The sequence below is a fragment of the Janthinobacterium sp. GW821-FHT03C10 genome (assembly GCF_059420865.1).
This window is the reverse complement of sequence record NZ_JBWKUN010000003.1, coordinates 282,106-336,470: the sequence shown is the minus strand read 5'-3', so window position 1 is coordinate 336,470 and position 54,365 is coordinate 282,106. Positions and strand designations below refer to the sequence as shown.

Sequence of the window (54,365 nt, the reverse complement as noted above, 5' to 3'; positions counted from 1 at the left end):
CCAGGTGCACCGTCCCCTGCATGACCGTGGTGCGGCCCGTGCCCAGCGACAGGGTAGCCACCATCAGCGACAGCAGCAACAGCACCGTCGACTTGATATCGAGTCCCAGCGTAATCGTCAGGCCCGTGGCCAGCGACACCACCACCACGGCGGGGATCGTCAGGCCGATGCTGGCCAGCGCGGAGCCGAGCGCCAGGTTCAAGCTCGTTTGCAGGCGATTCGCGCGCGCGGCGCGCACGGCAGCCAGGCCTTCGGGCAGCAGCACGATGGCGGCGATGACGATGCCGACCAGGGTTTTCGGCGCCCCCATGGCGGCAATCGCCGTCTCCAGCGCGGGCGCCAGCGACTTGGCCAGCAACACCACGGCGCCCAGGCACACCAGCAGTGCGCCGGCGCTGACCCAGGCGACGGCGGGCGTGGGCGGCGCCGCATGCACCTCTTCGTCGCCGACGGCTTCCTTGGGCAGGAAGTAGTCGCGGTGGCGCACCGTCTGCACCAGCACGAAAGTGCCGTACAGGACCAGCGAGATGACGGCGATGAAAATGAGCTGACTGGAATTGTAGTACGGGCCGGCGGCGCTCGAGGTGTAGTTCGGCAGCACCAGGGTCAGGATGGCGATCGCCGCCAGGGTGGCCAGCGACGCGCTCACGCCCAGCAGGCCGAAGGTCTGCTCGCGGTGGCGCCCGGCGCCCAGCAGCAGGCAGATGCCGACGATGCCGTTCAAAATGATCATGATGGCGGCAAACACGGTGTCGCGCGCCAGCCCCGTCGTTTCCGGCCCGCCGGCCAGCATCAGCGAGACGATCAGTGCCACCTCGATCAGGGTCACGGCCAGCGCCAGCACCAGGGTGCCGTACGGTTCGCCGATGCGGTGCGCCACCACTTCCGCGTGGTACACGGCGGCCAGCACGCTGCCGATCAGGCCAGCCACCAGCAGGATCTGATAGGCGCCGCCGACGTTGAAGGTGGAACCGAACAGGAACAGCCAGCCGGCAAGCGGGGCGGCAAGCGGCCAAACAGGCAGGGATTTGAGCATTTTCATTATGGGCCTGGCAAGAGTAAAAAAGGGGAACTGCGGTGCGGACGACAAGAGGGGCCCTAAGCAACCCCACAGCATAACTTGCTTAGCTTAAATGAAAGTTAGGGAATACACATTTCGGGTGCCGGCGACCCGCGCCTGGCCCGCTGTTCAATCACTTTGCCACAGCGCACCTGCTTGCTACCAGTAACTATAGTCCCTTTGGTAACATGCCGTTGCAATTTCCTTGTCTTTTTACTGCCTGAAAGCGTCATACTGCAGGGCACGCCCTCCCGCCACCGACCAAGGACACACCATGAAACGAGCAAGCAGCGCAGCCGTGCGCACCGTATTCGCCATCTTCGCGGGCAGCCTGCTGTGCGCCGCCGCGCACGCGGACACACCGCCAGCGCCGCCAACGCAGGTTGACGCGAACTGGGCCTCCCCGCCCGCGCCCGCCGCGCAGGCACGCTGGCAAGACAGCCTGCCGCCCGCGCCGCCCGTGCAACCACGCGAAGAAAATATCCTGCCCAAGAGCGAATGGATCACCGTCGAGCCGATGAAGGCGCCGGACCGGCGCTGCGATCCCGGCCTCGATGCGCTGTTCTTGCCCAAGGAATGCGGCAAGGAACCCAGCTGGCTGGGCTCGCGCAAGAAATAATCCGGTTTAGATATCGAGGGTGCTGGCGCCCTGCGCCTCCACCACCCTGTTGCGGCCCGCCTGCTTGGCCGCCTGCAGCGCCTCGTCGGCCCGCTTGAACAGGCTGACGGTGCTGTCTTCGGCGCGGATGGTGGTCACGCCCAGGCTGGCCGTCAGCTGCAGCACGGCGCGCTCCGTCTTGACGGGCAGCGCCTCGACGGCGGCGCGGATGCGCTCGGCCACCATCAGCGCATCGGCCAGGGTCGTGCGCGGCAATTGGATGGCGAATTCGGCGCCGCCCAGGCGGCCCATCAGGTCGCTGTCGCGCAGCTGCTGCCGGCACGTGTCGACGATGGTTTTCAGCACCGCATCGCCCACCGGATGGCCATAGCTGTCGTTGACTCTTTTGAAGTGGTCGATATTGAGCACCACCAGCGCCGTCGGCAAGCCGGGCCGGCGCGCCAGCGCCATCCATGGCGCCAGCGCCTGGTAAAAGCCGCGCCGGTTCGGCACGCCCGTGGCCGCGTCCAGCACTTCCAGGCGCGCCAGTTCGCCGCCCAGTTTTTCGCGCGACAGCAGCAGGTAGCCGAAGGCGTTCGTCAGCATCATCAGGTACAGGGCGCCGAAGCCGGCCAGCTGCATCAGCTCCGCATCGAAACCGGGCACGGCGGCGGCGAGCACGCCGCGCGCGGCGATCAGCAGCGACAGGATACCCATGCTGACGACGAGGAAGCGGCGCAGCATGCTCGCCTCGCGCCATTTCAGACACAGCGCGGCCACGCCAGCGAGGAAAAAGCCGGCCACGATGAGCGAACCGCCGGCGCTGCGCAGCAGCGGCGCCACGTCGAACAGGTAGCAGGCGGCAAACAGCCCGATCGCCGCGCCCAGCGCCGGCAATATGTAGCGGCGCCAGCCGCTGCGCCCGGCCGCCTGCCACAGCGCGCCCGCGTCCAGCGCCATGCCCGCAAACAGCAGGCCGTTGCCAAGCAGGATGGAGAGGAAATCGGGCAGCACGCCGCGGAAATACAGCAGGCACCAGGCCACGGCCTGGCATTGCTTGGCCACCGCCCAGGTGGACATGCTGAGCGACTTCTTGCGCTCGTATTCGAAGAAGAACAGGGCCGCGCACAGGCTCAGGTTGCCGAGCGCCAGGGCCAGTACCAGGGTCTTGATATCCATGGGCTACGCCATCGCCGCGCCGCCGCGGCACGCTGTGTCAGATTTCGTGTTCGACATTCGTGCTGCCGTCGCCGATCTTGCTGGCCCACGCCTGCACGAAATACTGCTTCTCCACTTCGCTGGGCGCTTCGTGCCAGAACACGATGAGGGTACCCTTGTGGTCGTGGATCTGCGCCACTTTTTCAATGAAGCCGAGATTGGCGGCCTGGTCCGCCAGCGCCGCCGCGTAGCCGTACACGCGCGTCAGCCGCTCGATGCGGTCAGGCTCCGTAAAACTGTTCGTCGCCGTAATAATGGGGTGATCCAAAAACATGCTTGTCTCCATGGTGCCCGACTGCGCGGCCGTGCCGCCGCGCGCCATATACATAGTATACGCAGCATGCTCGGCGCGGATTAATCGGGTATGCTCACGGGAGCTTATCAGATTTCTCTGAATGCAACAAAGCATCTCCCCCAGTCCACTCAGCGAAGTCGTCCCATGCCGGAAAACAGAAGCACCACCCCGCTTGCCCCGCAGGTGCATACCTGTGGCGACCGGCGCCGCCTGGAATTCCAGCCAGGCATGATCCAGAGCGAAATGCTGCTGTCGCGCCCCGACCATCTGCTGCTGCGCTATGCGCGCGCCATGATGTGCTTTACCCTGTTCGTGCCGCGTCCCCGGCACATCCTGATGGTGGGCCTGGGCGGCGGTTCGCTGCTGAAATTCTGCCACCGCCACCTGCCCGACACCCGTATCACGGTGCTGGAATTGCGCGCCGACGTGATCGCCCTGCGCGAGCAATTCATGCTGCCGCCCGACGACGCGCGCCTGCGCATCATCGAAACGGATGCCGTCAGCTATATCCGCCAGCATCCGGGCTGCGCCGACGTGCTGCTGCTCGACGGCTACGACGAAACGGGCTTGCCGCCCGCCCTCGGCAGCGCCCGCTTCTATGCGGACTGCCTGCGCACGCTGCTGCCCGGCGGCGTGCTGGTGGCCAACCTGTTCAGTTATGACGAGCACTATCCCGCCATGCTGGCGCGCCTGATGCTCACCTTCCGCGGCGCCGTGTGCCACTTCGACGACATCGCCGGCAACAACCGCATCATCTTCGCCGCCAGGCCGGACAAGCTCGGGGCGGGCCGGGCCCTGCGCGTCGTGCGCCTGGTGCGCTGGCGCCGCGCATGCGGCCTGGCTTGCCTGAACCGGCTGCTGCCGGCATGGCAGTTGTGGCGCTTGCGCCGGCAATCAGGCGCACGCGACAACTGATAGTCGCCCGCCATGGCCATAGATATTGTTGCTTATTAGCAGCGATCTGGTGCAAAATTCGCATGATGGATGTGGTTTATGACAAACTACGGCCTGCGCGGGCCCGCAGGTGCTGCCGAGCAATTGTGTCCATGAAGTGAGATAGGAAAACCCATGCTGCGTGGCCGCCTGCCATTGTCGATTTCCGCCGCGGCCGCGCTGACCTTCGCCTGCGGCGTCAGCGTGACGGCCGTGCTGTTCGCCGCCATCAGCCAGCTCGAATACGACAAGATGAGCCTGAGCCTGCAGCAGCGCGCCGGCGCCAGGGTGGCCGCCATCGAGCAGGGGCTCGATGACGCCGTCGAGGTGCTGACGACGACGAACCAGCTGTTTGCCGCCGTCGTGCCCGTCACGCGCGAGCAGTTCCACGCCTTCACCACGCCGCTGCTGCAGCGCCACCCGTTCATCCAGGCCTTCAATTTCCACCGTATCGTGCCGCATGCCCAGCGCGATGCCTTCGAGGCCGAGCTGCGGCGCATCGCACCCGATTACGCCATGACGGAAATGCGCGATGGCGTCATCGTGCCCGCGACGACGCGCGCCAGCTATCTGGTGGTCGATTACCTCGAACCCTTGCAGGGCAACCGCCCCGCCTTCGGCCTGAACGTCAGCCCGAACGGCGTGCTGGCGCGCGCGCTGGAGCAGGCCATCATCAGCGGCCAGACCACCGCCACCGGCCTGCTGGCCCTGGCGCAGGGACCGCAGCAGGGCTTCGTCATCGTGCGTCCCGTGTACCGCCACGGCGTGCCGCTGCAAACGGTGCAGCAGCGGCGCGCGGCACTGATCGGCGATACGGCGGTCATCGTGCGGGCCGGGGAACTGGTGCAGAAGATCCTCGCCGGCGCCGACCTGCTGGGCGACCCGCAGCTCGAACTGAGCGTCTACGCCGACGCCGGCGCCGACCCGCGCCAGATGATCTTCCGGCATGGCCAGGCGCCTGTAGACGAAGCGGGCGGCGCCTGGGAATCGCTGCCGCGCTGGCTGCAATTTGCCTACCACAGCCACTATGACCGGGCCTTCGTTTCCGCCGGCCGGCCGTGGCACGTGCGCGTGGTGGCCCATCCGCGCCCCTTCCTGGCCGACCACCTGGGTTCCCTTTTCACGCTGATCATGGGTTTGCTGTTCAGCATGCTGACGGCCGCCTTCGTGCAGTCGCTGACGCAGCGCTCGCGCCGCGTGCAACTGCTGGTGGAGCAGCGCACGGCCGACCTCAAGCGCAGCAACGAGCTGCTCAGCGCCGACGTGCGCGCGCGCCAGCGCACCGAACGCGCCCTGCAGGAAAGCGAAAAGCGCTTCCGCCGCCTGCTGGCCCTGTCCTCGGACTGGTACTGGGAACAGGACGCCAACTTCTGCTTCACCCACATCACCAGCGGTTTCACGGACAAGTCGAACATGCCGCTGGAACGCTTCATCGGCATGACGCGCTGGGACAACAACCCGGAAATGCGCAATTCGCGCTGGGGCAAGCAGCATATCGCCAAGCTGGAAGCGCACCTGCCCTTTTCCAACCTCGAATATGCGATGCAGGACCGCGACGGCCAGCTGCGCTGGTTCAGCATCAATGGCGAACCGCTGTTCAACGAGCTGGGCGAATTTCGCGGCTACCGGGGCACGGGTTCCGAAATCACGGAGCGCAAGCTGGCCGAGCAGCAAATCCAGCACATCGCCCACCACGACGTGCTGACGGGCTTGCCCAACCGCGCCCTGCTGCGCGACCGCCTGGCGCAAGCGATGGCCCTGTCGCGCCGCAAGAACCGCGCCTTATGGGTGCTGTTGATCGACCTCGACCGTTTCAAGTTCGTCAACGACAGCCTGGGTCACAAGGCCGGCGACCTGCTGCTGAAAACCATCGCCACGCGCCTGCAGGCCAGCCTGCGCGAGACCGATACGGTGGCGCGCCTGTCGGGCGACGAATTCGTCGCCATCCTGTGCGAACAGGCCGACGAGGTGCTCAGCGCCGCCATCGTGCAGCGCGTGATGGATGCCGTGGCCCAGCCGGTACTGTTGGATGGCAAGGAATTCTTCGTCACCTGCAGCATCGGCGTGGCCGTCTACGACATGTCGCGCTACGACGCCCCCGGCGACGTAACCCTGAATGGCGAGACGCAGAACCTGATCGAGCAGGCCGACATCGCCATGTACTGCGCCAAGAAACAGGGGCGCAACAACATCAAGTTCTATACGACGGCCATGAACCAGGCCACCCTGGAGCGCCTGCGCATCGAGACGGCGCTGCGCAACGCGCTCGAACGCGAGCAGTTCGTGCTGCATTACCAGCCGCAGGTGGACCTGGCCAGCGGGCGCATCGTCGGCGTGGAAGCGCTGCTGCGCTGGCAGCACCCGGACCTGGGCATGGTGGCGCCGCAGCGCTTCATCGCGCTGGCGGAAGATACGGGCCTGATCGTGCCGATCGGCGCCTGGGTCATGCGCGAGGCGTGCGCGCAGGTGAAACGCTGGCATGCGGCGGGACTGGACACGCTGCGCCTGGCCGTGAACCTGTCGGCGCGCCAGTTCAACGAGCCGAACCTGGTCGCCTCGATCGCCGAAGTGCTGCTGGAAACGGGCCTGCCGCCCGCCTGCCTGGAACTGGAACTGACGGAAAGCCTGTTCATGCACGACGTGGCGCTGGCCGTCAGCCAGCTGCACGACATGAAGGCGCTGGGGGTGCAGCTGTCGATCGACGACTTCGGCACCGGCTATTCCAGCTTCGCCTACCTGCGCACCTTCCCCATCGACGTGCTGAAGATCGACCGCAGTTTCGTCGGCGACGTGGCGCGCGACGCGGACGACGCGGCCATCGTCGTCTCCATCATCGCCCTGGCGCACAACTTAAAACTGCGCGTGGTGGCCGAAGGCGTGGAAACGGCCGAGCAGCTGGACTACCTGCGCCAGCACGGCTGCGACGAGGCGCAAGGCTATTACTTCAGTCACCCGCTGCCCGCGCACGAGGTGGAACTGCTGCTGCGGGCCGAAACGAAGGAAGTGAACGCCGCGGCCTGACGCGCGTGCGCGCAGGCTAGCCCGCCGGCAGCCTGGCGAGCAGCGCCAGTTCCTTCCAGTCGTCAGCGAGGCCGGCTGCCGCCAGAAACTCCGCCACGCCCTCGCTGGCGTCGATGTCGGGCGCGCTGCCCGGCTTGGCCCACAGATTGTCGCATTCGGTGCAAACGACCACCTCCTGCCCCGTCTTTCTGACTTTCGCAAGAATCAGGTCGCCGTATTCGCCGCAGGTAGGACACTCCATTTCCGTCTCCTTCATGCCCGGCCTACAGCTTGTGCTGCAGGAACTCGAGAAAGCAGCTGATGCGCTGCGCCAGCTGCGTGTTTCGGTAGTAGACGGCGTGGATCTGCTGGCGGTAGCCCGTGTAGAACGGCTGCAGCACTTTCACCAGGCGGCCGGCGGCGATATCGTCCTTCGTCATGAAATCGGACAGGCAGACGATGCCCTGGTCGTGCAGGGCCAGCTGGCGCAGGGTTTCGCCGCTGGAGGCGGCCAGCGCGGGCACGATCTGCAGGCTGTTGCCCGCTTCGTGGCGCAGCGGCCAGTTGTTGCCCAGGTCGTACTGGGCAAAGCCCAGCAGCGCATGGCCGGACAGCGCTTCCGGGGTAGCTGGTTCGCCGTGGCGCGCCAGGTAGGCGGGCGTGGCCAGCACGTGCAGCGGACTGGCAGTCAGGGCGCGCGCATGCAGGGTCGAGTCGACCAGGGCGCCGATGCGGATGGCGATATCGGTGCGGTGCTCGAGCAGGTCGGCGATCTGGTCGTTGCTGGTCAGCTCCAGGCGGATGTCCGGGTACATGGCGCGAAATTCGGCCACGTGGGGCACCACGCAATGGAGCATGAAGGGCGAGGCGGCATCGACGGACAGGCGCCCGGCCGGTTTCTGGCGGCGGATGCGGATCGACTCTTCCACGTCCTCCATCGAGGCGAGGATGGCGCGCGCCTTGTCCAGGAACAGCTGCCCCTCTTCCGTCAGCTCCATGCGCCGCGTGGTGCGCGTCAGCAGCGACGTGGCCAGCTTGTCTTCCAGGCGCGACAGGGCGCGGCTGACGCCCGACGTGGTTTGCCCCAGGTGCACGGCGGCCGCGCTCAGGGTGCCGCTGTCGATGACGGTGACGAAAATTTTCAGGTCGTCCGAATTGATATCCATTGCTGCCTTATTGTTGCCTGCATTTCACATATTCCGCCATTATAATGGAATCATGGCAACAGTGAGAGCAAGCAGGCAACGTCAGGCAACGTAGAACAAAATGGCGATAAAATGGCAGCTGCTGCCGGCCAGCACGAACAGGTGCCAGATGCCGTGGCCATGGCGCAGCTTGTGGTCGGTGGCATAGAAAGCGATGCCGCCCGTGTAGCACAGCCCGCCCGCCACCAGCCACAGGAAACCGTTCCACTCGAGCGCCGCCAGCAGCGGCTTGATGCCGATGACGATCAGCCAGCCCATGGCCACGTAGATCACCAGCGACAGGATGCGCGCGCCTTTCGCATACACATATTCCTGCACGATGCCAAACAGCGCAAGGCCCCAGACGACGCCGAACAGCGACCAGCCCCACGGCCCGCGCAGGGTCACCAGCATGAAGGGCGTGTAGGTGCCCGCGATGAGCAGGTAGATGGCGCAATGGTCGAGCCGCTGCAGCACGGCCTTGGCCTTGCCGCGCACGCTGTGGTACAGGGTGGACGTCAGGTACAGGGTCAGCAGCATGGCCGCATACACGCTGCAGCTGACGATTTTCCAGGGATCGCCCGTGCGGGCCGCCGCGACGATCAGGATGACGCCGCCGATGGCCGCCAGCGCGGCGCCCACCGTATGGGAAATGCTGTTGAACCGTTCACCGTGGTACATGCTTGACCGCCCGCTGCGTTAAAAACAGGCTCATCCTACACGCTTGGGGAGATCGGGGTGCGCGGTTTGCGCAAGGCAGGCACAGGAAAAGCCGGGGCGCATGCGATTGCCGCCCCGCTTGTTCCTGCTCAAACTATCAAGCCGCTTCCGCCTTCTTGCGCGCGGGACGGCGCGCCGGGGTCTTGCGTGGCGCCTTGACCGGCTTGTCTTCCGCCACGACGGCCACTTCCACCGGCGCCGCCTCAATCACAGGTGCCGCTTCCGCCACGGCGTCGGCCGCCTTCCTGGCCGGCTTTTTCGCCGCTGCCGTCTTGCGCGCCGGCGTGCGCGGCTTGGCCTTCGGCTTCGCTTCGGCGGCGGTTTCCACAACGGCCTCGGCTACTGGCTCGGGCACCGGTTCAGGCGCTGACGCCACTTCGACCACCTCGGCGCGCGCTTCGCGGGCGCCATCGCCATTCTTGCGGCCGCCACGGCCATTGCGGCGCGAACCACGCTTGGCGTTGCCCTCTTCCGCTACGACCTCGACTGCGGCTTCGGCCACTTCATGCACCACCTCCGGCTGCGGCGCGGGCGCATATTGATCGACGACGGTTGTTTCGGCGTCGGCCACCGGCACGAAAGCCTGTGGCGCGGACTCGCCGCGGCGCTGATCGCTCTGCTTGCGGCCGCCACGGCCGTTGCGGCGCGAATCGCGGCGGCTGCCGCCTTCGCGGTGACTGCCCTCTTCCGCCGTCGCGCCCGTCTCGCCGGCGACGATGGCTTCGCTGGAAGCTTCCCCGTTCACGGGCGCAGCGACAGGCACCAGGCCGCTGCTGCGGTAGACATAGGCGCCCGATTTCTCGTCGCGGCCAAATTCCAGCAAGCCGCGCGCCTGCGCTTCTTCCAGCAGGTTGCCGAAGGTGCGGAAACCGTAGTAGGACTCGCTGAAGTCCGGCTTGCGGCGCTTGATCGCCTCCTTCAGCATCGAGGCCCAGATCTTGCCGCTGTCGCCCCGCTCGGACACCAGCGCGTCGAAGGTGGCGACGGCCATTTCGATCGCTTCCGTCTTGCGCGACTCGTATTTTTCCTTGCGGCGCACTTCTTCGTCGGGCGAACGCTTGGCCGCCGGGGTTTCGCGCGCGTCGCGCTTGGCGGCCGTGCGGCGGCTCTCGCGCACCAGGTCGTCGTAGAAAATGAATTCGTCGCAGTTCGCCACCAGCAGGTCGGAAGTCGACTGCTTGACGCCCACGCCGATCACCTGCTTGGCGTTTTCGCGCAGTTTCGACACCAGCGGCGAAAAGTCGGAATCGCCGCTGATGATGACGAAGGTGTTCACGTGGGCCTTGGTGTAGCACAGGTCCAGCGCATCGACGACGAGGCGGATGTCGGCCGAATTCTTGCCGGACTGGCGCACGTGGGGAATTTCGATCAGCTCGAAGTTCGCCTCATGCATGGTGCCCTTGAAGCTTTTATAACGGTCCCAGTCGCAATAGGCCTTCTTGACGACGATACTGCCCTTGAGCAACAAACGTTCCAGGATGGGTTTGATGTCGAATTTTTCGTAATTTGCATCTCGCACGCCGAGCGCGACGTTCTCGAAGTCGCAAAACACGGCCATGCTGAGGTTTTCTGGGGATGACGCCATAAGGGTGAATTCTCGCTGATGATAAGGGCGGACGGGAAGCGCAACGCCTCCCTTTTCGCCTAGTATATTCGCCCATCCCCCGTTTCGGCGACAACTATCGTGCGCGGCGGCCTATTGCGCGCCGCCGGCGGCGCTCGCGCTGGCGCCGGCGACCGGCCAAACGACGCTTTCATCGACCGAATACAGCTGGCATGGCAGGCTGCTGCGGCGCTGGCAGGAAGCGAGCGCGCGCACATCGGGACTTTCGCCCTCCTCGGCCCAGCCCCAGGCGCCGCTGGCCGACAAGGCAAAGGCGCGCGGCGCGGTTTTCTCCAGGAAGTCGCGGTAGGCGGCGCGGCCCTGCTCTTCCAGGTAGGGCACGGCGGCGATATCGTCCTGCGGCGCGAAATGCGTGGCGGGCGGCGACGGCGCATCGGCCACGCGGTAGACCTGGCGCACCGGCATGCCGATCTTCTGCAGGAAGCGCTCGGTGGCGGGCAGCCACACGGCCACCCCGTCGCGGCTGCCCAGGGTCAGGTGGGCGTCGCGCTTGAACGGGCCATACGCCAGCAGTTGCGCCCGGCCGCCTGAACCGGTAAAGGAATTGAACAGCCGCCGCGCCAGCGCCGGCGAAAAGTACGAGTCATTCGCGCCATACAGCCACAGGCTGGGAATGTGGTTGTAGGCGCCCAGGGTGGCAAAGGACTTGGCCAGCGCTCCTTGCCAGTCGCAGCCGGGCATGTCCACGCGCAAGCCGCCGGAAAAATTGAGCACGCCGCGCACGCCGGGCAGCACCCGGGTGGCCAGCGCCAGCGCCGCCATGCCGCCATACGACTGCCCCGCGACGACGATGCGCTGCGGATCGACCCAGCCCTGGCGGCGCGCATACGCCAGCGCGGCGAGCATGTCGCGCGCCTGGCCCTGGGCGTTGCCCAGCATGTCGCAGCCGAAATCGCGGTAAGCGCCCGTGGAGCGCGCAAAACCGGCGCGCATGGGCAGCATCACGGCATAGCCGCGGCGCACGAACTCGGTCGCCATATAGATGAAGCGCTCGCGCTGCTGCAGCCGGGCCGGGCCGGTCTGCTTGCCGTGGTTCATCAGCAGCAGGGGAAACGGGCCGGGGCCGGGGGGGCGGAACACCGTCGTTTCCAGCGTTTCGCGCAAGCCATCGCCCGCCGGCACCATGATCACCTGCTCGTTCAGGCGCGCATCGAGCGGTAGCTGCGAGGGAACAAGCTGGGCTTTCAGGGGCAGGCAAAGCAGGCTGAGCAGCATACCCAGCGAAATGGGGCGAAGCAGGTGGAAAATGGCGCACTCCGTGGATGACTTCCCTGCCAGTCTAGACAGTGAAGTAGCACAGAACAATATAAAAAAATTACGTGACGCACATATTTTTTGCGGCAACCACCTGCGGAAAAAAATTATTGCCTTGCACCAACCAATTTTCCGTCTGGCGGGAGTAAACTGGAAGCCTTCTGAAGGAGCCGCCATGTCCATCTCCGCCCTCACCACCGGTACCTCGGGGCTGACCGCCAACCAGCGCGCGCTGGATGTGGCCGCCAACAATATCGCCAACGCGAATACGCCGGGCTTCCAGCCGCAGTCGGCCGATTTCCAGGAAGCCAGCCCGGCCGGCACGGGCGTCACCCTCTCGGTCGAAGGGCGCAAGCTGGCCGCCAGCGAAAGCGTCAGCGGCGCCAATGCGACCGCGGCCAAGGCGGCCGAAAGCCGGCCGAACGGCGTGGGCCTCGCTTCCGAACTGACGGATAACCTCGTCTACAAGGCCGGTTTCAACCTGTCGGCGAACGTCGTCAAGGCGGCCGACCAGGCACTGGGCAGCCTGATCGACGTCAAGACCTGAACACAGTGACTATCGGCAAGATAGTCTAGTTTTTCATTTCCAGCGCCAATGGCGCCATCGCCGGCGTGATCAGCGCCAGCAGCCGTTCGGCGGGAATGCCGTCGCGCGCCTGCACCGACAAGCCATGCAGCAAGGCCGCATAGTAGTCGCCCAGCGCCTGCACGTCGGCTTCCCCTTTTAATTCCCCTGCCAGTTGCGCCGCGCGCAGGCGCTCGATGACGGCTTGCGTGCGCGCGCGGCGGTGCTGCGCCAGCCAGTCGGCGATGCCCGCGTTTTCCGCGCTCGTGTTCGTGGCGGCCGTGACCACCATGCAGCCTTGCGGCTGGCCGCTGCGCGTATACAGCAGCACGGCTTCTTCCAGCATGCGCGCCACCGCGTCGCGCACGTTCAGGCTGGCCGCCAGCGCGTGCACGGCAAATGCGCCGTCTCCCGTTTCGTACAATTCCACGGCTTCGCGGAACAGCTGCTCCTTCGAGCCGAACGCCGCGTAGATGCGCGCCGAGGCGATGCCCAGCGCCGCCACCAGGTCGGCCATCGACACCCCCTCGTAGCCGCGCGTCCAGAACGCGTCGCGCGCCTTTGCCAGCGCCAGCGCGCGGTCGAATTCCCTCGGTCTTCCTGCCATCTTGATCCTCTGCTTGCGAAGTGGCGGCCAGTATAACGCCTGGCGCCCACGGCGCGTTCGCGATTTATTTTGCATCCCGGGCTTGACCGCGCCAAGAATTTCGCCTATTCTTTGTCGATCGACAAACAATAGGAGCCGATATGAAAACCATCCAAGGACCAAGCCTGCACCTGGCACAATTCGCCGCCGACACGGCGCCCTTCAACACCCTGCCCGCCATCGCCGAGTGGGCGGCAGGCATGGGCTTCAAGGCCCTGCAGATCCCCGCCTGGGATGCGCGCCTGTTCGACGTGGCACAGGCCGCGCACAGCCAGCAATACTGCGACGACCTGGTCGCCATGCTGGCCAGCCATGGCCTGGTCATCAGCGAACTGACGACGCACATCCTCGGCCAGTTGGTGGCCGTGCACCCGGCCTACGACGCGCTGTGCGACAGCTTCGCCCCGGCACATCTGCACGGCCAGCCGGCCGCGCGCACCGAGTGGGCCATCGAGCAAGTGAAACTGGCGGCCATGGCGTCGAAACGCCTGGGCCTGACCGACATGGGCACGTTCTCCGGCTCGTTCGCCTGGCCCTACCTGTTCCCGTTCCCGCAGCGCCCGCCCGGCCTGATCGAGGCGGCCTTCGACGAACTGGCACGCCGCTGGCTGCCCATCCTCGACGTGTGCGAGGAACAGGGCATCAACCTGTGCTACGAAATCCATCCCAGCGAAGACCTGCACGACGGCATCAGCTTCGAGATGTTCTACGAGCGCGTGGGCCGCCACCCGCGCTGCAAGATGCTGTTCGACCCCAGCCACTTCGTGCTGCAGCAGCTGAACTACCTGGAATTCATCGACATCTACAAAGACCATATCCGCATGTTCCATGTGAAGGATGCGGAGTTCAATCCGACGGGGCGGCAAGGCATCTACGGCGGCTACCAGTCGTGGGAAAACCGCGCCGGGCGTTTCCGTTCGCTGGGCGACGGCCAGGTCGACTTCAAGGCCATCTTCTCGAAGATGGCGCAGAACGACTACGCGGGCTGGGCCACGCTGGAATGGGAATGCTGCCTGAAGGACCAGGAAGTGGGCGCGCGCGAAGGCGTGGCCTTCATCAATGCCCACATCATTCCCGTGACCGACAAGATCTTCGACGACTTCGCCGGCGCCCCCGTCAGCGCACAACAGATCAATACCCTGCTCGGCATCGAGCATCACTAATCAAGGAAACATATGAACGACTTCATTCACGACTACGTCCGCATCGACGGCCAGCGCCTGCATTGCGTCATCGCCGGTCCCGGCACCGGCAAACCCGTGCTGCTGATCCCCGGCTGGCCGCAAACCTGGTATGCGTGGCGCCACGTGATGGCGGCGCTGGCCGCCAGCGGCTACCAGGCCATCGCCATCGATCCGCCGGGCAGCGGCCATTCGAGCCGCCCGGCCGATGGCTACGATACGGGCACCATTGCCGCCACCCTGCATCGCGCCATGCTGGCCCTGGGCCACACGCAGTACGACGTGGTTGGCCACGACATCGGCATGTGGGTCGGCTACGCGCTGGCCAGCGACTTCCCGCAGGCAGTGACGAAACTGGCGCTGACGGAAGCCGTGATTCCCGGCCTGGCCCCGGCGCCGCCGATTTTCGTCGCGCCGTCGGATAACATCTTCCTGTGGCACTTCATGTTCAACCAGGTGCTCGATTTGCCGGAAATGCTCACGGCGGGCAAGGAACGCGAATACATCCGCTTCATCCTTGACCGCTGGTCCTACCGCCGCGACAAGGTGGCCGTCGACGTGTATGCGGACGCGTATGCCACGCCGGGCGCGCTGCGCGCCGGCTTCGCCTACTACCGGGCGATTCCGGAAACCATCCGGCAAAACCTCGAGCGGGCGAAGACGCGCCTGGCCATGCCGGTGCTGGCCATCGGCGCCGACCACGCCACCAACGACGCGCCGCTGCTGACCATGCAGGGCAAGGCGGACATCCTGCAAGGCGCCATCGTTGCCGAATGCGGCCACTTCATCATGGAAGAACAGCCGGAAGCGTTCATCGCCCACCTGCTGCCGTTCCTGGCCGGAGAGCCCGCATGAGCCTCGATCCGCTGATCGCCGCCTGGCTGGAACAGACCAGGGATGCGCCGCCGCCCGCCTCGCTGGCGGAGCTGCGCGTGGCCACGGAAACGGGACTGCGCCAGCTGCAAGGGCCATTGGAAGACGTCGCGTCCGTCACGGATTACGTGCTGCCGGGCGAGCATGCGCTCACCGTGCGCGCCTACGTGCCCGCCGGCGCGGACACGGAGCAGCCCTTGCCGGCCATCGTCTTCGCGCATGGCGGAGGATGGTGTCTGTGCTCGCTGGAGCTGTACGACAATCCCTGCCGCGCGCTGGCCAACGCCACCGGTTGCGTGATCTTTTCCGTCGACTACCGGCTGGCGCCCGAGCACAAGTTTCCCGTGCCGCTGAACGACTTTTACGGGGCCCTGTGCTGGGTCGCCGAGCAGGCGGAGATGCTGGGCATCGATGCGAAACGGCTGGCCGTGGGCGGCGACAGCGCAGGCGGCAACCTGGCGGCGGCCGCCGCCCTGATGGCGCGCGACCAGGCGGGACCCGCGCTGGCGCACCAGTTGCTGCTGTACCCGGCGCTCGATTTTTCCTTCGACACGCCGTCCTACCAGCGCTATGCGGAAGGCCATTCGCTGACGCGGGAAGCGATGCGCTTTTGCTGGTCGGCCTACCTGAACGAGCCGGCTGACGGCGCGCAGCCCTACGCGGCGCCCCTGCAGGCCGCGTCGCTCAAGGACCTGCCGCCGGCGACCGTGCTGGTATGCGAATACGACCCGCTGCACGACGAAGGCGAAGCCTATGCGCGGTATTTGCGCGACGACGGCGTGGCGGCGCAATGCGTGCAGCTCGACGGCATGATCCATGCATCGATACACATGCTGGGCCTGACGCCAGCGGCGCGCGGCTTGTTCGACGTGGCGGGCAAGGCCATGCGGCAAGCGCTGGCGGCATAGAAAAAACGCGCCGGGGATGGCTCCACGGCGCGTTTTTTTAGTATCAGCTGCGCATCACTCCACCAGCTTGCGCACCTCGATGGCGTTCAGCCACTTCACATGGCGCGGACCCGTGCGGATATCCTTGGCCGAGATGAGGGCGATTTCGCCATCGCTGTCGTCGAGGGCCTTGCCGTTTTTTTCATAATAGACGATCACGCCCTCGCCGGCCGGCGCGTTATACAGCTCGCCCCAGGAAAACACCACCGCATAGCCATCGGTGGCCGTGGCGATGATGGCGAGCTTCTTGACGTCGTTGTGGCCGGGCGCGTCCAGCGCCGCCTTGTCGAGGATGTCGCGCAGGCGCACGCCCTTGTAACTGGTGATGGTTTCGGCCTTGTCGCCATTGTGGCGCGTGACGGCAATCTCTCCGCCATTGGCCGGCGGCAGCTGGCGCAGGCCGGCCACCGTCAGGGTCAACGGCGCTGCCACCTTGCCCGTCACGGTGAGCGCGTGGCTCATATTCGCGCGCGCCGGCGCCGGGCCGGCCCATGCGGGGGCCGCCGCCAGCAGCGCCGCCGAAACGAGGTTCGTCAGTATGGTCTTCAACATGCTGTGTCCTTTCATGGAACAATCAAAAAATCAGAACTGGTACTGCGCATTGGCCAGCCAGGTGCGGCCCGCGCCGGGAAAACCGTCGGCCAGCGCGTAGTTGCGGTCAGCCACGTTGTTCACGCCCGCTTCCAAGGTCAAGGCCGGCAGGGGGCGGTACACGGCCTTCAGGTTCACTGCCGCAAAGCCGCCCAGCTCCAGCGTGTTCGAGACCCAGCGCCCGCTGTTCGCTTCCGCGATGGCCACCACGTCGACCTGGCGCGCCGCGTGCAGCACGGCGTGCGCCGTCAGCTTGTGGCGCGGCACGTCCGTCAGGCGGATGGCGCGGTCGCTGACGTTCTTCATCTCCGTGTACGTGTAATTGCCGCCGAAATCGAGCCAGGCGCCGGCGCGGCCGCGCACGCCCAGCTCCACGCCGCTGATGTGCGCCCTGCCCGCGTTGCGCATCTGCGAACGCACGCCCGCCACGTTCGCCACGCTCTGGATCTTGTCCTTCACGTCGCTGTAGAACAGCGCCGCTTCCAGGCTGGCACCCTGCATGCTTCCTTGATACCCCAGCTCGTAATTCATCGCCTGCTCGGCGCGCAAGGCCGGGTTTTCGATATACGTGCCCAGGCGCTGCGAGTAGCGGTCCTTCAGGGTCGGCAGGCGCGACTTGCGCGCCACGGTGGCATACACGCGCGAGTCAAGACCGGTCTTGTGGAACAATCCCGCCTGCAGGTCGGTGGCCGATTGATTATCGGGCAAGGTGTAGGCATTGCCGGCGCTGTAGACCGTGTCCGGACGCAGTGCGTTGCGCGAGGCGCCCAGCGACAGTTCCGTCGCCGCATTGAGGGCGATGCTGTCTTCCGCGCCCAGGGTCCACAGCGCGTCCTTGTACCAAGTGGTGCGCACGCCCTTGCCATCGCGTTCCTGGTGCTCGTCGGCCTTGTAGCTGGCCACAAGGCGCAGGCTGTGCGCGGCCAGGCGGAACGATTCGAGCTCCACCGCGCCGCCATTCGTGCGGTCGTTATAGATGCTGCTCCCGCCGCTGACGCTGCCCTGGCCGCTGGTCTTGATGGTGCTGTAGCTGCCATTGGTGAACGAGGTGATTTCATTGTCATAGCTGTCGTGGTACAAGCGCAGTTTCAGGCGTTCCTGCCGGCCCAGGCGCGTCTGCGAGACGAGATACACGCTTTCCTTGTTCCAGTATGGCCATTGCCAGTAGCGCGCGCCAACGGGATTCGTCGATGGCGGCTGGCCCTTTTCGCCATGCTGCTTGTAGTAACTGAGCGCATACTCGTCGCCCGCCTGCGCACCATCGGGCGTGTAGCCCACCTTGAACGACAGCTTGTGGTCCTTGCGATAGGCGTTATTGCGCATGCCGCCGCCTTCCGTGGCCGTGGGACGGAAGTCCGACGACAGAGGAAAGCCGTCGCTGTCGATATACGACACGCCCGCCTGCAGATACCACAGGCCCTGGTTCGTGCCCGCGTTGGCCGACACCTGGCGCTCGCTGCCCGAACCGAATCCCACTGACGCATCGCCTTCCATCAAAGCCGTCGGTTTGCGCGACACCAGGTTGATGGCGCCGCCCAGGGTATTGGCGCCGTAGGCCACGGAACTGAAGCCCTTGGCCACCTGGATGGCGGCCAGGTCGGACGTCGTGAAGCGGTTGAAATCGACGTAGCCGTCATACGGCACGTAGACGGGAATGCCGTCGATGTACAGCGGCACCTGGCGCGCATCGAAGCCGCGGATGGCCACGGTTTTCTCGTTGCGCGCATTGGTCGACAGCGACACGCCGGACAGCAAATTCAATGCGTCGCCCACGTTGTCGCGGTTAAAGCGGCGCATCTCGGCGCGGCTCACTTGCGCGCCCACCTGCTGTTCCATCTGGCCTGCCTGTTCACGCTGGCCTACCACCGTCACCGTGCCCAGCACGAACGCCGCCGCCTCATCCTTGCCGCTTGTCTGCTGCGCCTGCGCCATCTGCGCCAGCGCCAGCATCACGGCGCCTGCCATTACCTGTTTCACCATCGTCATCTTGCTCTCTTCCGTTATATATCGTCTTATATAGCGATATGCAAAAAAAGCGGCCACGCATGCGGCGGCCGTCATCCAACGGCGCAATATACAGATGTATATAGCGATACTCAAGCGGCAAGGGCAAAAGCCCTCGCGCAAGTCAATTCCTCACGTTTTTTTCATGCACTGCAGCATTTCGCTGTGCGAACGAATGTTTCACAAAACGATTGACATGCAGGATGCGGCTAGGCAAACTGATTTCCAGGGAGTTCGAAAATGAATGCAAATATGACAAATATTCAGGCCGCAACGGATCCGGAAATCATCGTCTTCGGCGATGACGAGGAAGGCAAGGACCGCCAGTTCGTCAACGCGCTGGCGCGCGGCCTGGAAGTGCTGCGCTGCTTTCGTCCCGGCGAAATCTATCTGTCGAACGCGGACATGGCCAAGCGCACGGGCATCCCCAAGCCCACCATTTCGCGCCTCACCTACACCCTCACCAAACTGGGCTACCTCAATTATTCGGACAACCTGGGCAAGTACCAGCTGGGCGCCGGCGTGCTGGCCCTCGGCTACCGCATGCTGTCGAACCTCGACGTGCGCAAGATGGCGCGTCCGCTGATGGAGGAACTGGCCGAACATGCGCAGGCGTCCGTGTCGCTGGGTACGCGCGACCGCCTCAGCATGGTCTACGTGGAAACGTGCCGCAGCAGCGCCAACGTCACCCTGCGCCTCGACGTCGGCTCGCGCATTCCCCTGATGACGACGGCCATGGGCAAGGCCCTGCTGTGCATCCTGCCGCAGGCCGAACGCGACTACCTGATGGACCACGCCAGGGTACATGAGACGGAGCGCTGGCCGCGCATCAAGGCCGGCATCGAGCAAGGCTTCAAGGATTACCAGGACCGGGGCTTTTGCATCTCCGCCGGCGAGTGGCAGAACGACGTGCATGCCGTGGGCGTGCCCATGCTGGGAGCCGACGGCGAACAGGTGATGGCCTTCAATTGCGGCGGCCCCGCCTTCCTGCTGTCGCGCGAAAAACTCGAATCCGACCTGGGACCGCGTCTGGTCGCCCTGGTCAAGACAGTGGAAAAAAACCTGGGCCGCGGTTAGACTGCGCGCCCCCTCTCAACGACAGATCAACTCAAAGCGCCGAGGAAACCGATGATACGCGACGAAGAAACCCTGAACATCCTGCTCGACAGCATCGCCCGTTTCGTGCGCGAAGTGCTGGTGCCGAACGAGGCGCTGGTGGCCGAAACGGACACGATCCCGCCCGCCATCGTGGCGCAGATGCGCGAACTGGGCCTGTTCGGCCTGTCCATCCCGGAAGCCTACGGCGGCCTGGAACTGAGCATGGAAGAGGAAGTGCGCGTGGCCTTTGAAATCGCCCGCACCTCGCCCGCCTTCCGCTCGCTGATCGGCACGAACAACGGCATCGGTTCGCAAGGCATCGTCATCGACGGCACGGAAGCGCAAAAACAATACTATCTGCCCAAGCTGGCGGCCGGCGAGATCATCGGCTCGTTCGCCCTGACGGAAGCGGGATCGGGGTCGGATGCCGCCTCGCTGCGCACGACGGCCGTGCGCGACGGCGACTTCTATATCCTCAACGGCAGCAAGCGCTACATCACCAATGCGCCCGAGGCCAGCATCTTTACCGTCATGGCCCGCACGGACCCCGTCAAGCGCGGCGCCTCGGCCATCTCCGCCTTCATCGTGGAAAAGGATACGCCAGGCCTTTCCCTGGGCAAAATAGATAAGAAAATGGGCCAGCAAGGCGCGCATACCTGCGACGTCATCTTCGAAAATTGCCGCGTTCCCGCCGCGAACATCATCGGCGGCAAGGAAGGCGTGGGTTTCAAGACAGCCATGAAGGTGCTCGACAAGGGCCGGCTGCACATCGCCGCCGTCTGCGTGGGCGCGGCCGAACGCATGCTGGCCGACGCCCTGGCCTACGCGATGGAGCGCCAGCAGTTCGGCCAGCCCATCGCCGAATTCCAGCTGATCCAGGCCATGCTGGCCGACAGCAAGGCGGAAATCTACGCGGCGCGCAGCATGGTGCTCGACGCGGCGCGCCGGCGCGACAACAAGGAAGACATCTCGACGGAAGCGTCGTGCTGCAAGCTGTTCGCCTCCGAAATGTGCGGCAGAGTCGCCGACCGCTCCGTGCAGATCCACGGCGGCGCCGGCTACATCAGCGAATACGCGGCCGAACGCTTCTACCGCGATGTGCGCCTGTTCCGCATCTACGAAGGCACGACGCAGATCCAGCAGATCGTCATCGCCCGCAACATGATCAAGGCAGCGCAAAAGTGAAGGAGGCCGCGATGGACATTCCCGCCCTGCTGGCCCACTTGCCGGCGCGCCTGTCGGCCATCCCCGCCTACTGGGCGGCGCGCGCGCCGGACGCGCCCGCGCTGCATGAAGGGGGCCGCAGCTGGACCTACGCCCAGCTGCGGCACAGTGTGGACAGCGCCGCGCAGCTGCTGCGCCGACTGGACGTGCGCGCCGGCGACCGCCTGATGGTGGTGGGCGAAAACTGTGCGCTGCAGGTGGCGCTGATCTTTGCCGCCGCCAGCATCGACGCCTGGATCGTCAACGTCAATGCACGGCTGTCGGCGCGCGAGATCGACACCATCGCCATGCATTCCAGTGCGCGGCGCGTGCTGTTCCTGGCCGGCGCTTCGCCGGAAGCGGCCACGCATGCGGCGCGTCTGGGCGCGGCCAGCGCCACGGTCGACGGCATGGGCGAGCTGCTGGCGGGCGACTTGAACGAGGCGGCCATCGCGGAAGACACGGTGCCCGGCAACGAACAGGTGGCCGCGCTGATCTACACGACGGGCACGACGGGGCAATCAAAAGGCGTGATGCTCACGCACCGCAACCTGCTGTTCATCGCCGCCGTCTCCAGCACCCTGCGCGGCTTGAGCAGCACCGACCGCGCCTACGGCGTGCTGCCGATTTCCCACGTGTACGGCCTGGCATCGGTGGCCCTGGGCACCCTGTATGCGGGCGCCGCGCTGTACCTGGTGCCGCGCTTTTCCGTCGACGGCCTGCTCTCGGCCCTGAAGGACGACGGCTTGACCATCGTGCAGGGCGTGCCCGCCATGTACGCCAAGCTGCTGCAAACCCTGGGCGGCGCCGACACGCCGCTGCCGACCCGGCTGCGCTTTGCGTACGCGGGCGGCTCGCCGCTGGCGCCGTCGCTCAAGCGCGAGGTGGAGAAACTGCTGGGCACCGCGCTGCACAATGGCTACGGCATGACGGAAAGCGCTCCCACCATCAGCCAGACGCGCCTGGAAACGCCGCGCCGCGACGACTCCGTGGGCATGCCGATCCCCGGCGTGGAAGTACGCGTGGTCGACGTGGCCGGCAAGGACGTGGCGCCGGGCGAGCCGGGGGAACTGTGGATACGCGGGCCGAACATCATGGCCGGCTATTACCGCGAACCGGCCATGACGGCGGCCACCATGCGCGACGGCGGCTGGCTCAACACGGGCGACATGGCGCGCCAGGACCCGGACGGCGCCCTCTTCATCGTGGGCCGCACCAAGGAACTGATCATCCGCTCCGGCTTCAATGTGTATCCGCTGGAAGTGGAAACGGCGCTCAACGCCCACGCTTCCGTGGTGCAGTCGGCCGTCGTGGGACGCACCCTGGCCGATGGCAACGAGGACGTCATCGCCTACGTGGAGCTGGACCCGCGCCAGCCTGCCAGCGTGGCAGAATTACAGGCCTGGCTGGCGCAGACCCTGTCGCCGTACAAGTGCCCGTCCGCCATCATCGTCATGGAAGCGCTGCCGGCGGCCGCCACGGGCAAGATTTTAAAGGGGCAGCTGCGGCAAATGGCGCAGAATGCACGATAAGTTGACCATGCAGTACCAGACCCGACAATAAAACCAAGCCACATCACCGGAGGAGACACGATGAAACGCACCTACACACGCATCGCCATGGCAGCGCTGGTCGCCAGCGCCTGGATGGCGCACGCCAGCGCCGACGAATTCCTGGTCGGCGCGGAAATCCCGCTGACGGGCAACCTGGCGCGGGTCGGCGCCGGCATGCAGGAAGGGATCATGGTCGCGGCCGAGGTATTCAACAAGACCAACGGCAAGCACACCATCAAGATCATCACCGTCGACGACGAATCGGCGCCCGCCAAGGCCATCGCCGCCGTGGAAAAGCTGGCCAGCCAGGGCGTGGTGGCCATCACGGGCGGCTATGGCTCGAACAATATCTCGCCCGCCTCGGACACGGCGAATAAACTGGGCCTCGTCTACATCACCTCGGGCGGCGTGGACGACAGCCTGGTGACCAGCGGGCGCAAGAATTTTTTCCGCATCAATAACACGGCCGGCTACGAAAAAGCCATGCTGGGACTGCTGCAGGACGTGGGTGCAAAATCCGTTTCCATCGTGTATTCGACCAAGGACGCCACCACGGGCCTGGCGAAAGACGTGGAAAAGGCCCTGGCCGCCAAGGGCGTGAAGGTGACGACGCACTCGTTCGACCCGGCGATCACGGACTTCAAGCCCATCATCAACAAGATCAAGCTGCAGGATAAATCCGAAGTGGTGGCCATGGTCGGCTACGAAAACGATTACGTGGGCATCATCCGCGCCGCCCGCGTGCTGAAACCGAAGATCAAGGCCATGGTGGGCGTGTGGTCGCTGGCCACGCCGAAGATGGCGTCCGACTTCCCCGACCTGATGCCGAACGTCTTCGGCACGGCCCTGCTGCCCTTCCCAACCGAATTCAAGACGGCCGACGGCAAGGCCTTCAGCGACGCCTACAAGCAGCTGTACAAGAAGGAGCCGGACTACCTGGGCCAGTTCGGCTATGTGCAGTCGATGCTGCTGTTCGAGGCGATCGCGCGCGCGGCCGACAAGGGCACGCTGAAGAAAGGCGGCGTGGCCGACGAGATGCGCAAGACGGACCGCGACACGCTGATCGGCCGGGTGCAGTTCGCCGCCAACGGCGACAACCAGAACTTCGTGCACCGCATGGCGCAGCACCAGGACAAGAAGGTGGTGATCGTCTGGCCGAAGGAACACGCGACGGGCAAGCTGGCCTATCCAGCCCTGCCCTGGTAACAGCAGCCTCCCGCTGCACACGCGCGTGTCCGCTGGGGCGCGCACCGATGAACGGCAGGCCGGTGCGCGATGCGCCGGCCTGCCTGACGGGATGACGACATGACAGAATTAATCTTGCAAGCCCTGTATTCGGGCTTGCTGCAGGGCGGCTCCTACGCCCTGATCGCACTGGGACTGGCGCTGGTGTTCGGCACCATGAAAGTGATCAACCTGGCGCACGGCGAACTGGTGCTGCTGGCCGCCTACATCGCCTACAGCGTGGAATCGGGCCTGGGCCTGGGCCCCATGTTCGCCATTCCCATCGCGCTGGTGATCGTCAGCCTGACATCGGTCGGCGTCTACCTGATCGTCAGCCGCATCAAGAAGGACCGCGAAATCAATTCGCTGATCCTCACCTACGGCATCGGCGTCATCCTCACCAATTTCATTTTGCTGGTCTGGAAGGCCGACATCCGCTCGACCTCGTCGAGCTGGCTGCAGGAAGGCTTCGAGATCGGCCCGTTTTTCAGCATGCGCAGCGAAGTGATCTTCTTTGGCGTCAGCCTGGTGCTGATGGCGGCCCTGTGGCGCTGGCTGTCGACCAGCTGGTATGGCCGCGCCGTGCGCGCCGTGTCCAGCAACCGCGACGCGGCCAAGCTGATGGGCATCGATCCGGGCCGCACGGAACTGGTCTCGTTCCTGGTCGCCGGCATCCTGGCCGCCTTCGCCGGCGTGGCCCTGTTCAGCTATGGCGTGATCCAGCCGGCCTACGGCGGCGCGCTGACGGTGAAAGCCTTCATCATCACGGTGCTGGCCGGCATCGGCTCGATACCCGGCGTGCTGCTGGCCGCCGTGCTGCTGGGCGTGGCCGAAGCGCTGACCGTCACCCTGGCCAGCTCCGCGCTGCAGGAATTGTCCGGCATGGTGCTGTTCCTGCTGGTGTTGTTCATCATGCCAAACGGCTTGTTCGGCGCACAACGGAGGCGCGGATGAAGCGCTCGACACTGATTTCAACGGCCGGCCTGCTGCTGGCCGCGTATGTCGCCGTGCCGCTGGCCTTGGGCGCAAACCAGTATGTGATGAGCATGGTGGTGGCGGCGCTGATCATCGGCGGCGTAGCCATGTCCTGGGCCCTGCTCGGTAATTTGGGCGGCATGGTCAGCTTCGGCCATGCCGCGTTCTTCGGCGTGGGGGCGTATGTCTCCGCGCTGGCCACCGTGAAACTGGGCTTGCCCGTGTTTGCCGCCATGCTGCTGGGCGGCGCGGGCGCGGCCATCGCCGCCGTCATCATGCTGCCCGTGCTGCGGCTGCGCGGGCCGTATTTTGCGCTGGCCATCCTCGCCTACGCCCACATCTTCCGCATCCTGGCCACGGAATGGAGTGCCGTGACGGGCGGCGCCGGCGGCATCAACAATATCCCGGCCTTGCCCACCGTCTTCGGCTTCGACCTGGCCAGCAAGACGGGCGCCTACCTGGTGGTGCTGACCCTGGTGGTGGCGTGCGCCTTTGCCTACGGCCGCATCCGCGCCAGCCATTACGGCATCGCCCTGCGCGCCATGCACGACAGCGAAGACGCCACGCGCGTCGTCGGCGTCAACAGCACCTTGCTGAAAGGCGCGATGCTGCTCGTGTCGGCCTTCATGGCGGGCCTGTTCGGCGCCTTCAACGCCCACTACATCAACTTCCTCGAGCCCGACTACGCCTTCAACAGCCTGTGGGTGACTTTGCCGATCGTGGCGGCCATCTTCGGCGGCTACCGCACCATACTCGGCCCCGTGCTGGGCGCCGTCGTGGTCTACCTGGTCGACCAGCTGATCTTCAAGTCGCTGATCCCCACGGGTCACCAGCTGGTGCTGGGCGTGCTGCTGGTGGCGATGATCGTCTTCAGTCCGAACGGCTTGCTGCCGCTGCTGCAAAAATGGCTGAAAAACATGTTCAAAGCGAAGGAGAAAGCACATGCTTGAACTCGATAATGTGTCCGTGCGCTTCGGCGGCCTGACGGCCGTCGATTCCGTCACCTTAAAAGTGGGCAGCCACGACGTGATCGGCCTGGTGGGCGCGAACGGCGCCGGCAAGACCACCCTGTTCAACGCGATTTCCGGGCTGGTGCGCCCCACCAGCGGCGGCATCCGCTTCGAGGGGCGCGACATCATGGCCACTCCCATGTACCAGCGCGCCCGCCTGGGCTTGGGCCGCACCTTCCAGATCCCGCAACCGATGCATGAATTGACGGTGCGCGAAAACCTCGTCGTGGCGCAGCGCTTCGGCACCGGCAAGGTGGACATGCGCAAGATCGATGAAATCCTCGATTTTACGAGCCTGGCGGACAAGGCCGGGCGCGACGCGGCCAGCGAACTGGCGCTGACGGAACTCAAAGCGCTGGAAGTGGCCAAGGCGCTGGCCACCAATCCGAAATTGCTGCTGTTAGATGAAGTGCTGGCCGGCCTGGAAACAAACGGCAAGCGCCGCTTCATGGGCATGCTCAAGGATTTGCATGCCGCCTTTGGCGTGGGCATCGTCATGATCGAGCACGATATCGAGACCATCAGCAATCTGTGCCAGCGCGTGGCCGTGCTCAATTTTGGCCAGCTGATCGCCGACGGCACGCCGGATGCCGTCTTCCGCGATCCGGCCGTCATCGAAAGCTATACGGGAGCAGCGCATGCTTAACATAGAAAATCTGCGCGCCGGCTATGGCGCCATCAATGTGCTGTGGGACGTGTCGCTGTCGATCCAGAAGGGCAAGCTGACCACCATCATCGGACCGAACGGGGCCGGCAAGACGACCCTGCTGCGCGCCATCATGGGTTTGCTGCCCGTGGGCGCGGGCAGCATCGCGCTCGACGGCGTGGCCATCAACGGCACGCCGACGTGGAAGATGAGCGACGCGAGGGTCACGATGATCCCGGAAGGCCGCATGACATTCCGCGACATGAGCGTGGAAGAAAACCTGATCATGGGCGCTTTTCCGAAGGAGCACCGCAGCCACATGCCGGCGCGCCTGGCCGAAGCCTACGCCATGTTCCCGCGCCTGCACGAGAGGCGCCGCCAGCTGGCCGGCTCGCTCTCCGGCGGCGAGGCGCAGATGCTGGCGATGGCGCGGGGCTTGATGTCGGACCCGTCATTATTGATCATCGACGAACCGTCGCTGGGCCTGGCCCCGCTGGTGGTCAATGAGCTGTTCGAGATCCTCGCGCGCCTGAACGACGGCAAGCGCACCATCATTTTAGTGGAGCAGAACACGGCGCGCGCCGTCGGCGTGGCCGACCACGTCTACCTGATGCAAAGCGGTAAGGTGGCGCTGTCGCAGGCGGCGGTTGATGTCGACCTCGAACATCTGCACGCACTGTATTTCGCGCGCTGAGCGGCCTGCGGCCATCACTCCTCGTCGTCGTCCTCGTCGTCGGCCAGCTTGTCAAACACCTGCAGCTCGGCCTTGCTCAGTCCCGTCATCACAAAGGGATCATCGGCAGGAAAGCGGCCCGTGTCGACCAGCATGCGCAGCTTGCTCAAGCGCTCGCCCAGCGCCAGCGCTTGCGCTTGCGGATCGCCATCGGCGTGGGCGGCGACGCCGGCCTGCCCGATCGCGCGCGTCACGGACTCGGGAAACTCCCATAGTTCGGCGATCCGTACCGACAGGATGCGCGCCTGCGCAAACACCTGGGCAATGAAGGCGTCCGATTGCGGAAAGGCATCGGGCGCATGCATCTGATCGATCAGCCGGAAGGCCACCACCAGGCCGACATTGGCCATCAATCCCGCCAGATAGGCGTCGAAGGCGTTGGCCTGCATGGCCGGCGCGACCAGGTTGGCCGCCAGCGCGCATTTCTCGGACTGGCGCCAGATCAGCGGCGCCGTGCGTATGGTCAGGCCGCCGCTTTGCATGCTGACGATGGGACGGAAGGCGACGCGGGCAAGCAGCATGCGCATGCCGTTTTGCCCCAGCAGCATGATGGCGCCTTCCATGTTGTTGATCGACGGGCTGGCGTTGTAGCGCGAATGGTAGCAGGGCCGGTTCGCTTCGCGGTAGACCTCGGCGACCAGCAGCACGTCCTGGGCCAGCTGGGCCGACAGCTTGGCCGCGCTCATGTTTTCATCTTGCAAGGTCCGCATCAACTGGGGAATGATGGCCGGAATGCGCGGTATCAGCGCGGCGCCGGCGACCGGTTCACGGGCCAGGCGCGCCAATTCGTCCAGAATCTGCCGTTCCGCCTCCGCCGGCGCCTGCGCCGAACCGGCGGCCGCCAGCCAGCGGTAGTAGACGGCATCGATTTCGGCGATGGTCGCTGGCTGCCGCGCCATCTCGGGCGCCGCCGCTGCCGTGAGGGGCGCAGCCTTGTTTTTGTCGTCGCCGCCGTTCAGTAATTTTCCTATCCAACCCATGTTATTCTTCCAGCCCTATGTGCATCACTATCGCGAAATCCGCTGCGCGATTTTACTTGATGACGGCAGCGCCGGTGCGGCGGGCGTGGCCGGCCTTGTCCATCTGCCGCAACATGCTAAAGTGGCACGACATGAACCCTGCCCTGCCCAACCAGCGATCCAGCATGAACAATCCACTTGCGCACTACCTCACCAGCCAGGCGTACAACAACGCCTGGGCCAACCACCGCCTGCTGAAAGCGTGCGGGCAGCTGACCCTGGCCGAGTTCCAGGCCACGCGCGTCAGTTTTTTTCCCACCATCCAGTTCACGCTGAACCACATCCTCACATGCGACTGGTTTTATCTCGACGCGCTCGAGCGCGAGCTGCGCGGCGAAGCGCCCCATGCCGACTGCTATGTCTTCTTTGAACAGGATGAACCGTTCACCGATTGCGCGGCCCTGCACGCGGCGCAGCGCGCATCGGACCTGCGCCTGATCGCCCATTGCCGCAGTCTGTGCGACCTTGACCTGCCGCGGCCCGTGACGATCCTGCGCGACACGCCGCAAGTCGACACGCGCCTGCGCCTGCTGGCGCATGTGTTCCAGCACCAGATCCACCACCGGGGGCAGGTGCACGCCATGCTGGCCGGCACGCGCGTCGCGCCGCCCCAGCTCGACGAGTTCTATTGCGCCGGCGAAGCGCACGAGCGGGCGCAGGATTTTGCGGAACTGGGCTGGACGGAAGACGAGGTGTGGGGCCCGCGCTGAGTCACTCCTCGGCGTGGCAGCAGACGCACAGCTTGTTGCCGTCGAGGTCGCGGAAGTAGGCGCCATAGTAATGGGCGTGATAATGGGGCCGCAATCCGGGCGGCCCCTCGCACACGGCACCCAGCGCCAGCACGGCCTGGTAGCAGCGGTCCACCTGCGCGCGGCTGGCGGCCAGCAAGGCCGTCATCTGGCCATTGCCGGACGTAGCCGGCAAGCCGTCGTGCGGCGCCGTCAGCACGAACAGGGGACGCGGCGCCTGCCGCGCCATCCAGCCCGCCCAGGGCTTGGCCGGATCATGAAATTTTTCGATCAGATCGAGTTCTCCCAGCAAGGCCGTATAGAAGGCGTAGGCGCGGGGAAAGTCGTTGGTGCCAAGGCAGAGATGGGATAGCATGCTGCTCCTTCATGAATGCAAGCGGGTGTGCGGCGGAATGCGCCAGCTGATTATAATGGCGCATCTCTTTCGGACCAGATCCCATGCCAGACCTCGACCGCCTCCAATTATCCCCTCCGGCCAGCGCCGACCTCCCCGCTTTGCTCGCCTTCGAACTGGACAACCGCGCCTATTTTGAAACCTGGGTCACGGCGCGGGCGCCGTCCTACTACCACGAGGAAGCCATCGCCGCCGCCATCGAACAGGCGCAGCGCGAGCGCGAGCAAGACCGCGCCTACCAGTACCTGGCCAAGCTGGACGGGCAGATCATCGGCAGGGTCAACCTGACGGCCGTCACGCGTCCCTATTTCAACAAGGCGGCGCTCGGTTACCGCATCGGCGAACGGTTCGGCGGACGCGGCTACGCCACGCGCGTCGTGGCCCTGCTGCTGGAAGAAGCGTTCGGCCCACTGGAACTGTGGCGCCTGGAAGCGACGGCGCGGCCGCAAAACCTGGGTTCGGTCGCCGTCATGCAGCGCAACGGCTTTCACCAGTACGGGCGCTCGGAAAAAGCCATGCTTTTCCAGGGCGACTGGTCGGACTTGCTGTATTTTGAACGGCGCAGCGACAACGCCAAGGGCTGACACGCGGCATTTTCCTGCGTCAACGCGACTTTCCCCCTATTGGGCGCGACTTTGTCACAGCGCAAAGCAGGACGATATTGGACTGATAACGTCAAGGTTCGGGAATTTTTAATATCTTGCCAAGTCCAACATGAAACTGCATCGACACCTGTTCGCACATGTGCTGCTGATACTGGCATTGGCCATCGCCATCTTCTTCGCCGCCATCGTGCTGGCACGCATCACACTGTGGGCGGAAACGCAGGAACTGCCGGCCTATCTCGTACAGGGCATGCATCTGGTTGGCAAAGTGCTGTTTTTTCTGGACGGCTGCATCGTCGTTGCCGTCAGCACCATTCTGGCCGTCAGGCTGTTCCACTTGCTCACCAAGGAGGATTTATGAACAACTTTCAGTACCTGCTGACCCTGCAGCACCCGCACCGCTTCTGGTACAGCGCCATCGTCATCGCCGTGGCCTCGGCCATCCTGCTGGGCCCCTGGCTCGACAGCATACCATGGCTGGTGGCAATCCCCTTCGTGGCCGGCGGCTTGCTGGTGGCGCTGGGCGAACTGTGGGATGAAATGCACGGCAAGCACCTGCACAACGGCAGCGACGACACGCATGCGCCATGCCGGCATCCATGAGACTGACGGGGTGACGTCTGCACGCAACATCGGCCAGCGCATGCGGCGCATTTAAGACTGGCTTCAGTCTCGCCGTGCATCGTGATATGGCGCCAGCGGCAAGGGCGCCTTCCTTCCCCATCACGGGCACAGCCCAGCGAAAGAGCCGACATGAGCACATGGATGCGCGCCAACAAAGGTTTTTTGATGTTTCTCCTGCTGTTCGGCGTGTTCCGCACGGCCGTGGCGGACTGGAATCCCATCCCGTCGGCATCCATGCGTCCCAACCTGCTCGAGGGCGACGTGGTCTTCGTCAACCGCCTCGCCTTCAACCTGAAAGTGCCGCTTACCGATATCGTGCTGCAGCGCCTGGGCGAACCGCAGCGCGGCGATATCGTCACCTTTTCCTCGCCGAAAGACGGCACGCGCTTGATCAAGCGCATCATCGCCCTGCCCGGCGACACGGTGGAAATGCGCAATGAACAGCTGGTCATCAATGGCCAGCCCGCCCAGTACACGGCGCTCGACACGGCGCCCGAAACCATCGCCCACCTGGGCCAGCTGACGGCGCAGCGCATCAGCGAGCGCAACGCAACCGAGCAGCACCGCATCCAGGTCTTGCCGCAAATCACAGGCGCCGCCCGCAGCTTCGCCCCCGTGACGGTGCCGGCCGACCATTTCCTCATGCTGGGCGATAACCGCGATAACAGCGCCGACTCGCGCTACTTCGGCTTCGTGCCCCGTGCATTGCTGATCGGCAAGGCCGAGCGCATCCTCGTCTCGGCCGATATCCAGGAGCATTGGCAGCCGCGGCTGCAGCGTTTCGGCATGAAGCTGGAGTAAATGTTGCCCATGCAACGGCGCCGCGCTTTTCGGTTAGCATGGCGCATCATGCACAACTTTCCCTCATCCAGCCAGCAGCCCGCCAGCGACGATGCCGCCCTCGAGCAGCTGGCGCAGTTCCTGCGGCGCCATCCCGACGTGCTGCTGCTGACGGGCGCCGGCATCAGCACGGCGTCCGGCATTCCCGATTACCGCGACGCGGACGGCGTGCGGCGCGGCAATGCCCCCGTGCAAGGCCCCGATTTTCGCCGCCAGGAAGCCGTGCGCCGCCGCTACTGGGCACGCAGCATGGTGGGCTGGCCCACCCTGGCGTGCGCCACGCCGAATCCCGGCCACCTGGCCATCGCGCAACTGGCGCAGCGCCAGTGCATCGGCGGCCTGGTCACGCAAAACGTGGATGGCCTGCATCAGCAGGCAGGCAGCGCCGCCGTCACGGAGTTGCATGGCAGCATACATGGTGTGATCTGTCTCGATTGCCGGGCCCGCCACACGCGCCGTCTGATCCAGGATCAGCTCGAACGCGACAATCCCCAGATGCTGGGCGCCACGGCCACGCCGGCGCCCGACGGCGACGCCTTGCTGGAGCCGTCCCATCTGGCCACCTTCCACGTGCCTGCCTGCCCTCGCTGCGGCGGCACCCTGCAGCCCGACGTGGTGTTTTTCGGCGATGGCGTACCCGCCGCCTGCGCGGCCGAGGCCGAAAGCAAGATGCATGCGGCCAGCGCCCTGCTGGTGGTGGGTTCGTCCGTCATGGTGTATTCGAGCTTTCGCCTGTGCCGCATGGCGGCCGAGACGGACAAACCCGTGGCCGCCATCAACATGGGCAAGACGCGCGCCGACCATTTGCTGGCATTCAAGGCCGATGCCCCGGCACAGGACATCCTGCCTGCATTAGCGGCCATGCTGGGCTGAGTGCGTGCCGGCCCCGCGCCGCTCTGGCTATACTGTGCAATTAACGAGGAGAATTCATGCTGGAACTGTTGAGTGAACACGCCTGTTTTGGCGGCGTACAACGCTTTTATCGCCACGACGCGCAAGCCATCGGCTTGCCCATGCGTTTCTCGGCCTTCATTCCCGACACGGCGCCGGGCAGCGCCGTCACCGCCAAACGCCCCGCCCTGTTTTACCTGGCGGGCCTGACCTGCACGGAAGAAACGTTCATGATCAAGGGCGGCGCGCAGCGCGTGGCGGCCGAGGAAGGCCTGATCCTGATCGCCCCCGACACCAGCCCCCGTGGCGCGAATATCGCGGGCGAGACGGATGCCTGGGATTTCGGCGCGGGCGCCGGCTTTTACGTGGACGCCACCGAGGCGCCCTGGAGCGGCCACTACCGCATGTACAGCTATATCCTGGAATTGCGCGCCCTGCTGGAACAGGAACTGGCGATCGATGCGCAACGCACGGGCATTTTCGGCCACTCGATGGGCGGCCATGGCGCGCTGGTGCTGGCCTTGCGCAATCCTGCGCTGTTTCGCTCCGTCTCCGCCTTCGCCCCCATCGCCGCACCGAGCCAGTGTCCGTGGGGCAAGAAAGCGTTTACGGGCTACCTGGGCAGCGACGCGGCCAGCTGGCAACAGTACGATGCGAGCGCGCTGATGCGCGGCCTCCAGGGCCGGCCGCCACTGTTCCCCGAAGGTATCTTGATCGACCAGGGCCTGGCCGACAAATTCCTGTCCGAGCAACTGCACCCCGAGGTATTCGAAGCGGCGTGCCGCGACGCCGGCCAGCCCTTGCGGCTGCGCCGCCATGCCGGCTACGACCATGGCTATTACTTCATCGCCAGCTTCATGGAAGAGCACGTGCGCTTCCATGCGCGGAATCTGCGCGCCCTTGCCTGACGCACTTGCCTGACGCACCTGCCTGATTGAACTACTGCGCCGTGCTGGTATGCCCGTTGAAATGGCGCATGTACCAGTCCGTGGCCAGCAGGGCCGCCTGGTGGCGCGTGTCGGGGCCGCCAGGGGCGGCAATTTGTTCCAGCTGTTTGTCGCAGCGCAAGGTGGCAAACGCCATGCGGTTCAGGCCCGCCACGTCGGGATCGCGCCCGCCCACGATCAGCAGCGATGGCACGCGCACGTTTTCCAGCGCCGCCTTGCCCGCCATTTCCACCTGGCCATCGCAGACGGCCAGCGCGGCGATCTCCGCGCTGCGCCAGGCCGCCAGCTGCATCACGACGGCCGCGCTGGTGCCATAACCATACAGGCCGCAGGGCAAGCGCCGCGTGGACGGGTCGACTTGCAGCCAGCCCAGGGCTTTTTCCAGCTGGCGCGCCAGCAGCACGATATCGCTGCGCACGAAATACGCATGGCCATTGCTGCCGCCGCCAGGCCCGACACCGCCCTGGTCGAAGCGCAAGGTGGCGATGCCCGCCCGCAGAAAATCCTGGGAGGTGGCATGGCTGGAGGCGCCCAGGTAGTCGCTGTCGGCGCCCGCGCCGTGGGCGAACAGGACGATGCCCACGGGCCGCTCGGGCATTTCAAGCACGCCGTCCATTTGAAGTTCATCGGCCGTGATGCTGACAAATTGTTCTTGCATGGCTGCCTCCGCTATCGAGCTGAAATCGGACTGACATCAAGCTGCTGTTGCGTTGATCTTGCCGGAACGGGCACCGCCTGCGCGCCCTGAGCGGCAGACCTCAGTGTACCAGCCTGCGTCCGTTCATGCGCGGCGCACGTCAAATTCGCCACACACCCGCATCAGACGGCGCCGTGCCGATCCAGCCCCTTCAGCACCGCTTCCGGGCGGATCGGCAAATGCCGCACGCGCGAGGCCACGGCGGCGAAGATGGCGTTGCCGATGGCGGGCGCCACGGCTGTCGTGGGCGGCTCGCCCATGCCCGTCGAAGTTGCCGTGCTGGCCACGAATTCGATGTCGAGCTCGGGCACGTCGGCCATGCGCAACGGCGTGTAAGTGTTCAGGTTGGTATCCTTCACTTCGCCATTCAGGAAGGCAGTGCCTTCATGCAAGGCCATGCTCACGCCCCACAGGGCGCCCCCTTCGGCCTGCGCCAGCGCGCCATCGGGGTCGACGATGCTGCCCGCATCGATCACCATGAACAGTTTTTCGACTTTCACCATGCAAGTGCTGCGGTCCACTTTCACCCGCGCCACGCACACCGTCCAGGTGGGCATGTCGCGTTCCTGGCCGAACGTGGCGGCGATGCCCAGACCCGTGTCGGGCGGCATGGCCGTGCCCCAGCCCGCCTTGTCCGCCGCCCGCCGCAGCACGTGGGCCAGGCGCGCGGCGCCGCCGACGGCGTTCGGCGCGCTGCCCGCATTGCGGCCCGTCGCCTGCAGCAAGGACAAACGAAACGCCAGCGGGTCGACCTTGGCCGCCTGCGCCGCCTCGTCCATGAAACTTTCCACAGCCCAATTCGTCCAGCCCGGCCCCACGGAGCGCAGCCAACCGGGGCGGAAACTGCTGTTGGCCAGGTCGTTCGACACGGCCCGCACGCGCTGCGCGCCCACCGCATACCAGTGGTCGGCGCCGGCGATGGCGAACGGGTCGTATGGATGGCCTTGCTTATCCTTGGCCAGCAAGGCGGGGATCAGCGCTTGCGTGGGCCAGCCCGCGCTGGCCTCGTGCACCATCGCCGACACCTTGCCGGCCTCGTCGAACGCCATGCGCACATGCTGCACGGACGGCGAACGGGGCGAATCGAAACGGGCATCGTCGGACCGCGTGCAGATCATCTTGACGGGGCGCCCCACGGCTTGCGCCGCCAACGCGGCCGGCACGCAATAATCGCCGTTCAGGCGCCGCCCGAAGCCGCCGCCAAGCAGATAGGTATGCAGCATGACCTTGCTCTCCGGCACCTTCAACGCCTGCGCCAGCACGGGCAGGATCAGCGATTGCCATTGATTGCCCGCATGGATATGCCAGACGCCGTCGATCTCCTGCGCCAGCGCATTCACGGGTTCCAGCTGGAAATGCAGCACGGTGCTGGTCGTGTAATGGCGTTCCAATTGCAGGCTGGCATCCTTGAACGCTTGCTCCACGCCATCATCGTCGACCACGCGGGCGCCCAGGCTGGCGTCGGCCAGCTGCTTGCCCGCATAGCTGACGATATCCTGCTCCGACACGTGGGCCGCCGCGCCGGCCCGCCATTTCACCTGCACCAGGTCGGCCGCGCGCATGGCGGCAGCATACGTTTCGGCCACCACCATGACCCAGCCGGGCACCGTGCCGCTGGCGTCCTGCAGCGCCACGCTGCGCAGATAGCCCTGCACTTTCTTTGCCGCCGAGTCGTCGATGGAGACCACCCTGGCGCCGTAGCGCGTGGGCGGGATCTTCGGGCGCGCAAACAGCATGCCCTCCACCTGCGCATCGATGCCGTACACGGCGGTGCCATTGATTTTCGCGGGGATGTCGAGCGCCGGCACCTGCTGGCCGATCAGGCTGCGCTGCTGCGGCGTTTTCAGCACGATGGCGTTCAGTTGCCCGGGCGTGTACTGGCGCGCCAGCTTGCCACGGCGCACGATGTCGCCATAGCCGATCGAGCGCCCCCTGCCATGCACGACGCCCAGCCGGGCGTGGCAGGCGGACACGGGCACGCGCAGCAGGCGCGCGCCCTCCTCGACCAGCGCGAGGCGGCCGGCCGCGCCGGCTCGGCTGAGCGGATCGAAATTCTGCCAGACGGACCAGCTGCCGCCCGTCACCATCAAGCCCCATTTCGGATCCGTGTCCACGTAATGCAGGCGCACCTTGCTCCAGTCCGCTTCCAGCTCCTCGGCGACGATGCGCGCCAGGGCCGTGCCGATGTGCTGGCCCATTTCCGCCTTGGCGATATTGACGGTGATCATGCCGTCGCGGTCGATCTCGAACCAGATGGTCGGATCGAACACGGGCGCGGCAGATTTGGCGGGCGGCGCAGGTGGCGCCTTGCCGGCGGCCAAGGTACTGTCGGCGCGCAGGAAAGCCAGCGTAAACCCCGTGCCGGCGGCGGCGATCAGGAAACCGCGCCGGCCCGGCGACGGGGGACGAGCGGAAGAATTTTCTTTAGGCAACTTAAACACCGGGCGTCTCCCCCATGCCGGCCGCCAGCTTGATGGCCTTGCGGATGCGCACATACGCCATGCAGCGGCACAGGTTGCCGCTCATGACGGCATCGATATTCGCATCCGTCGGCTGCGGATAGTCGCGCAGCAAGGTGGCCGCCTGCATGATCTGGCCCGACTGGCAATAGCCGCACTGGGGCGCCTGCGTGGCAAGCCACGCGCGCAGCAAAGGGTGCGTGCCATCGGGCGAGAGGCCTTCGATGGTGGTGATGGCGCAGCCGGCCACGGCGGCAATCGGCGTGATGCACGAGCGCATGGCGCGGCCATCCACGTGCACGGTGCAGGCGCCGCACATGCCGATGCCGCAGCCAAACTTGGTGCCTTTCAAGTTGGCTTCGTCGCGCAACACCCACAGCAGGGGCGTCCCGGCATCGGCCTCGGTGCCGAAGGGCTGGCCATTCACGGTGATGTTATACATAAGTGTTATAGATAAGTGTCATACATAAGAAACTTTCATGCTTACTTGCCGGCGCGCGTACGCGCCACGGCCGCTTCCAGGTTCGTCCAGGCCGGCTGGTGGCTCCGGCTGCGGCGCAGATAGGCGGCCAGGTTGGCCACGTCGTTGTCCGTCAGCGAAGCGGCAAAGCCCGGCATCAGCACGCCGGGCATGGCCTCATCCTTGCCGATGCCGTGCAATATCACCTGGATCAGGTTGGCGGGGTCGGGCGCGCTGACGGCGCTGTTCAGGCTCAGTTCCGGGCGCAGGGCCACGGGCCGGCCATCGCTGTTCGAATGGCACGCCGCGCAGGCGGCCACGTACAGGCTGGCGCCACGGTCGTTGTCGACCAGGCTGACGCGCTGCGAGCGTTCGATGCCTGCCTTGATCACGGCATCCGCATCCACCTTGCGCTGCTCGGCCCCGGCCACGCCGGCAAAATACACGGACAGCGCGCGGATATCGCTATCGGGCGCAGCGCCCATGCCTTCGTGCACGACGGCCGACATGGGCCCGGCCGCCACGCCGTGCAGGGCCGTCGCCCCCGTGCGCAGGAAGGCGTACAGCTCGTCCTGCGTCCACGGCAGGGGCGCCGCATTGGCGCTGGTCAAGGCCGGCGCATACCAGTGGTCGATGGACGCGCCCAGATAGGCCGAGCCGGCAAGCTCGGCACCCAGCGCATTGCGCGGCGTGTGGCAGGCGGCGCAATGGGCCAGGCCTTCGGCCAGATAGCGGCCCCGGTTCCAGTCCAGCCCTTGCGCGGGATCAAGCTGAAAGCTGGCCGGCTTGAAAAACAGCAACTTCCAGCCCGCCTGCAAGGGACGCAGGTTCAAGGGGAACGGCACGCTGTTCGCGGGTGCGGGCGCGTACACGGGCGGGCGCGTCATGAAATACGCATACAGGGCCGTCAGGTCGGCGTCCGAGACCAGGTTGAAATGGGTGTACGGAAAGACGGGATACAAATGCGCGCCATCGCGGCCCACGCCTTCGCGCATGGCCCGCTGGAAGGCGGCCGGCGACCAGCGGCCGATGCCCGTTTGCCTGTCGGGCGTGATGTTCGTCGCATAGATCGTGCCGAACGGCGTGGCCAGGCCGTGGCCGCCCGCGTACTCGGCGCCGCCCTTGGCCGTGTGGCAGGCGGCGCAATTGCCCATGCCGGCCAGGATGCGGCCCCGCTCCACCGCTTGCGGGGAAAAGGCCGTGGCGGCGGGCGGATCGATGGGCGCCAGCGCGGGGCGCCAGTAATACAGATACGCGGCCAGGGCCGCCACGATGAGCAATGCCAGCGACAGCAGCAGGCCGGTGAAGATTTTCTTGAGCAAAACAGGAGTCCGGTAAAAGGCTGGGTACGCACCTGCCGCGCACGGACGGCGGCGGCAGGCGATTGCGACAATCTTACCGCGATTGTGACTTGTTGTATGTACGCAATGACACGCAGGTCGTGCCGCAGGCGGGCTGCGCCTTATAATCAGCGTTTCAGCACGCCGCCGCTTCTTCATGCATACCGTTACCATCATCCTCATCCTCGTGTTGACCGTCGTCCTGTGCGGCTTTCTCGCCCGCTCGCGCTGGGTCAAGCTGCCGCTGCCGCTGATCCAGATCGCCGGCGGCACGGGATTGGCCGTGTTTGGCGTGCAAGTGCCGCTCGATCCCGACATTTTCTTCCTGCTCTTCATTCCGCCCCTGCTGTTTCTCGATGGCTGGCGCATTCCCAAGGGCGCCTTCTTTTCCGACGCGCGCTCGATCCTGATGCTGGCCATCGGCCTGGTGCTGTTTACCGTGCTGGGCATGGGTTTCTTCATCGACTGGCTGATCCCCAGCGTGCCGCTGGCCGTCGCCTTCGCGCTCGGTGCCATCCTGTCGCCGACGGACCCCGTGGCCGTCTCGGCGATCGCGGCCGGCAACCCGATCCCGCCGCGCCTGATGCACATCCTCGAAGGCGAATCCTTGCTCAATGACGCCTCGGGCCTGGTCTGCTTCACGTTTGCCGTGGGCGCCATGATGACGGGCGGCTTTTCCATCGGCGCCGCCTCGCTGAGTTTCCTGCAGGAAGCAGGCGGCGGCATCGTCATCGGCCTGGCCATCTCGTGGGGCGTGGGCCTGGCGAATAAATGGCTGGTGAGCAAGGTCGGCGAAGAACCGGGCCTGCAAATCCTGATCAGCATCCTGATCCCGTTCGCCGCCTACCTGGGCGCCGAGCAAATCCACGGCTCGGGCATCCTGGCCGCCGCCACGGCCGGCGTGTCCATGCATTACGCCGACCTGATCGGCCGCCCGCTGGCCGCCACGCGCACCCAGCGCAAGGCCGTGTGGGATACCGTGCAACTGGTCCTGAACGGCGTGATCTTCGTCATGCTGGGCGCGCAGCTGCCCGCCACTGTGGCCGGCTTGCCCGCCGCCTCCATGGAAGTGGGCGCCGGCAGCGCCTGGAAGCTGCCCCTGTTCGTCATCGCCATCACGGTGGGGCTGACCTTCATGCGCTTCCTCTGGGTCTTCATCTCGATGAAGCTGACCCTGTTCAAGCACCACAAGAAGGTGGCGGGCGAAGCGAAGGATGCGGCGCTGCTGGCGCGCCCCAGCCTGCGATTGCTGCTGGTGGCCTCGTTCGCGGGCGTGCGCGGCGCGCTGACCCTGGCCGGCATCCTGACCCTGCCGCTGTTCCTGCCCGACGGCACGCGCTTTCCGGCGCGCGACCTCGTCATCTTCCTGGCCATGGGCGTGATTCTGCTGTCGCTGCTGCTGGCCAGCGTCACCTTGCCCCTGCTGACCAAGGGCCTGGTGTTCGCGCCGCCCGCGCGCCGTTCGACGGAAGAGCGCAATGCCCGCGCCGCCGCCGCCGAAGCGGCCATCGCGCGGCTGGAAAAAGTGTGCGAAGGCATCGACAAGAATGACAAGCAGCAAGTCGTCACGGAAGCGGCCAACCGCCTGATCGAAGCCTACCGGCGCCGCCTGGCGTATGGCGAAAGCAGCAACGACGAGGCGATGCGGCTGCAGGAACTGGCCAAGGCCGAGCGGGCGCTGCGCCTGGAAGCGCTCAATGCGGAGCGCGATGAGCTGTTCCGCCGCCGCATTTCGGGCGAACTGGACGACACCATCCATTTGCGCCTGCTGCGCGAAATCGACTTGCTGGAGGCGACACTGGAAGAATAGCAACACTTTGGCGCGCCACGGCAGTGTTGGTAAGTAATTCTCATGGCAAAGAATGCAAGTTTTCACATTCGTGTTTATAATGCAAGGTTGATGGCGTCATGCCGTGATTTACTTTCAACATGGACTTCCGTACAGTCTGTGTTGTTGAGTAACTATTTGAATAGCCACCCCACCTGCATAAAGACACCGACGCCGTGCCTTCCTTCCCCCGCCACCGGCAGCGCTCCGCGCCGCCCGTCCTGCTCGCCGTTGTGCTGCTGGCCTCGCTGCTCGCCTGCAGTGCGCTGGCGCCGTGCGCGGCGTGGGCGCAAACGGGCGCGGCGGCCGACGCCAGGCGTCCCGCCGAAGTGGCCCAGGTCCTGTTTGGCATCATCAGTTATGTACGCTGGCCCGTGGCGCGCCAGGAAGTGCGCATCTGCATGCTCGGTACGCCACGCTACGGGGCGGCCATCGTCGACACGCCCGCTTCCAGCCTGGGACCGCGCATCCGCGTGAAAATCCCGGCGCAGGCAAGCGCGGCCAGCGAATGTGACGTCGCCTACCTGGGCAGCCTGCCCGAAGGCGAACGCGAGCATCTGCTGGCGCAGATCATCGGCAAACCCATCCTCTCGGTCGCCGAGCCCGGCACGTCGTGCGCCGTGGGCACCATGTTTTGCCTGCGCCTGAACGAGGCGCAGATCGGCTTTGACGTCAACCTCGACGCCATCGCCCGCAGCGGCCTGCGCGTGCATCCGAACGCCTTGCAAATTGCACGTCGCAAGGGACCGCCGCCATGAACGCCCGCATGAGCAACAAGCCCGCGCGCCTGCCCCGGCGCACGCTCGACAGCGTGCTGCGGCGCGCCCACCTGAGCGTGTCGCTGATCGCCGTGCTGGCGGCCGGCCTGACCCTGACGGCCGTGGCGCTGCTGGCCCTGCGCGTGTATTCGGACCAGAACCTGCGCCTGGTGGCCCGCTCGATGAGCTACACGGTGGAAGGAGCCGTCGTCTTTGGCGACTCCATGGCCGCCAAGGAAGCGCTGGCCCTGATCGGCGTCAATGAGGACATCGACCAGGCGCAGGTGAGCGACACGGCCGGCAAGGTCCTGGCCCGCTGGGAACGGGGCCAGCATGGCACCCGCTATTACATCGAACGCGCGCTGACGGGCTGGATGCTGCCCGATTCGCTGACCTTCCCCATCACGCGCAATGAACAGGCCATCGGCAGCATCACCCTGGTGCCGCACAGCCGCAGCCTGCTGCCCTTCCTGCTCAGCGGCCTGTCCTGTCTGCTGGCTTGCCTGGTGCTGAGCCTGGTCGTCGCCGTGCGCCTGTCGCGCCGCATGGAAACGGAGATCACGTCGCCCCTGCGCCACCTGGCGGAAACGGCCCACCGCGTGCGGCGCGACCGCTCGTTCGAACTGCGCGTGCCGCCTGCCAACATCGCCGAACTGAACCAGATCAATGACGACTTCAACGCCCTGCTCGACGAACTGGAAGCATGGCAAAGCCATCTGCAAAAGGAAAACGCCTCGCTGTCGCACCGCGCCAACCACGACAGCCTGACGGGCCTGTCGAACCGCGCCTTCATGGAAGCGGAACTGGAACGCGCCATCCTCGAAGCGCGGGTCGGCAATGGCAAGGTGGCCGTGCTGTTCCTCGACAGCGACCGTTTCAAATACATCAACGACACCTTCGGCCACGCCTCGGGCGACCGCGTGCTGGTGACGATCGCCGCGCGCATCAAGCAGCAATTGCGCGAGGGCGACCTGGTGGCGCGCCTGGGCGGCGACGAATTCGCCATCCTGCTCAAGCCGCTGCGCAACAGCAGCGACGCCATGCACATCGCCGACAACATCATCGCCGCCATGGCGCAAGCCATTGAACTGCCCACCGGCAACAGCATCGTCAGCTCGCTGACCATCGGCGTGGCCGTCTTCCCCGATCACGCCATCGACGCCGTCTCGCTGGTCGGTGCGGCGGACGAAGCCATGTACCGCGCCAAGCAGGCGCAGCGCGGCACGCGCCAGGTGGCGCGCCTGCCGCACCCCCACACTCACCCCTGAACCAAGGAGCAACACCATGCAATTTATCTACAAGCAATTATGCCGCGGCATCCTCGGCCTGTTCATGCTGGGCCTGCTGGCCGCCTGCCAGAGCACGCCAGAGACCAAACCGCTGTTCAATGCCGAGCAAGTCGCCGCCCTGAAGGAGCAAGGCTTCAACCAGACGGACGAAGGCTGGGAGCTGAGCTTTACCGACAAGCTGCTGTTCGAATTCGACGCCGCCAAGCTGACGCCGCCGAGCCGCAACGCCATCCAGAAAATCAGCGCCGCCCTGCTGAAAGTGGGCATCACGCACATGCGCGTGGAAGGCCATACGGATAACGAAGGCACGGAAGCGTACAACAACAAGCTGTCGCTGGCGCGTGCCAACGTGGTGGCCGACGCCATGAGCGCATCGGGCATTCCACGCGACAACATCAGCGTCAAGGGCCTGGGCATGAGCAAACCGGTGGCCTCGAACGCCAGCAAGACGGGCAAGGCGGAAAACCGCCGCGTCACCGTCATCGTTTCGGCGCCTTGAACATGGGCGTGCCCGCCGTGCGCTGGGTCGTGATGGGCGTGTCCGGCTGCGGCAAGAGCGCCGCCGGCAGCCTGCTGGCAGACGCCTTGCACGTGCCCTACGTGGAAGGCGACGACGTGCATTCCCCGGAAAACGTGGCCAAGATGGCCGCCGGCATCCCGCTCGACGATGCCGACCGGGCCGGCTGGCTGGCCGCCCTGCGCGAGCGCATCGCCACGGCGCGCGCGCAGGGCGACGGCCTCGTCGTCTCCTGCTCGGCCCTGAAACGCGCCTACCGCGACGTGCTGCGCGAGGGCGATCCGGCCCTGCGCTTCGCCCACCTGGACGGCCCGCGCGCCGTGCTGGAAAGCCGCTTGCGGCGCCCCGGCCATTTCATGCCGGCCAGCCTGCTCGACAGCCAGCTGGCCACCCTGCAGCCCCTGCAGGCGGACGAAGCCGGCATCGTGCTCGACATCCGCCAGCCGCTGGCGGTGCTGGTCGCACAGATCCTGCAAGCGCCCTGACAGGCAGCCGCGCGGCTGGACAGCCCGCGGCCCCCTGTGTAGACTGGCGCGCACTTTCATGAGGGATTTTTATGAGCACACCAACGACAAAACCAGCACCGGGCCCGGAATTCTGGGAGCGCGCCGACCAGGTCATCGCCCTGGCCAATGAACAATGCATGCATAGCGGCGGCAATGAAGTGGCCACCTCGCTGCTGTACGCGGCCGCCCGCTTCAACGCCTTCCTCGTCGCCAGCAAAAGCAACGACGTGGCCAAGATGCAAGCTGAGAAGGAAGGCGCCGTGGCCTTCTTCACGGAACAGTACAAGCGCATGCTGACCGACAACTTCAACGACTACATCACCAACTTCGACAAGTACACGCAACCGTCGTCGGCCCCCAAGGGTTGATGTCCACAGCCAGCCTGGACGGCCACCGCGCCCGCGCCACCCACGCGGGCAGCGTGCTGGACGGCACGGTGCGCTACGCGCCGCTGCAATCGCTGTGGCTGACGGCCATGCTGGCCGGCGCCGTGACGGGCGCCCTGTGCTTCTTCAGCTGGGCCGGTCTGCTGCTGTTTGCGGCCGGCACGGCCATCGTCCTGCTGTTCGGCCACTCGCTGGGCAGCCACCGCAAGCTGATCCACGACAGCTTTGCCTGCCCGCCATGGCTGGAATATGTACTCGTCTACCTGGGCGTGCTGGTGGGACTCAGCGGCCCGCTGGGCCTGCTGCGCCAGCACGAACTGCGCGACTACGCCCAGCGCCTGCCCGCTTGCCATGCCTATCTGCGCCACGGCGCCGGTTTCTGGCGCGATGCTTGGTGGCAACTGCACTGCCGCCTCGACCTCGACCATCCGCCGCACATCGCCATCGAGCCGCGCATCGCGCACGACCGCTTTTACCGTTTTCTGGAAACCACCTGGATGCTGCAGCAACTGCCGTGGGCCATGCTGTGCTTCGTCTGGGGCGGCTGGGGCTTCGTCTGCTGGGGCGTGTGCGCGCGGGTCAGCGCCGGCGTGCTCGGCCACTGGCTGATCGGCTATTTCGCCCACAACCATGGCCAAATGCACTTCCATGTCGACGGCGCCGCCGCACAAGGCAAGAATATCCGCCTGACGTCGTTGCTGACCATGGGCGAATGCTGGCACAACAACCATCATGCGTATCCAGGCTCGGCCAGGCTGGGCCTGCTGCCGGGCGAATGGGACCCGGGCTGGTGGATGCTGCTGCTCCTGCGGCGCCTGGGCCTCGTATCCGCCCTGCGCCTGCCGCAGGACCTGGCGCCGCGGCCGGAACTGCGCCGCCTTGATGGCGCTGGCGGTCAGGCGGCGTCGTCGCCGGCCAGGTAATTGTTCTTGACGCGCACATAGTGCTCGGCCGAATAGCGCAGGTAGGCGATTTCCGCCCCCGTCAGTGCGCGCACCTTGGCGGCGGGGCGGCCCACGTACAGGTGGCCGCTTTCCAGCACCTTGCCCGGCGACACCAGGCTGCCCGCGCCCAGCATCACGTGTTTCTCCACCACCACGTCATCCATGACGATGCTGCCCATGCCGATCAGGCACTCGTCGCCAATCGTGCAGCCGTGCAAGATCACGGAATGGCCGATGGTCACGTATTTGCCGATGGTCAAAGGTGACCCGTCGGGCTTGGCCGCATTCTTGTGCGACACATGGCCCATGGAAAAGTCCTGGATGTTGCTGCCCTCGCCGATGACGATGCGGTTGACGTCGCCGCGCAGCACGCTGTTGCACCAGATGGAACAGTCGTCGCCGATCCGCACATCGCCGATCACTTGCGCCGTGTCATGCAGGTAGACTCGTTCGCCCAGCACGGGGCGGGTATTCAGGTAGGAACTGACAGGCATCGTCTTCTCGCTTCTTTAATATTAAACAACAGGTTTCCCACCCGGCCGGCGGCCGGCGCAAAAATCGCCAGGCCATAGGCCAGGGAAGTGATCCCGGGCATCGGTCATATCGTTCGGTGGTGCCGACGGGCACGGGCGCAGCAATTGTATGCGGCGGCTGGCAACATGGGCAAGCTATCTGACGATGCCGCTGTCAAGCCGCCTTGCGCCAGCCATGCATCAGCCCATGCGCGGCCAGCCCCGCCGCCAGCCCCCACAGGGCGCCGCCCACGCCCAGCAGGGTCACGTTCGCGGCCGTCGCGAGAAACGTGATCAGCGCCGTTTCGCGCATGCGCACGTCGGCCATCGCCTGCGCCAGGCTGTTGCCGATGGCGCCCAGCAGGGCCAGGCCCGCCAGCGCCGTAATAAAACTGCGCGGCAAGACCATGAACAGGCTGGCCAGGGTGACGCCGAAGATGCCCACGAGGATGTACAGCACGCCGCACGCCAGCCCGGCGACGTAGCGTTTCGACGGGTCGGCATGCGCATCCTTGCCCGTGCAGATGGCGGCCGTGATGGCGGCCACGTTGAAGGCGTGCGCGCCGAACGGCGCCATGAGCAGCGAGCCGAGCCCCGTCACCGTCAAAATCGGATTGGCGCTGACCTGGTAACCGTCATTGCGCAGCACCAGCATGCCGGGCATGTATTGTCCCGTCAGGGTGATCAGGAACAGGGGCAGCGCCACGCCCAGGAGCGACGCCATGGAAAAGCGCGGCATCTCGAACACGGGCGCGGCCAGGGCGAGTTCGATGCCTTGGACATCGATGCGCCCCTGCGCCAGCAGCAGCGCCAGGCCGGCCAGCATGATGCCCACGACGGCAAAACGTGCCGTGAAACGGCGCAGCACGGCGTACGACAGCAGCAAGACCACCACCAGCACCGGGTCGGCGCTGGCGCCGCCGAAGGCGTTGACGCCAAACTGCAGCAGGATGCCGGCCAGCAAGCCCGCCGCGATGCCGCCCGGTATCAGCCGCACGAGGCGCTCGAAGGCGCCGGACATGCCCAGCAGAATGAAGGCGATGGCGGACACGATATAGGCGCCGATCACCTCGGCATACGGCGTGTGCGGCATGACGGTGGCCAGGAAGGCCACGCCGGGCGTGGACCAGGCCGTGATGACGGGCGCGCGGTAGCGGTAGCTGAGCCAGATGCCCGTCACGCCCACGCCGATGCTCAGCGACCAGACCCAGGACGCCGTCTGCGCCGCGCTCAGCTGGGCCAGCTGGGCCGCCTGGAACACCAGCACGAAGGTGCCGCCATAGTTGACGAGGACGGAGATGAAGGCCGCCATGATGGGGGGCGCCAGGTCGCGCCAGCGCGCCCGGTCGTCCATCGCGGTGGTGGTGTTGGTTGCTGTCATGTGTATGCCCCTGCCATTGAAAGGAAGCATCTTAATGGGCGCATGGACTGCCCAGGCAGGCCAATTTACTCACATACAACAGACCACTTGCACGCTCACCCCAGCGCGCGGGCAAGTCGGACGATGCCGCTTTCGATCTCGTGCGGCGTGAGCGCCGCAAAGCCCAGCAGCCAGCCGCCGCGCGCCGGCGGCGTCGCGTACAGGCGGCTCAGGCCCGGCAGCACGATGCCCGCCTGCGCCGCCAGGCGTATCGTGTCCAGCTCATCCCTGCCCTCGTGCAGCAGACATGGCATCTGCAAGCCGCCCGGCGGCAGCTGCGCCGTGACCACGTGCGGCAAATGCCGCTGCACGGCCTGCGCCATCGCATCGCGGCGCACGGCGTAGACCTTGCGCATGGCGCGCACATGGGCCGCGAAATGGCCATCGGCGATGAAACGGGCCAGTGTCAGCTGGTCCAGCTGCGGCGTGTGTCCATCGAGAATGCTGCGCGCATATGTCATCGGTTTCACCAGCGCGGGCGGCAGCACCATGTAGCCGATGCGCAGCCCCGGGTACAGCGACTTGGCGAAGGTGCCCAGGTAAATCGTGCGCTGCCGCGTGTCGAGCCCCTGCACGCAGGCCGTCGGCAAGCCGGCATAGTGGAACTGGCTGTCGTAGTCGTCCTCGATGATCCAGCCCTGGCGCTCGGCGGCCCAGGCGGTCAGGGCGAGGCGGCGCCCGAGCGCCAGGGTGGCGCCCGTCGGATACTGATGCGACGGCGTGACGTACACCGTGTTGGCCCCGCTGCGGTCGGCCCGCAGGTGATCGATCGACAAGCCATCGGCATCGACGGGCACGGGCACGACCTGCAATTGCGCCATCTCGAACGCCTTGCGCGCGCCGAAATAGCCGGGATCTTCCATCAGGATGGGGCCATGCGCGTCGGCCAGCACTTGCGCGCACAGGTACAGGGCCTGGCGCGTGCTGCTCAGCACCAGCACCTGGCCGGCCGTGGCCCGCGCGCCCCGCTCCAGGTTCACATAGTCGGCGATGGCCTGGCGCAGCGGCTCGGCCCCTTGCGGGTCGCCGTGCAGCAGCACATGGTGTTCGCTGCTGGCGGCCTGGCGCCGCAAGCGCTCCCACACATCAAGCGGAAAGGCCCGCGTTTCCGGCAAGCCCGTAGCAAACGCCTTCACGCTTTGCTGGTCGGCCACGCCGCCGCTGGCGAGAATCTGCGCACCGCGGGCGCTGAGCGCCACCGGCTGCGCGGACAAGGACGGCAGCGTCGTCGCAGGCTTGCCCAGCAAGCTCGCGCCTATCGTCGGCGAGACGAAACTGCCCGATCCCGCCTGCCGCCGCAGATAGCCATCGAGACGCAGCTGCGCATACGCCATTTCCACCGTATCGCGCGACACGCCCAGCGACTGCGCCAGCGCGCGCGTGGCCGGCAGGCGCAGGCCGGGCGCCAGCACGCCATCGAGTATCAGCTGGCGCAGCGCGCGCTGCACCCGCACGCGCAGGTCGAGCGCCGCCAGTTCGGGAGCGGCGAGGCGGATTTTCAGGGTGTCGAGTTCGAACTGCGGCGTCATATGGCCTTGGCGCGGGCCGCATCCACGGCCGCCATGCTGCTGGCCAGCGAAAAGCCGTGCTGCTGCAGCACCGCCACCAGCTGTTCGCCGGCGCAGCCCAAACGCAGGTTTTCCGCTACCCAGTCCTGCCACTCGCGGCTGATGTCCGGCATCGGTTCATCTTCCAGCGTGAGACCGAGTATGCAGCTGGCCAGCAAGCCGTTGATGCGCTTCGTGTCGATCAGGTGCTGCACCACCGCGTGGCCCGACTGGGGAAACGGATGCAGGGTGCAGCGGCCGAACGGTGCCAGGCGCTGCGCGTGCATGGCATCGAGGTTCACCGATTCGCTGGCGCTGGCGCCCGGATTGACCGCGTCGGGCCGGGTGCCGAACACCAGGTGCAGCTGCGTATTGCCCGTCGCCCTGGCGCGGCACAGGGCCGCCAGGTCGTAATATCCCGAGGCTGGCGGATCCTGCGCCAGCGATTCCATCACGGGCAGCCAGCGCAGCTCATGGTACAAGCGCGCCTGCTGCACGTCGAGGAAGGACAAGGGCCCGAAGGCGACGATCTGCTGCGCATCGAGCAGCAAGCCAAACATGACGGCCGCATACGCGCCCATCGACTGGCCCAGGGTGGTGACGGTACCTGGCGCGATGCGGCGCACCAGCTCGCGCAAGGCTTGCGCCGATTCATCGACATGGCTGCCCAGCCCTGCGATGCGGCGGTGATACCAGGCATTGCCCGAATCGCGCACGAGGATCTTGTTCAGATGCTGGCCGCTGGCCTGCTCCAGCTTTCTCAGGCGCCCGTAGAAATCGAAGGCGGGACGCGTGGTCCATGAGACGAAGCCGAAGGCGATGACCAGCGGCGCGCCGGGCACGATGCGGTCGACCAGCACGTCGTCGGCACTGGTGGCGACCAGTCGATTATCCAGCGCTTGCGCTTGCAACATCGGCCCGGCTCCCCGATCAAGGTTAAAACAATAGAAAGCATGAGTTTAATGCCAGGACTGGCAAAATGGAAACAATCGCCGCTGCCGTGCGCTGAACGGCACGGAAAACCTGCTAGTCTGCGGGCATTCCACCCCTCACAGGAGCCTTCCATGCTGCATCACCTCAAATACCTGTCCCTCGCCGCCGCCATCGCCATGGCGAGCGGCTGCGCCGCCACCTCCGGCAGCGCCAAGCCGGACACGGGCCTGACGCCCACGTACAGCCTGACGAATACCTACTGGAAGCTGACGCAGCTCGCTGGCGCCGACGTGACGATGGCGCCGGGGCAGGAGCGCGAAGTGCGCATCACCCTCACCGACGATGGCAAGGTCCACGGTTTTACGGGCTGCAACCGCGTGATGGGCGGCTATACGCTGGCCGGCACGGCCCTGCGCTTCACGCAGCTGGCCGGCACGCGCATGGCCTGCCCGCCGCCGCTGATGCAGCTGGAAAGCGCCGTGCTGGCCAATTTGAACGGCGTGACGGGCTACCGTTTCGAAGGCGAGTACCTGATCCTGCTCAAGGATGGCGCGCCCGTGGCCAAGTTTGAATCGGTCTACCTGTGAAATAAAAACCGGCTGCCGTTACAATGGCTTCCAGCCCATCAATTGGAAGGAAGCCATGTCCGCACTGCCCTCGCCGTCGTCATCCCCAACACCATCGGCCGCCGGCCGCTACCGGGCTTTTCTTTTCGACATGGACGGCACCGTCATCAATTCCATCGCCGCCGCCGAACGCATCTGGGGCACCTGGGCGCAGCGCCAGGGCCTCGACGTGGCGGCCTTCCTGCCCACCATCCACGGCGCGCGCTCGGTCGACACCATCGCCAAACTGCGCTTGCCCGGCGTCGATGCGCAGCGCGAATCGCAGGGCATCACGGATGCGGAAATCATCGACGTGGAAGGGATTATCGAAATCGCGGGCGCGCTGCGCTTTTTGCAATCGCTGCCGCCGGCGCAATGGGCCATCGTCACCTCGGCGCCGCGCGCGCTGGCGACGGCGCGCCTGAAGGCGGCCGGCATGCCCATTCCCGCCATCATGGTGACGGCGGAAGACGTCAAGGCGGGTAAACCAAAGCCCGATTGCTACCTGCTGGCGGCGCAAAAACTGGGCGTGGCGCCCATGGATTGCCTGGTGTTCGAGGATGCGTCCGTCGGCATCGAGGCGGGCGAAGCGGCCGGCGCGAAGGTCATCGTCGTCACTGCCACGCATGCGCACCCGCTGGCCACGCGCCACCCGGCCATCGCCAGCTACGAGGGCATCGTGGCGACCGTCGATGGCGACGGTTTTATTGTCCTGGCCGAGACGGTTGCAGCACCCGCGACAAGATAGCCTGCTCGAGCGCGGCGAAGGCCGCATGGCCGCGCTGGCGGGGGCGCGGCAAGTCCACCCTCACGTCCATGGTGATCTGCCCATCCTCGATCAAGAGCACGCGGTCGGCCATGGCCACCGCTTCGGCCACGTCGTGCGTCACCAGCACGGCCGTGAAACCGCGCGCCAGCCACAGCGACTCGATCAGCTGCTGCATCTCGATGCGCGTCAGGGCGTCGAGCGCGCCCAGGGGTTCGTCGAGCAGCAGCAACTGCGGCTCGTGCACAAGGGCGCGCGCCAGCGCCACGCGCTGCTTCTGCCCGCCCGACAGGGCCGATGGCCAGTCGTCCGCCCGCTCGGCCAGGCCCACCGTCCACAGCGAGGCGGCCGCCGCGCCGACGGAACGGGGCAGGCCCAGGGCCACGTTATCGAGCACCGTCTTCCACGGCAGCAAACGCGGTTCCTGGAACATGATGCGGATGTCCGGCGCGCCGATGCCGCTGCCGATGGCGATTCTGCCGTCATCGGCGCTTTCCAGGCCCGCAATCGCGCGCAGCAAGGTGCTCTTGCCGCAGCCGCTGCGCCCCACGATGGCAACAAATTCGCCCGCTTCCAGCTGCAGGTCGACGTTGTTCAGCACGGGGCGACTGGTGTAGGATTTGCTCAGCTTCGTCAGTTCCAGGGGAACGCCACGCCGTTGCAAAGGAGCGGATGGCGCCGCCTTCGCCTGCGGCGGCGGGCTGGCAGGGTCGTACTGCACGAAGTGCGACAGGAAATCCGTTTCGATCTGGATGGGGGCGAGCAGCATGGTATTTTCTTTCCTCATTAGCGGTAGGCAGGATTCCAGCGCAGGCAGTGGCGTTCCAGCCGGCGCGAGAGCAGATCGGCCAGCTTGCCCAGCAGGGCGTACAGCAATATCCCCACCAGCACCACGTCCGTCTGCAAAAATTCGCGCGCATTCATGGTCATGTAGCCGATGCCGGCCTGCGCCGAGATGGTTTCGGCGACGATCAGCAGCACCCACACGAGGCCCAGCGAAAAACGCACGCCGACCAGGATGGACGGCATGGCGGCCGGCAGGATCACGTCGCGGTACAAAGGCCAGCCGGACAAGCCGTAGCTTTTCGCCATTTCGATCAAGCCCTGGTCGGCCGAGCGGATGCCGTGGAAGGTATTCAGGTAGACGGGAAAGAAGACGCCGACGGCCAACAGAAACAGCTTGGCCGTCTCGTCGATGCCGAACCACAGGATCACCAGCGGAATCAGGGCCAATGCCGGGATGTTGCGCACCATTTGCAATGTCGTGTCGAGCAGGGTTTCCGCATGGCGGAAGCTGCCCGTCAATAAGCCCAGCAGCAGGCCCAGGCCCGCGCCGACGGCAAAACCGACGGTCGCGCGCCACAAGCTCGTTTTCAGGTGCAGCCACAGTTCGCCCGATGCGGCCAGATGCCAGAAGGCCTTCACCACGGCCCACGGCTCGGGCAGGATGCGGCTCGACAGCCAGCCCCACTGCGCCGCCAGTTGCCAGGCCAGCAGCAGCGCCACGGGCAAGGCCCACGGCGCCAGCGCGTAACCCCAGGGCGTGCCGGGCGCGCGTTTGACGATACTGGCCGCCATGTCAGGCCGCCTTCTTCTGCGGCGCGGCCGGCACGATATTGCTGGCCATGACTTCGCCGAAGGGGCCGCTCAATGATTGCTCACCCACGGCCTTGCCCTTGCCCAGCAACGGAAACACCAGTTCGGCGAAACGGTACGATTCTTCCAGGTGCGGGTAGCCCGAGAAAATGAAGGTGTCGATGCCCAGGTCCGCGTATTCCTGCATGCGCGCCACCACGGTCGGACCGTCGCCGACCAGGGCCGTGCCCGCGCCGCCGCGCACCAGGCCCACGCCGGCCCACAGGTTGGGCGACACTTCGAGCTTGTCGCGCCGCCCGCCATGCAGGGCCGCCATGCGTTGCTGGCCGACGGAATCCATCTTGCCGAACGCCGCCTGCGCCTTGGCGATGATGTCGTCGTCCAGGTGGCTGATCAGTTCATCGGCCGCGCGCCAGGCCGCCTCGTTCGTTTCGCGCACGATCACGTGCAACCGGATGCCAAACCGGACCGTGCGGCCTTTTTTTGCGGCGCGCGCGCGGATGTCGGCGATCTTCTCGGCAACGGCGGCGGGCGGCTCACCCCACGTCAGGTACACGTCCATCTGCTCGGCCGCCAGTTCATGCGCCGGCTCCGACGAACCGCCGAAATACAGGGGCGGATACGGCTTCTGCACGGGCGGATACAGGGTTTTCGCGCCCTTCACCTGGATATGCTTGCCCTCGAAATCGTAGCCGACCGCGCCGCCCTCGCCCGCCAGGGTGGCGCGCCACACTTTGATGAATTCATCGGAAATTTCATAGCGCTTGGCGTGGTCGGCAAACAGGCCGTCCGCCTCCAGCTCGCCCTGGTCGCCGCCGGTGACGACGTTGATCAGGAGCCGCCCGTTCGACAGGCGGTCGAAGGTGGACGCCATGCGCACGGCCAGGCCGGGCGTGGACAGGCCGGGCCGCACGGCCACGAGGAATTTGAGTTTTTGCGTCACGCTGATCAAGGACGACGCCACCACCCACGCGTCTTCGCAGGAGCGGCCCGTGGGCAGCAGCACGCCATCGTAGCCGAGCGTGTCGGCGGCCACGGCCACCTGGCGCAGATAATCGGCATCGACGGGGCGCGCGCCCTGCGAGGTGCCCAGGTAGCGGCTGTCGCCGTGGGTGGGGATAAACCAGAAGACATTCAATGACATGATATTTGTTCCTTATTTTGCGCTGGTGGCCAGCTGGCGCGCCGGCAGCAGCGCGTCCTTGACAAGGATGGGTTTCGGGATCAGCTTCAGGCTGGAAAACGCATCGGCCACCCGTTGCTGCGAGGCGATGACGTCGGGCGACACGGGTTTGACGCCGTACGCATAGCGCGAGGCGGCCAGCGCCACGACATCCTTGCCCAGGCCAGTCTGCGCCGACAGGATCGCCGCCACTTCCTCCGGATTGTTGCGGCCCCAGTCATCGACCTTGGCCACTTCGTCGAGCACGATGCGCAGGATCTCGGGATGCTTTTCCGCATACGTGCGCGAGGCGAGATAAAACTGGTAGTTCGCCACCAGGCCCTTGCCGTCGGCCAGCACGCGCGCGCCCAGCTGCTTTTCGGCGGCCGCCAGGAACGGATCCCAGATGGCCCAGGCATCGACGCTGCCCCGCTCGAAGGCGGCGCGCGCATCGGCCGGCGGCAGGAAGACGGGCTGGATGTCGGCGTACGCGACGCCGGCCTTTTCCAATGCCTTCAACAACAGGTAATGCACGTTCGAGCCCTTGTTCAGGGCGACCTTCTTGCCCTTCAAGTCGGCCAGGGTGCGCAGGCCCGAACCCTTGGGCACGACGATGGCTTCGCTGGCGGGCGACGCCGGCTCATTGCCGACATACACCAGGTTGGCGCCGGCCGCCTGGGCAAAGATCGGCGGCGCCTCGCCCACGGTGCCGAAATCGATGCTGCCCACGTTGAGGCCTTCCAGCAGCACGGGGCCGGCCGGGAACTCCGTCCATTTCACGCCCACGCCCTGCCCGGCCAGGCGTTTTTCCAGCGTGCCGCGCCCCTTCAACAAGGTCAGGGTGCCGTATTTCTGGTAGCCGATGCGGACTTCCCCCTTGGCCTGTGCCTGCGCCGCGGCCGGCATGCCGGCCGCCATCACGCCGGCAGCGGCGGCAAACAGCAGGCCCAGAGTGGTACGGCGCGAGAGGCGTTGTGCGTGGCGGTGTGTCATGGCGGTTCCTTGGTCGGTGAATAATCAGGCGGCTTGATAGTGGCGCGCGTAAGGCTGGTCTTGCAGCGAACGCACGGGGTGCGGGACTTCTGCCGGCGCGGGCGGACGCCGGTCCTGCAGCACGAACAGGCCGGCAGAAAGCTCCTCGATGCCGGCCTGCACGCGTTCGGCGATCGGCGCGTCCAGGCTCAGGCCCCCTTCTTCGTGCCACGCCAGCTGCTGCGCATTGGCATAAATGCTGGTAAACACCTGCTTGGCGCCCAGCGCATGCAGTACGGGACGCAGCGCATAGTCGAGCGCCAGGGTGTGGGCATGGCCGCCGCCCGTGGCCAGCGGCAGCACCAGCTTGCCGGCCAGGCCATCTTGCGGCAGCAGGTCGAGGAAGGCTTTCAGCAATCCTGTATACGACGCCTTGTAGATGGGCGTGGCGATCACGATGGCGT

At 65.9% G+C, this 54,365-nt stretch carries 57 protein-coding genes (2 of these 57 only partly in view); 31 read left to right on the top strand and 26 right to left on the bottom strand.

What is annotated here, in order from left to right; translation table 11 throughout:
* On the bottom strand, nt 1-1,042 hold the 5' portion of the coding sequence (locus AC07VH_RS12725) for a calcium:cation antiporter (protein WP_475416219.1). 41 nt of this gene lie to the left of the window's left edge; only the first 1,042 of its 1,083 coding nucleotides appear in the window; its start codon is at nt 1,040-1,042; its stop codon lies beyond the left edge, outside the window.
* A gap of 292 nt (nt 1,043-1,334) precedes the next feature.
* Between AC07VH_RS12725 and AC07VH_RS12720 the strand changes: the two genes are divergently transcribed.
* Nucleotides 1,335-1,679 carry a hypothetical protein gene (locus AC07VH_RS12720; RefSeq protein ID WP_475416220.1) on the top strand — a complete coding sequence of 115 codons (345 nt, stop codon included), beginning with the start codon at nt 1,335-1,337 and terminating at the stop codon, nt 1,677-1,679.
* A gap of 6 nt (nt 1,680-1,685) precedes the next feature.
* Here AC07VH_RS12720 and AC07VH_RS12715 read toward each other — a convergent pair whose 3' ends face one another.
* Both AC07VH_RS12715 and AC07VH_RS12710 read right to left on the bottom strand, forming a co-directional pair.
* Nucleotides 1,686-2,837, bottom strand: coding sequence for a GGDEF domain-containing protein (locus AC07VH_RS12715; RefSeq protein WP_494788080.1), 1,152 nt, complete (start codon nt 2,835-2,837; stop codon nt 1,686-1,688).
* Nucleotides 2,838-2,874: 37 nt separating this feature from the next.
* Nucleotides 2,875-3,150, bottom strand: coding sequence for a hypothetical protein (locus tag AC07VH_RS12710; RefSeq protein WP_077402750.1), 276 nt, complete (start codon nt 3,148-3,150; stop codon nt 2,875-2,877).
* Nucleotides 3,151-3,315: 165 nt separating this feature from the next.
* Between AC07VH_RS12710 and AC07VH_RS12705 the strand changes: the two genes are divergently transcribed.
* Together AC07VH_RS12705 and AC07VH_RS12700 are read left to right on the top strand one after the other, a co-directional pair.
* The gene (locus tag AC07VH_RS12705; protein WP_475416222.1) at nt 3,316-4,086 is read left to right on the top strand and encodes a spermine/spermidine synthase domain-containing protein; all 771 of its coding nucleotides are present in this window, start codon (nt 3,316-3,318) and stop codon (nt 4,084-4,086) included.
* Nucleotides 4,087-4,239: 153 nt separating this feature from the next.
* Nucleotides 4,240-7,125, top strand: a complete 2,886-nt coding sequence (locus AC07VH_RS12700; protein ID WP_489627989.1) for a bifunctional diguanylate cyclase/phosphodiesterase — start codon at nt 4,240-4,242, stop codon at nt 7,123-7,125.
* Between the two features lie 16 nt (nt 7,126-7,141).
* Here the strand turns inward: AC07VH_RS12700 and AC07VH_RS12695 are convergent, their stop codons facing one another.
* The 5 genes from AC07VH_RS12695 to AC07VH_RS12675 all read right to left on the bottom strand — a co-directional run bounded on the left by AC07VH_RS12695 (nt 7,142) and on the right by AC07VH_RS12675 (nt 11,847).
* Entirely contained in the window at nt 7,142-7,366 is a 225-nt protein-coding gene (locus AC07VH_RS12695; RefSeq protein WP_489627990.1) for a hypothetical protein, read from the bottom strand.
* Nucleotides 7,367-7,388: 22 nt separating this feature from the next.
* Nucleotides 7,389-8,270 (bottom strand): LysR family transcriptional regulator, encoded by an 882-nt coding sequence (locus AC07VH_RS12690; RefSeq protein WP_070304341.1) that lies wholly within the window; start codon nt 8,268-8,270, stop codon nt 7,389-7,391.
* An 81-nt stretch (nt 8,271-8,351) separates the two neighbouring features.
* Nucleotides 8,352-8,969, bottom strand: coding sequence for a PAQR family membrane homeostasis protein TrhA (trhA, locus tag AC07VH_RS12685; protein WP_070222989.1), 618 nt, complete (start codon nt 8,967-8,969; stop codon nt 8,352-8,354).
* A 136-nt stretch (nt 8,970-9,105) separates the two neighbouring features.
* On the bottom strand, nt 9,106-10,593 hold the full coding sequence (locus AC07VH_RS12680) for an NYN domain-containing protein (protein WP_494788079.1): 1,488 nt from the start codon (nt 10,591-10,593) through the stop codon (nt 9,106-9,108).
* Nucleotides 10,594-10,704: 111 nt separating this feature from the next.
* Nucleotides 10,705-11,847, bottom strand: a complete 1,143-nt coding sequence (locus AC07VH_RS12675; RefSeq protein ID WP_494788078.1) for a dienelactone hydrolase family protein — start codon at nt 11,845-11,847, stop codon at nt 10,705-10,707.
* 214 nt (nt 11,848-12,061) lie between these two features.
* Here AC07VH_RS12675 and AC07VH_RS12670 point away from each other — a divergent pair, with 214 nt between their 5' ends.
* Nucleotides 12,062-12,433 (top strand): flagellar basal body protein, encoded by a 372-nt coding sequence (locus AC07VH_RS12670; protein ID WP_489627994.1) that lies wholly within the window; start codon nt 12,062-12,064, stop codon nt 12,431-12,433.
* 25 nt (nt 12,434-12,458) lie between these two features.
* Here AC07VH_RS12670 and AC07VH_RS12665 read toward each other — a convergent pair whose 3' ends face one another.
* Complete coding sequence (locus tag AC07VH_RS12665; protein ID WP_494788077.1) at nt 12,459-13,058, bottom strand: TetR/AcrR family transcriptional regulator; 600 nt, start codon at nt 13,056-13,058, stop codon at nt 12,459-12,461.
* A 140-nt stretch (nt 13,059-13,198) separates the two neighbouring features.
* Here AC07VH_RS12665 and AC07VH_RS12660 point away from each other — a divergent pair, with 140 nt between their 5' ends.
* Genes AC07VH_RS12660 through AC07VH_RS12650 form a run of 3 tightly spaced genes read left to right on the top strand, consistent with a single transcriptional unit; the run spans nt 13,199 to nt 16,059 of the window.
* Nucleotides 13,199-14,260, top strand: a complete 1,062-nt coding sequence (locus AC07VH_RS12660) for a sugar phosphate isomerase/epimerase family protein (RefSeq protein ID WP_489627996.1) — start codon at nt 13,199-13,201, stop codon at nt 14,258-14,260.
* A gap of 12 nt (nt 14,261-14,272) precedes the next feature.
* A complete protein-coding gene (locus AC07VH_RS12655; RefSeq protein ID WP_494788076.1) occupies nt 14,273-15,133 on the top strand; it encodes an alpha/beta fold hydrolase in 861 nt (286 codons plus the stop codon).
* Nucleotides 15,130-16,059, top strand: coding sequence for an alpha/beta hydrolase (locus AC07VH_RS12650; protein ID WP_494788075.1), 930 nt, complete (start codon nt 15,130-15,132; stop codon nt 16,057-16,059). The genes AC07VH_RS12655 and AC07VH_RS12650 overlap by 4 nt, the downstream gene beginning before the upstream one ends.
* A gap of 54 nt (nt 16,060-16,113) precedes the next feature.
* On the opposite strand, the gene AC07VH_RS12645 is transcribed toward AC07VH_RS12650, so the two are convergent.
* On the bottom strand, nt 16,114-16,650 hold the full coding sequence (locus tag AC07VH_RS12645) for a molybdopterin-dependent oxidoreductase (RefSeq protein WP_494788074.1): 537 nt from the start codon (nt 16,648-16,650) through the stop codon (nt 16,114-16,116).
* A gap of 30 nt (nt 16,651-16,680) precedes the next feature.
* A complete protein-coding gene (locus AC07VH_RS12640) occupies nt 16,681-18,675 on the bottom strand; it encodes a TonB-dependent receptor plug domain-containing protein (protein WP_494788073.1) in 1,995 nt (664 codons plus the stop codon).
* Between the two features lie 270 nt (nt 18,676-18,945).
* Between AC07VH_RS12640 and AC07VH_RS12635 the strand changes: the two genes are divergently transcribed.
* From AC07VH_RS12635 to AC07VH_RS12600, 8 genes are all read left to right on the top strand, one after another.
* Nucleotides 18,946-19,770, top strand: coding sequence for an IclR family transcriptional regulator (locus AC07VH_RS12635; protein WP_494788072.1), 825 nt, complete (start codon nt 18,946-18,948; stop codon nt 19,768-19,770).
* Between the two features lie 51 nt (nt 19,771-19,821).
* Nucleotides 19,822-20,976: an acyl-CoA dehydrogenase family protein gene (locus AC07VH_RS12630; RefSeq protein ID WP_034782861.1), complete on the top strand. Its 1,155-nt coding sequence runs from the start codon at nt 19,822-19,824 to the stop codon at nt 20,974-20,976.
* An 11-nt stretch (nt 20,977-20,987) separates the two neighbouring features.
* Entirely contained in the window at nt 20,988-22,526 is a 1,539-nt protein-coding gene (locus AC07VH_RS12625) for a class I adenylate-forming enzyme family protein (protein ID WP_494788071.1), read from the top strand.
* A gap of 60 nt (nt 22,527-22,586) precedes the next feature.
* Complete coding sequence (locus AC07VH_RS12620; protein ID WP_494788070.1) at nt 22,587-23,753, top strand: ABC transporter substrate-binding protein; 1,167 nt, start codon at nt 22,587-22,589, stop codon at nt 23,751-23,753.
* A 99-nt stretch (nt 23,754-23,852) separates the two neighbouring features.
* Complete coding sequence (locus AC07VH_RS12615) at nt 23,853-24,725, top strand: branched-chain amino acid ABC transporter permease (RefSeq protein WP_035817692.1); 873 nt, start codon at nt 23,853-23,855, stop codon at nt 24,723-24,725.
* Nucleotides 24,722-25,696, top strand: coding sequence for a branched-chain amino acid ABC transporter permease (locus AC07VH_RS12610; protein ID WP_494788069.1), 975 nt, complete (start codon nt 24,722-24,724; stop codon nt 25,694-25,696). Before AC07VH_RS12615 ends, AC07VH_RS12610 begins: the two co-directional genes overlap by 4 nt.
* Complete coding sequence (locus tag AC07VH_RS12605; protein ID WP_494788068.1) at nt 25,689-26,402, top strand: ABC transporter ATP-binding protein; 714 nt, start codon at nt 25,689-25,691, stop codon at nt 26,400-26,402. Before AC07VH_RS12610 ends, AC07VH_RS12605 begins: the two co-directional genes overlap by 8 nt.
* Nucleotides 26,395-27,096 (top strand): ABC transporter ATP-binding protein, encoded by a 702-nt coding sequence (locus AC07VH_RS12600; RefSeq protein ID WP_494788067.1) that lies wholly within the window; start codon nt 26,395-26,397, stop codon nt 27,094-27,096. Before AC07VH_RS12605 ends, AC07VH_RS12600 begins: the two co-directional genes overlap by 8 nt.
* A 14-nt stretch (nt 27,097-27,110) precedes the next feature.
* On the opposite strand, the gene AC07VH_RS12595 is transcribed toward AC07VH_RS12600, so the two are convergent.
* Complete coding sequence (locus tag AC07VH_RS12595; RefSeq protein ID WP_494788066.1) at nt 27,111-28,115, bottom strand: HDOD domain-containing protein; 1,005 nt, start codon at nt 28,113-28,115, stop codon at nt 27,111-27,113.
* 164 nt (nt 28,116-28,279) lie between these two features.
* On the opposite strand from AC07VH_RS12595, the gene AC07VH_RS12590 reads away from it, so the two are divergent.
* The gene (locus AC07VH_RS12590) at nt 28,280-28,864 is read left to right on the top strand and encodes a DinB family protein (protein WP_494788065.1); all 585 of its coding nucleotides are present in this window, start codon (nt 28,280-28,282) and stop codon (nt 28,862-28,864) included.
* 1 nt (nt 28,865) lies between these two features.
* Here AC07VH_RS12590 and AC07VH_RS12585 read toward each other — a convergent pair whose 3' ends face one another.
* Nucleotides 28,866-29,258, bottom strand: coding sequence for a VOC family protein (locus AC07VH_RS12585; RefSeq protein ID WP_475416243.1), 393 nt, complete (start codon nt 29,256-29,258; stop codon nt 28,866-28,868).
* Nucleotides 29,259-29,341: 83 nt separating this feature from the next.
* Between AC07VH_RS12585 and AC07VH_RS12580 the strand changes: the two genes are divergently transcribed.
* The 6 genes from AC07VH_RS12580 (at nt 29,342) to fghA (ending at nt 33,165) form a co-directional block, all read left to right on the top strand.
* Complete coding sequence (locus tag AC07VH_RS12580) at nt 29,342-29,881, top strand: GNAT family N-acetyltransferase (RefSeq protein ID WP_494788064.1); 540 nt, start codon at nt 29,342-29,344, stop codon at nt 29,879-29,881.
* Between the two features lie 130 nt (nt 29,882-30,011).
* Nucleotides 30,012-30,263 (top strand): hypothetical protein, encoded by a 252-nt coding sequence (locus AC07VH_RS12575; protein WP_475416245.1) that lies wholly within the window; start codon nt 30,012-30,014, stop codon nt 30,261-30,263.
* The gene (locus tag AC07VH_RS12570; RefSeq protein ID WP_494788063.1) at nt 30,260-30,505 is read left to right on the top strand and encodes a hypothetical protein; all 246 of its coding nucleotides are present in this window, start codon (nt 30,260-30,262) and stop codon (nt 30,503-30,505) included. Before AC07VH_RS12575 ends, AC07VH_RS12570 begins: the two co-directional genes overlap by 4 nt.
* Before the next feature lie 150 nt (nt 30,506-30,655).
* A complete protein-coding gene (gene lepB, locus AC07VH_RS12565; protein ID WP_475416247.1) occupies nt 30,656-31,327 on the top strand; it encodes a signal peptidase I in 672 nt (223 codons plus the stop codon).
* A 48-nt stretch (nt 31,328-31,375) separates the two neighbouring features.
* Nucleotides 31,376-32,239, top strand: coding sequence for an NAD-dependent protein deacetylase (locus AC07VH_RS12560; protein ID WP_494788062.1), 864 nt, complete (start codon nt 31,376-31,378; stop codon nt 32,237-32,239).
* A 56-nt stretch (nt 32,240-32,295) separates the two neighbouring features.
* Nucleotides 32,296-33,165 (top strand): S-formylglutathione hydrolase, encoded by an 870-nt coding sequence (fghA, locus tag AC07VH_RS12555; protein ID WP_494788061.1) that lies wholly within the window; start codon nt 32,296-32,298, stop codon nt 33,163-33,165.
* A gap of 31 nt (nt 33,166-33,196) precedes the next feature.
* On the opposite strand, the gene AC07VH_RS12550 is transcribed toward fghA, so the two are convergent.
* From AC07VH_RS12550 to AC07VH_RS12535, 4 genes are all read right to left on the bottom strand, one after another.
* Nucleotides 33,197-33,862, bottom strand: a complete 666-nt coding sequence (locus AC07VH_RS12550) for a dienelactone hydrolase family protein (RefSeq protein ID WP_475416250.1) — start codon at nt 33,860-33,862, stop codon at nt 33,197-33,199.
* 161 nt (nt 33,863-34,023) lie between these two features.
* Nucleotides 34,024-36,342 carry a xanthine dehydrogenase family protein molybdopterin-binding subunit gene (locus tag AC07VH_RS12545; protein WP_494788060.1) on the bottom strand — a complete coding sequence of 773 codons (2,319 nt, stop codon included), beginning with the start codon at nt 36,340-36,342 and terminating at the stop codon, nt 34,024-34,026.
* Entirely contained in the window at nt 36,335-36,802 is a 468-nt protein-coding gene (locus AC07VH_RS12540) for a (2Fe-2S)-binding protein (RefSeq protein ID WP_494788059.1), read from the bottom strand. Before AC07VH_RS12540 ends, AC07VH_RS12545 begins: the two co-directional genes overlap by 8 nt.
* A 41-nt stretch (nt 36,803-36,843) precedes the next feature.
* Complete coding sequence (locus tag AC07VH_RS12535; RefSeq protein ID WP_494788058.1) at nt 36,844-38,142, bottom strand: cytochrome c; 1,299 nt, start codon at nt 38,140-38,142, stop codon at nt 36,844-36,846.
* Nucleotides 38,143-38,317: 175 nt separating this feature from the next.
* On the opposite strand from AC07VH_RS12535, the gene AC07VH_RS12530 reads away from it, so the two are divergent.
* The 7 genes from AC07VH_RS12530 (at nt 38,318) to AC07VH_RS12500 (ending at nt 44,367) form a co-directional block, all read left to right on the top strand.
* Complete coding sequence (locus AC07VH_RS12530; protein ID WP_475416254.1) at nt 38,318-39,970, top strand: Na+/H+ antiporter; 1,653 nt, start codon at nt 38,318-38,320, stop codon at nt 39,968-39,970.
* A gap of 194 nt (nt 39,971-40,164) precedes the next feature.
* Entirely contained in the window at nt 40,165-40,746 is a 582-nt protein-coding gene (yfiR, locus tag AC07VH_RS12525; protein ID WP_489628018.1) for a regulatory sequestration protein YfiR, read from the top strand.
* An 8-nt stretch (nt 40,747-40,754) separates the two neighbouring features.
* On the top strand, nt 40,755-42,014 hold the full coding sequence (dgcN, locus tag AC07VH_RS12520) for a diguanylate cyclase DgcN/YfiN (protein ID WP_475416256.1): 1,260 nt from the start codon (nt 40,755-40,757) through the stop codon (nt 42,012-42,014).
* Nucleotides 42,015-42,030: 16 nt separating this feature from the next.
* Entirely contained in the window at nt 42,031-42,534 is a 504-nt protein-coding gene (gene yfiB / locus AC07VH_RS12515) for an outer membrane lipoprotein YfiB (protein WP_475416257.1), read from the top strand.
* Between the two features lie 2 nt (nt 42,535-42,536).
* Nucleotides 42,537-43,037 (top strand): gluconokinase, encoded by a 501-nt coding sequence (locus AC07VH_RS12510; protein ID WP_475416258.1) that lies wholly within the window; start codon nt 42,537-42,539, stop codon nt 43,035-43,037.
* A 71-nt stretch (nt 43,038-43,108) separates the two neighbouring features.
* Entirely contained in the window at nt 43,109-43,426 is a 318-nt protein-coding gene (locus tag AC07VH_RS12505; protein ID WP_092712778.1) for a DUF3144 domain-containing protein, read from the top strand.
* Nucleotides 43,426-44,367, top strand: coding sequence for an acyl-CoA desaturase (locus AC07VH_RS12500; protein WP_494788057.1), 942 nt, complete (start codon nt 43,426-43,428; stop codon nt 44,365-44,367). Before AC07VH_RS12505 ends, AC07VH_RS12500 begins: the two co-directional genes overlap by 1 nt.
* Here AC07VH_RS12500 and AC07VH_RS12495 read toward each other — a convergent pair.
* From AC07VH_RS12495 to AC07VH_RS12480, 4 genes are all read right to left on the bottom strand, one after another.
* Entirely contained in the window at nt 44,340-44,882 is a 543-nt protein-coding gene (locus AC07VH_RS12495; RefSeq protein WP_494788056.1) for a gamma carbonic anhydrase family protein, read from the bottom strand. The two genes, AC07VH_RS12500 and AC07VH_RS12495, sit on opposite strands and share 28 nt — an antisense overlap.
* A 193-nt stretch (nt 44,883-45,075) precedes the next feature.
* A complete protein-coding gene (locus AC07VH_RS12490; RefSeq protein WP_494788128.1) occupies nt 45,076-46,254 on the bottom strand; it encodes a benzoate/H(+) symporter BenE family transporter in 1,179 nt (392 codons plus the stop codon).
* A 122-nt stretch (nt 46,255-46,376) separates the two neighbouring features.
* The gene (gene pdxR, locus AC07VH_RS12485; RefSeq protein WP_494788055.1) at nt 46,377-47,849 is read right to left on the bottom strand and encodes a MocR-like pyridoxine biosynthesis transcription factor PdxR; all 1,473 of its coding nucleotides are present in this window, start codon (nt 47,847-47,849) and stop codon (nt 46,377-46,379) included.
* Nucleotides 47,846-48,781 (bottom strand): hypothetical protein, encoded by a 936-nt coding sequence (locus tag AC07VH_RS12480; protein ID WP_494788054.1) that lies wholly within the window; start codon nt 48,779-48,781, stop codon nt 47,846-47,848. Before AC07VH_RS12480 ends, pdxR begins: the two co-directional genes overlap by 4 nt.
* Before the next feature lie 150 nt (nt 48,782-48,931).
* On the opposite strand from AC07VH_RS12480, the gene AC07VH_RS12475 reads away from it, so the two are divergent.
* Entirely contained in the window at nt 48,932-49,387 is a 456-nt protein-coding gene (locus AC07VH_RS12475) for an META domain-containing protein (protein WP_494788053.1), read from the top strand.
* Nucleotides 49,388-49,442: 55 nt separating this feature from the next.
* The gene (locus AC07VH_RS12470; RefSeq protein ID WP_494788052.1) at nt 49,443-50,153 is read left to right on the top strand and encodes an HAD-IA family hydrolase; all 711 of its coding nucleotides are present in this window, start codon (nt 49,443-49,445) and stop codon (nt 50,151-50,153) included.
* Here AC07VH_RS12470 and AC07VH_RS12465 read toward each other — a convergent pair.
* The 5 genes in view from AC07VH_RS12465 to ssuE are tightly spaced (at most 24 nt apart) and all read right to left on the bottom strand, a layout consistent with a single transcriptional unit that may run on beyond the window.
* The gene (locus AC07VH_RS12465) at nt 50,110-50,940 is read right to left on the bottom strand and encodes an ATP-binding cassette domain-containing protein (protein WP_494788051.1); all 831 of its coding nucleotides are present in this window, start codon (nt 50,938-50,940) and stop codon (nt 50,110-50,112) included. The genes AC07VH_RS12470 and AC07VH_RS12465 overlap by 44 nt on opposite strands.
* Nucleotides 50,941-50,957: 17 nt before the next feature.
* The gene (gene ssuC / locus AC07VH_RS12460) at nt 50,958-51,749 is read right to left on the bottom strand and encodes an aliphatic sulfonate ABC transporter permease SsuC (RefSeq protein ID WP_494788050.1); all 792 of its coding nucleotides are present in this window, start codon (nt 51,747-51,749) and stop codon (nt 50,958-50,960) included.
* A 1-nt stretch (nt 51,750) separates the two neighbouring features.
* A complete protein-coding gene (ssuD, locus tag AC07VH_RS12455) occupies nt 51,751-52,911 on the bottom strand; it encodes an FMNH2-dependent alkanesulfonate monooxygenase (RefSeq protein WP_494788049.1) in 1,161 nt (386 codons plus the stop codon).
* A 12-nt stretch (nt 52,912-52,923) separates the two neighbouring features.
* Nucleotides 52,924-53,922 carry a sulfonate ABC transporter substrate-binding protein gene (locus AC07VH_RS12450; RefSeq protein WP_494788048.1) on the bottom strand — a complete coding sequence of 333 codons (999 nt, stop codon included), beginning with the start codon at nt 53,920-53,922 and terminating at the stop codon, nt 52,924-52,926.
* Nucleotides 53,923-53,946: 24 nt separating this feature from the next.
* Nucleotides 53,947-54,365 carry the 3' portion of an NADPH-dependent FMN reductase gene (ssuE, locus tag AC07VH_RS12445; RefSeq protein WP_489628028.1) on the bottom strand. Its footprint extends 202 nt past the window's final position, so 419 of the gene's 621 nt are visible here — the last part of the coding sequence; the start codon falls outside the window, past its right edge; it ends in the stop codon at nt 53,947-53,949.

What these genes read in the sequence shown, in the direction of transcription:
- AC07VH_RS12720 (WP_475416220.1), top strand. Translation starts at nt 1,335, where the DNA reads ATGAAACGAGCAAGCAGCGCAGCCGTGCGCACCGTATTCGCCATCTTC.
- AC07VH_RS12715 (WP_494788080.1), bottom strand. Translation starts at nt 2,837, where the DNA reads ATGGATATCAAGACCCTGGTACTGGCCCTGGCGCTCGGCAACCTGAGC.
- AC07VH_RS12710 (WP_077402750.1), bottom strand. Translation starts at nt 3,150, where the DNA reads ATGTTTTTGGATCACCCCATTATTACGGCGACGAACAGTTTTACGGAG.
- AC07VH_RS12705 (WP_475416222.1), top strand. Translation starts at nt 3,316, where the DNA reads ATGCCGGAAAACAGAAGCACCACCCCGCTTGCCCCGCAGGTGCATACC.
- AC07VH_RS12700 (WP_489627989.1), top strand. Translation starts at nt 4,240, where the DNA reads ATGCTGCGTGGCCGCCTGCCATTGTCGATTTCCGCCGCGGCCGCGCTG.
- AC07VH_RS12695 (WP_489627990.1), bottom strand. Translation starts at nt 7,366, where the DNA reads ATGGAGTGTCCTACCTGCGGCGAATACGGCGACCTGATTCTTGCGAAA.
- AC07VH_RS12690 (WP_070304341.1), bottom strand. Translation starts at nt 8,270, where the DNA reads ATGGATATCAATTCGGACGACCTGAAAATTTTCGTCACCGTCATCGAC.
- trhA (WP_070222989.1), bottom strand. Translation starts at nt 8,969, where the DNA reads ATGTACCACGGTGAACGGTTCAACAGCATTTCCCATACGGTGGGCGCC.
- AC07VH_RS12680 (WP_494788079.1), bottom strand. Translation starts at nt 10,593, where the DNA reads ATGGCGTCATCCCCAGAAAACCTCAGCATGGCCGTGTTTTGCGACTTC.
- AC07VH_RS12675 (WP_494788078.1), bottom strand. Translation starts at nt 11,847, where the DNA reads ATGCTGCTCAGCCTGCTTTGCCTGCCCCTGAAAGCCCAGCTTGTTCCC.
- AC07VH_RS12670 (WP_489627994.1), top strand. Translation starts at nt 12,062, where the DNA reads ATGTCCATCTCCGCCCTCACCACCGGTACCTCGGGGCTGACCGCCAAC.
- AC07VH_RS12665 (WP_494788077.1), bottom strand. Translation starts at nt 13,058, where the DNA reads ATGGCAGGAAGACCGAGGGAATTCGACCGCGCGCTGGCGCTGGCAAAG.
- AC07VH_RS12660 (WP_489627996.1), top strand. Translation starts at nt 13,199, where the DNA reads ATGAAAACCATCCAAGGACCAAGCCTGCACCTGGCACAATTCGCCGCC.
- AC07VH_RS12655 (WP_494788076.1), top strand. Translation starts at nt 14,273, where the DNA reads ATGAACGACTTCATTCACGACTACGTCCGCATCGACGGCCAGCGCCTG.
- AC07VH_RS12650 (WP_494788075.1), top strand. Translation starts at nt 15,130, where the DNA reads ATGAGCCTCGATCCGCTGATCGCCGCCTGGCTGGAACAGACCAGGGAT.
- AC07VH_RS12645 (WP_494788074.1), bottom strand. Translation starts at nt 16,650, where the DNA reads ATGTTGAAGACCATACTGACGAACCTCGTTTCGGCGGCGCTGCTGGCG.
- AC07VH_RS12640 (WP_494788073.1), bottom strand. Translation starts at nt 18,675, where the DNA reads ATGACGATGGTGAAACAGGTAATGGCAGGCGCCGTGATGCTGGCGCTG.
- AC07VH_RS12635 (WP_494788072.1), top strand. Translation starts at nt 18,946, where the DNA reads ATGACAAATATTCAGGCCGCAACGGATCCGGAAATCATCGTCTTCGGC.
- AC07VH_RS12630 (WP_034782861.1), top strand. Translation starts at nt 19,822, where the DNA reads ATGATACGCGACGAAGAAACCCTGAACATCCTGCTCGACAGCATCGCC.
- AC07VH_RS12625 (WP_494788071.1), top strand. Translation starts at nt 20,988, where the DNA reads ATGGACATTCCCGCCCTGCTGGCCCACTTGCCGGCGCGCCTGTCGGCC.
- AC07VH_RS12620 (WP_494788070.1), top strand. Translation starts at nt 22,587, where the DNA reads ATGAAACGCACCTACACACGCATCGCCATGGCAGCGCTGGTCGCCAGC.
- AC07VH_RS12615 (WP_035817692.1), top strand. Translation starts at nt 23,853, where the DNA reads ATGACAGAATTAATCTTGCAAGCCCTGTATTCGGGCTTGCTGCAGGGC.
- AC07VH_RS12610 (WP_494788069.1), top strand. Translation starts at nt 24,722, where the DNA reads ATGAAGCGCTCGACACTGATTTCAACGGCCGGCCTGCTGCTGGCCGCG.
- AC07VH_RS12605 (WP_494788068.1), top strand. Translation starts at nt 25,689, where the DNA reads ATGCTTGAACTCGATAATGTGTCCGTGCGCTTCGGCGGCCTGACGGCC.
- AC07VH_RS12600 (WP_494788067.1), top strand. Translation starts at nt 26,395, where the DNA reads ATGCTTAACATAGAAAATCTGCGCGCCGGCTATGGCGCCATCAATGTG.
- AC07VH_RS12595 (WP_494788066.1), bottom strand. Translation starts at nt 28,115, where the DNA reads ATGGGTTGGATAGGAAAATTACTGAACGGCGGCGACGACAAAAACAAG.
- AC07VH_RS12590 (WP_494788065.1), top strand. Translation starts at nt 28,280, where the DNA reads ATGAACAATCCACTTGCGCACTACCTCACCAGCCAGGCGTACAACAAC.
- AC07VH_RS12585 (WP_475416243.1), bottom strand. Translation starts at nt 29,258, where the DNA reads ATGCTATCCCATCTCTGCCTTGGCACCAACGACTTTCCCCGCGCCTAC.
- AC07VH_RS12580 (WP_494788064.1), top strand. Translation starts at nt 29,342, where the DNA reads ATGCCAGACCTCGACCGCCTCCAATTATCCCCTCCGGCCAGCGCCGAC.
- AC07VH_RS12575 (WP_475416245.1), top strand. Translation starts at nt 30,012, where the DNA reads ATGAAACTGCATCGACACCTGTTCGCACATGTGCTGCTGATACTGGCA.
- AC07VH_RS12570 (WP_494788063.1), top strand. Translation starts at nt 30,260, where the DNA reads ATGAACAACTTTCAGTACCTGCTGACCCTGCAGCACCCGCACCGCTTC.
- lepB (WP_475416247.1), top strand. Translation starts at nt 30,656, where the DNA reads ATGAGCACATGGATGCGCGCCAACAAAGGTTTTTTGATGTTTCTCCTG.
- AC07VH_RS12560 (WP_494788062.1), top strand. Translation starts at nt 31,376, where the DNA reads ATGCACAACTTTCCCTCATCCAGCCAGCAGCCCGCCAGCGACGATGCC.
- fghA (WP_494788061.1), top strand. Translation starts at nt 32,296, where the DNA reads ATGCTGGAACTGTTGAGTGAACACGCCTGTTTTGGCGGCGTACAACGC.
- AC07VH_RS12550 (WP_475416250.1), bottom strand. Translation starts at nt 33,862, where the DNA reads ATGCAAGAACAATTTGTCAGCATCACGGCCGATGAACTTCAAATGGAC.
- AC07VH_RS12540 (WP_494788059.1), bottom strand. Translation starts at nt 36,802, where the DNA reads ATGTATAACATCACCGTGAATGGCCAGCCCTTCGGCACCGAGGCCGAT.
- AC07VH_RS12530 (WP_475416254.1), top strand. Translation starts at nt 38,318, where the DNA reads ATGCATACCGTTACCATCATCCTCATCCTCGTGTTGACCGTCGTCCTG.
- dgcN (WP_475416256.1), top strand. Translation starts at nt 40,755, where the DNA reads ATGAGCAACAAGCCCGCGCGCCTGCCCCGGCGCACGCTCGACAGCGTG.
- yfiB (WP_475416257.1), top strand. Translation starts at nt 42,031, where the DNA reads ATGCAATTTATCTACAAGCAATTATGCCGCGGCATCCTCGGCCTGTTC.
- AC07VH_RS12510 (WP_475416258.1), top strand. Translation starts at nt 42,537, where the DNA reads ATGGGCGTGCCCGCCGTGCGCTGGGTCGTGATGGGCGTGTCCGGCTGC.
- AC07VH_RS12505 (WP_092712778.1), top strand. Translation starts at nt 43,109, where the DNA reads ATGAGCACACCAACGACAAAACCAGCACCGGGCCCGGAATTCTGGGAG.
- AC07VH_RS12500 (WP_494788057.1), top strand. Translation starts at nt 43,426, where the DNA reads ATGTCCACAGCCAGCCTGGACGGCCACCGCGCCCGCGCCACCCACGCG.
- AC07VH_RS12495 (WP_494788056.1), bottom strand. Translation starts at nt 44,882, where the DNA reads ATGCCTGTCAGTTCCTACCTGAATACCCGCCCCGTGCTGGGCGAACGA.
- AC07VH_RS12490 (WP_494788128.1), bottom strand. Translation starts at nt 46,254, where the DNA reads ATGGACGACCGGGCGCGCTGGCGCGACCTGGCGCCCCCCATCATGGCG.
- pdxR (WP_494788055.1), bottom strand. Translation starts at nt 47,849, where the DNA reads ATGACGCCGCAGTTCGAACTCGACACCCTGAAAATCCGCCTCGCCGCT.
- AC07VH_RS12480 (WP_494788054.1), bottom strand. Translation starts at nt 48,781, where the DNA reads ATGTTGCAAGCGCAAGCGCTGGATAATCGACTGGTCGCCACCAGTGCC.
- AC07VH_RS12475 (WP_494788053.1), top strand. Translation starts at nt 48,932, where the DNA reads ATGCTGCATCACCTCAAATACCTGTCCCTCGCCGCCGCCATCGCCATG.
- AC07VH_RS12470 (WP_494788052.1), top strand. Translation starts at nt 49,443, where the DNA reads ATGTCCGCACTGCCCTCGCCGTCGTCATCCCCAACACCATCGGCCGCC.
- AC07VH_RS12465 (WP_494788051.1), bottom strand. Translation starts at nt 50,940, where the DNA reads ATGCTGCTCGCCCCCATCCAGATCGAAACGGATTTCCTGTCGCACTTC.
- ssuC (WP_494788050.1), bottom strand. Translation starts at nt 51,749, where the DNA reads ATGGCGGCCAGTATCGTCAAACGCGCGCCCGGCACGCCCTGGGGTTAC.
- ssuD (WP_494788049.1), bottom strand. Translation starts at nt 52,911, where the DNA reads ATGTCATTGAATGTCTTCTGGTTTATCCCCACCCACGGCGACAGCCGC.
- AC07VH_RS12450 (WP_494788048.1), bottom strand. Translation starts at nt 53,922, where the DNA reads ATGACACACCGCCACGCACAACGCCTCTCGCGCCGTACCACTCTGGGC.